We start from the raw sequence: 57,671 nt of genomic DNA, 5'->3' as shown, positions 1-57,671 counted from the left end.
CCGCTGCAGGTGCTGCTCGAACTCGGCGTGCCGGGTGGACGCACCGGCGTGCGCGACGAAGCGCAGCGCAACGCGGTGCTCGACGCGATCGCGCGCTATCCGGACGTGCTGAAGCTCGCGGGGGTCGAACTGTACGAAGGCGTGCTGAAGGAAGAACCCGAAGTGCGCGCGTTCCTGCAAGGCGCGGTTGCGGTCACTCGCGAACTTGTCGAGCAGGGGCGTTTCGCGCGCTCGCCGGCGGTGCTATCGGGCGCGGGATCGGCGTGGTACGACGTGGTCGCCGAAGAGTTCGCGCAGGCGACGCAATCCGGCAAGGTCGAGGTCGTGCTGCGTCCCGGCTGCTATCTGACGCATGACGTCGGCATCTATCGCAAGGCGCAGACCGACATTTTCAAGCGCAATCCTGTCGCGAAGAAAATGGGCGAAGGCTTGCTGCCGGCGCTGCAATTGTGGGCGTACGTGCAGTCCATTCCCGAGCCGGATCGCGCGATCATCGGCCTCGGCAAACGCGACTCCGCGTTCGACGCAGGCATGCCGGAGCCGGCGCGCCACTATCGTCCGGGCCAGCAAGCGCCGCGCGACATCGCCGCGAGCGAGGGCTGGGAAATCTTCGGTCTGATGGATCAGCACGCGTACCTGCGGATTCCCGCGGGCGCCGATCTGAAAGTGGGCGACATGATCGCGTTCGACATCTCGCATCCGTGCCTGACGTTCGACAAGTGGAAGCAGGTGCTGGTCGTCGATCCGCAGTATCGCGTGAAGGAAGTGATCGAGACGTTCTTCTGATCGGATCACGCCGCGCTGACTGAAGCGCGATCTGTTCCGCTAAAGAAAAAGGCTGTGCGCCCTTGGGCTCACAGCCTTTTTTATCGCCACGCGCGGACTAAAAATCACATGCGCTGCGCCGCCTCGTCGCCAGCGGTCTCCTGCGGCGCGGCGGCCACGGTCGCGGCGCCGGCGTTGGCCGTCACCTCGCCGATGCGCGTCTCCAACATTCTCAGCGCGCTCGACAACGCCGCGAGCGCCTCATCCGGCAACCCGGCCATCGTGCTGTGCAAGAACGCGTTGCGACGCGGCAGGCTCGCTTCGGTCGCGGCGTGGCCCGCTTCGGTCAGGCGCACGTTGGTCACGCGGTTATCGCGCGTATCCATGCTGCGCGCGATCCAGCCCAACCCTTCGAGCGCCTTCAGCTGTCGCGTGAGCGCGCCAGGATCGACGCGCAACCGCTCGACGAGCCGCTTCTGCGACGACTCGCCGGCCTGCTCGCGCAGCGCGAGCAGAATGCGCCAGCGTGGCAACGGATGCCCCACCTGGGCCTCGAATGCCGACATGAACGCCCGATACGTGCGACCAAATTGCTGCATGACGGCGACGCGGTCCTGTTCTTCCATAATCTGCCTGTCCAACACCAAGTTCAAAAATCAGTCTGCGTGAATCACCGGCTCGAGCTTGCGCTGCAGCTTGATCGGCGGCACGCGGCGGGTTTGCCACACCGACACGACGGCGATCACCGCGGCCATCGCGAGACCCAGATGAATCGCCCCGACCAGCGCCTCGCGCGCACTTTCGAGCAACATCGCGCCGTTGTGGCCAGCGTGGGTCAACTGGTCGACGAGCGTGGTCTGCGCATCGCGGTTGATCAGGATCTGCGGATCGCCGAGATCGGCGAACCAGTGCGACGCGCCCGCGCCTTCGAGCGCATTGCGCACACCGCTCTTGTACATGTGGGTCACGAGCGTGCCGGTCAGCGCCGTGCCGATCATGCCACCGATCATCCGCAGCGACTGCAGCAGCGCCGTCGCGATGCCGAGGTGTTCGCGGCCCGCGGTCTGCTGCGCGAAGATCGTCAGGTTCGGCATCACGAAGCCGAGCCCGAGGCCGCCGACGACCATGAACGACATCAGCACCCATTGCTGCATCGAACGGGTCGCGACGACGATGCCAAGGCATGACAGCGCGACCATCGCAAAGCCGATGTACAGCATCAGGTTCGGATTCTTCACCCGCGACACGACGCGCCCGTTCGCGATACTGCCGATCGTGATGAACACGACGAGCGGCGTGATCACGAGGCCCGCCTCTTTCGGCGACATGCCGAAGCCGCCCTGGAACAGCAGCGGTGCGTAGAACAGCAGCGAGAACATCGTGAAGCCGCCGAGCACGGCCAGCGTGAACAGCGCGGCCAGACTGCGGTTGCGGAACATGTCGACGGGCAGGATCGCGGTCGGGCAGCGCTTTTCCCATTTCCACAGCGTGACGGCCGACGCGACGGCGAGCCCGAGCAGCGCGAACGCGCTCAGCGTGACGCCGTGCTTCGGCAGCAATTCGACGAACAGCTGCAGTGAGCCGAGCGCGATCGCGATCAGCAGCGCGCCGGGCCAGTCGAGCCGCATTTTGCCGGTATGTTCGACGTGCCGCAGATGCGGCAGGAAACGCCAGACGAAAAACAGCGACAGCAGCCCGACCGGCAAATTCACATAGAACACCGAGCGCCAGCCGTAGTACTGCGTGAGAAAACCGCCGAGCGACGGGCCGACCGCATTGGCGATGCCGAACGCCGAACTCATCAGCACCTGCCAGCGCAGCCGCACGACGGAATCCGGGAACAGATCGGGAATGCATGCGAACGCGGTGCCGACGAGCATGCCGCCGCCAATGCCCTGCAACCCGCGCGCGAGCACGAGAAACAGCATGCTGTTGGCCGCGCCGCACAGCACCGAGGCGCCGGTGAACACGACGATCGACGCAATCACGAACGGCTTGCGCCCGTAATAATCGCCAAGCCGCCCGAAAATCGGCACGGTGATCACCGAGGTCAGCAGATACGAGGTTGCGACCCATGCGTACAACTCGAAGCCTCGGAGTTCGGACACGATGGTGGGCAGCGCGGTGCCGACCACGGTCTGGTCGAGCGCGACCAGCATCGTGACGAACGAGATGCCGAGCATGGCCAGCAGGGATTCGCGGAACGGTAAGACTTGCCCACTCGAATGGTGGGCGGCGGTATGGACAGCCATTTTTGATGGAGCAAAAGTTGACGTGTCAAAAGATTGGCGATCATACCATGATGCGACGCTCCAAGCGGGACGGAACGCGTCTTGCAACGCGGTAGACTGACTCCAGGTACGCAACACACGACATGCCAGGGAGGCCCATGCAGCCGAGTTCGCTCGCAACTCCATACTTATCGGAGCAGGACCTCGCCGCGCTGCGGCGCGCGAAACACCAGCTCGAAAGCCCCGCGCTCACGATGAAGCTCGCGAGCGTCGTCGGCGCGCCGATCGAGAAGCTGCTATCGCGCATCCCGGCGTTCGCCAACCAAAAAGTGTCCGATGCGACGCAGGCCGCGTTGCGCAAATGTCTGTCGATCGCGCTACGCACGCTCGGCCGGCGCGACGACGCTAAGCTTCTCGCGCCCGACAAGCCGAACAACCTGCTGCACAAGTTCGCGGTCGCGACCACCGGCGCGGCCGGCGGGGCGTTTGGATTGATCGCGCTGCCAGTCGAGCTGCCGGTCACGACTACGCTGATGTTCCGCTCGATCTGCGACATCGCGCGCAGCGAGGGCGAGGACCTGACCTCGGTCGACACGCAGCTGCAATGCCTGACCGTGCTCGGCATGGGCGGTACATCGAGCGAGGACGACGACGCCGACCTCGGCTACTTCTTCATGCGCGGCGCGCTAGCGCAGGCGGTGTCGAAGGCGTCTTCCGAGGTGGCCAGCAAGGGCTTCACGACCCACGGGTCGGCGGCGCTGCTGCGACTGCTCAACGCGATCGCCGCGCGCTTTTCGGTGCAGGTCAGCGAACAGATCGCTGCCAAATCGATTCCCGCGATCGGCGCGGTGCTCGGCGCGATGGTCAACACCGTGTTTATCGATCACTTCCAGCAGGTCGCGCACGGGCACTTCACCGTGCGGCGGCTCGAGCGGCAATACGGCCAGCAAACGATCGAAGCCGTCTATCGGACGCTCGACGTCACGCTCGACGCCTGAGCCCTGTTTGCGGCGCGGCTCGTCGCGCGTCGCACGAACGCGGCCGCGCGATCGAGCGCGCGGTTCGCCTCCGGCATGAACGGCGCGAACATCGGCCACACGTGCGGCAGGTTTTTCCACACCTCGCATTCGCAATCGACTCCTGCCGCGTGCGCATGGTCGGCGACGCGGCGCGCGTCGTCGAGCAGCACCTCGGTGCTGCCCGCCTGCAAGAACAGCGGCGGCAGACCGTGCAGGTCCGCGTAGACCGGCGACGCGTACGGATGCGTGGCCGGCGCGTCGCCGAGATAGACCTTGGCCGCGCGCTCGATCGAGGCGCCACAGAACATCGGATCAACGCTGTCGTTGGTGCGCAGGCTCGCGCCGGTCGTCGCCAGATCGGTCCACGGCGAGAACAGCAGGCCGCCAGCGGGCATCGGTGCGCCGGCGTCGCGCAGCGCGACCAGCGTGGCGAGCGCGAGGCCGCCGCCGGCCGAGTCGCCGGCGACCACGATCGAGCTCGGTGCGATGCCCATCGCGAGCAGTTGTCGATAGGCGGCGGTGGCGTCCTCAAGCGCGGCCGGAAAGCGATGCTCGGGCGCGAGGCGGTAGTCGAGGGAGAAGAGCCGCGCGTCTGCGCGGGTAGCGAGAGCGAACGTTAGCGACCGATGCGTGCGCGGCGAGCAGAAGTAGTAGCCTCCGCCGTGGCAATACAGCACCGTCGGCTCCGCGCCGCCGGCCGTGCCGCCGTCCACACGTTCCAGCCATTCGCCGACGAGCGGCGCCTCGCCCGCGCCATACGTTTCGCGAAGATGCCAGCCGCGCGGCACGCGTGGCGACCACACCCGCTTCGAGGTCAGCGCGCGCGCCCGCTCGACGTTGATAGACGGTTTGAGGGTTTCGGGCCGGAACTGCCTGCGCAAATACCAGCAAGCGAGCGCGCTTTGCCAGCTCATCGGGACATGCTCCTTCGTTGAAGTCCCGTCATGGTACGGGCGGTGGCGGGGGCGCCGTTGGTTGGCGGGTTCTAACGGTGTGAAGCTGCTTTTGGCCGCGGCACGCGCGCTCGGCCCACGCGAGGCCCACGCCTAGTTCGCCGGCAACACCTGCCCGCGAATTTCGCCCGTCGGATTCTGCGCGGTATGAACATTGAAGTACCACTGCCCCGCCATCAGATCCGTGACCTGCTGCTCGGTCAGCTTCGCCGTGCCTTTGATCGGACTCGCGAGGCCATTCTTCCCGATCGGCACCTGGACCTTCGCGTTCTGGCCAACCGGCGCGGGACCATGGAAATGCGCGGCGGTGACCGGACTGCTCAAGCCTTCGTAAGTGACAGTCCACTGCAGCGATTGGGTGGACGTGTCGAAGGTCGCATTCAGCATGCCGTGCCCGTGACTCACGCGCGGCGGCACTTCGCTCGACGGCTGGAGATTCGCCTTCAGCGCAACCGTATCCGCGAACGCAGCGCCCGACGCAAGCGCCCACACCACCACGGCCAGATTCAATTTTCGCAGCGAAATCATGGTCTTCTCCGGACATTGACGCGCCGCCGCGGCACCCGTGTCGGCCGTGCGGAGCTTCCACATACTAGTGCAAATCATTTGGAGCCGGTAAGGCTGAGATGGTGGCTTGCGCGGGCCGCTTTAATTCGAACCGGACTGTGATTGAAACAGAAGGCCTGATGGGCAACGTGCGCAATGCGCACAGGCGTTCGTCACGATATGCCTAAAATACCGGCAACAACGTAGTGCGAAATCGTTTTAATCGATTTAATCGAAAAGTTAATTGCGCGATTTGCAATGAATAAATGACGCTGTTCCTGGTATGCTTCGATTTGCGAGAAGTGACTCCTTCATCGAAGGATGTCTCCAAATCTTTAACGCGGCTTCGGCCGCGTTTTTTTTCGTCCCGATTTTGATCGCGCCCGTTTGAATCGGCCGCGTATTCGCGCGAGGTCACCGCCCGCCGCCCGCTAGGCGAGCAATGCGGCCTGCTGTTCGATGCCATCGAGCATCGCCTCGCATTGGCGGATTAGCGCATGCCCCTCGTTACGCAACTGCTCGGGCGACTTCGCGACAATGTCGCGACGATAGGCTTCGAGCGCGTGTACGAGTGGCTGATACTGCAGCACGCTGGCCGCCCCCATCACCCGATGCAGCCACTCGGGCACCCGCCCCGTGTCCGCGCGTTCGAGTAACGTCGCAAGCGCGTTGAAGTCTTCGCGCATCGACGAGATGAATGAACCGAGCAACGCCTTGACCGTCGACTCGCTTCCCCATAACTGCGTCATGTGTGTTAGTTCGACGGGCACGTACGGTTCGACACCGACGCGCTGCGTGATCTGCCGCTCGCCGGCCGGCGCAGACGATTCGCGACCGCATGTTTCTGCCGGCGCGGGGTGCCGAACGGTGTCGGTGCCAAACCAGCGGCTCAGGTAGTCGCGCAACGTGGCGAGCCGAGTCGGCTTGATCAGACTGTCGTCCATGCCGGCTTCGCGGCACAGCCTCAGGTCGTCGGGCGCGGTGTTGGCCGTGATGCCGAGTATCGGCAGACGCTGCGCGCCGCCGCGCAGTGCCTCCGCTTCGCGGATACGGCGAGTCAGTTCGTACCCGGACAGGTTCGGCATGTGACAGTCCGTGATCAGGCAGCCATAGCTCGTGCGCTCGAGCGCGAGAAGCGCTTCGGCGCCGTCGTTCGCGACGTCGCACGCGAACCCCAGCAGGGCGAGTTGATGGCGGATCAACTCCTGATTGACTGGGTGATCTTCCGCGACAAGAATCAGTCGCCCGCTCGCGATCGCGCGTTCACGATCAGGCGGCGGCGCGACGCCATCGGTCGAGAACGGCACGCCTGGCGCTCGCGGTACCATCGGGGACATCGACGACAGGCCCGTCATCGCGGCCGCGCATGCGGCGCCGAGGCCGCGCCACGAAATCGGATTGATGCTCACGCGCACCTTGTCGTCGAGGATGCGGTAACCCGTCGGCATCGGCTTTTCGGTCAGCGTGACGACACGCGCATTTGCGCCGATCTGTACGGGCAACGTGACGTCCTCGCCGACGAACAGCAGATCCGCGCGGCTCAGCACGTCGCTTTTGCCCTGCGTCGCCGCAGCGGCCGAGAGGCTGCGCAGTTCGAGCCCGAGCGCCTCGCCGAAGTGTGCGAGAGCGCGGCCGATGCGCGGATCTCGCGTGATCACGACGGCGCGTTTGCCGCGCAGACCGTTGATCGAATAACGCTGCTCGACGATCGGCATCGTCAGCCGCACGGTCATCCTCGTGCCGTGGCCCGGTTCGCTGCGCAGCGCGAGCGTGCCGTTCATCAGGTCGATCAGCTTGCGGCAGATCGTCAGCCCAAGGCCCGTGCCGCCGAAGCGCCGCGTGGTGGACGACTCAGCCTGCACGAACGGCTCGAACAGGCCCGCCTGCACATCCGGCGCGATGCCGATGCCGGTGTCCTCAACGGTCAGCTCCAACGTCTGCGAGTCCGCGCGATCTTGGACGACCGCCACGCTCACACCCACCTCGCCCTTCGGCGTGAACTTGATCGCATTGCCGAGCAGATTGAACAGAATCTGGCGCAGACGCACGCTGTCGCCGCGGAGCGTCGCGGCGGCGTCGGTCGCGATGTCGACGCGCACTTTCAGCCCCTTTTCGTGGGCGCGCCCCGCGAGCAGGCCGACCGCGTTATCGACGAGTTCGCGCAGATCGATCGGCTCGGCTTCGAGCGTGAGCCGCCCCGCCTCGATCTTCGAATAATCGAGCAGATCATCGAGAATCTGCAGCAGCGCGCCCGCCGACTCATGGATCATGCCGAGCATTTCGCTCTGATCGGTACTGAGCGGCGTGCGCTCGAGCACTTCGACGAGACCGAGCACACCGTTCATCGGGGTGCGGATTTCGTGGCTCATCATCGCGAAGAAGTCGTCCTTCGCGCGCGAGGCCGCCTCGGCCACGTCGCGTGCCCGCGCGAGTTCCTCCGAACGCGCGCGCTCGACGCTCGCATCGACCCAATAGCCGCTCCAAACGACGCTGCCATCGGCTTCTCGCCGCGGCACCAGCTCGGCCCGCACCCACTTTAGTTGACCGGCGTTTTCCAGGCGGAACTCCATATGCACGGGGGAGGCGCAGCTCGCGGAACGCTCGAGCTCGGCGAGAACGCGCGGCCGATCCAGCTCCGACACTCGTTGGAAATCGACTCGTGCCCCCCCATGCCAATCACCCTCGCCGAGCAGATGCCGCGTGTCGCCGCCGATGTACGGGAAGGAATACGCGCCGGACGGCGAGCGCCGCAACTGGAACACGACGGCGGGCAACGAGCGCGTGACGTCGAACAGGCGCCGTTCGGTTTCGCTCGCGCGCATTTCAGCGCGCCGGATGTCGGTGATGTCGACCATCGTGCCAAGCACGTACGCCGGATGCCCATCGCTGGCCTCGCAGACGCTCGTCCAGAAAATCCCATGCCGCGTCTCGCCAGCGCCGTCCTCGAACTGGAGTTCGACTTTCGCGATGCCGCCGCCGCGCAGGATCTCGCCCGTGATGTCGTCGAGCACGCGGCTGTTTGCGTCGCCCCATGTGCCGACCTCGGTCGTCGTGCGCCCGAGCACGTCCTTCCGCTCCAGCCCGCACACTTTCTCATAGGCCTCGTTGATCGCGATGTACCGTCCGTCCAGGCCTTTCGCGATGAGCGGATACGGCACCGTCTTCATCATCGTTTCCTGGAAGTTCAATTGCAGTGCGAGTTCGCGCTCGGTCTGCTTGCGTAGCCGGACTTCGCGTTGCAGCAGCACGTACGCGCGCAACGTGACCAGCAGCACGACGCCGATGCCGATCAGCACCGGCAGCAGCCGCACCGCCGTCACGCTCCATACGGCGTTGTCCGGCGCGGCGGGACTCACCCACTTGCGCCGGATGCGCTGCTTTTCGGCTGCCGGCATCGCCTGCAACGCGCGATCGATCAGCTTGACGAGCGGGCTCAGATCCTCGCGCACAGCAAAATACAACGAGTCGGATTCGCCGAGCGAGTCGAGCACCCTGAGCGAGCCGACGTAGTGCTGCCGCAGTTGCACGTTGATCGCGGCCGCGTTGCCGACCAGCACGTCGGCCTCGCCGCTCGCGACCATGCGCATCGCCTCGCCCAGGCTCGCCGCGACGACGATGTGATCGACCGGCACCGCTTCCAACGCGAGCGGCACCGAGCCGGCCACGTGCGGCGACATCACGACGCGGCACGACGTGATGTCGTCGAACGAGCATGGGGGCGGCGCGCCGCTCCGCCCGACGATCACCAGCGGATCGCTCTCGTACACCCGGCTATGGTCGGCGCCTACCAGGAGCGCGGCGCGACTCGATGTGGAGGACAGCATCGCGAGGTCGCCACGCTGGAACGCTTCGACGGCGGCGGCCCAGTCGGCCATGCGCGCGCGGTTGAACACGACACCGAGCGTGCTGCTCAGGTACGTGAGGTAATCGGCGGTCAGACCGACGGGGCGGCCTGCGGAATCAACATAGCTGAACGGCGCCCAGTCGTTGTCGAAGCCGACCTGCAACGGCGGCAGCGAACGCAGCCAGTTCTTCTCTTCCGGCGTCAACGTGAAGCGTGGTGCATGCGGCGCGGGCGCCGCGTTGAAGTTGCCGGACAGCCAGCGCGCGCGTATCGCGGCGGCCTCGGCGGGATTCATCGACACGAGCGCGCGGTTCAGCTGATCGCGCAAAGCAGGCTGGCGAGGCGATACGGCAAAGCGCAGGTCGAGCGCTTTGCCGCCTTGCTCGAACGCTACGCGCAGATTGCGATACGCGTCGGTCGCCAGTTCGTATTGCACGACCGGCGTGAAGCCGAAGTAGACGTCTGCATCGCCATGCAGTAGCGCGTTCAGCGCTTCGTGCGTGCTCGCGAACGAGACGATACTCGCGCGAGGAAAACCTGCGCGCAACAAACGCTCACGCGCAAAACCGCGCTCGATCGCGATACGCGCGCCAGCGAGGGCGGTGGGGCTCACACGCCGGGCGTCGTCGCGACGCACGACGGCCGAGGCGAACGAGTGGAAGTAAGGAGCCGTAAAGCTGAGGCAGCGCTCGCGCTCCGGCGTGCGCGCTATGCTCGTCAGCAGGTCGACCTCGCCGGCGCAAGCCGCGGCGACCAGCTTGGTCATGTCGGGAAAGCTCTTCGTCTCGACGACGACGTTCGGCCCCACGAGCGCGCGCAACAGGTCGCCGCTGACGCCGGCGAGCCGGCCGCCCTGCGGAATGTCGAACGGCGCCCAGCCTCCTTCGAGAATGCCGACCGTCAATCTGGCAGGAAATGCAATGGATGACGACGCGGAAGAACCCGCTCCCACTGCGGAAATTACGGGCGGCTGTGACGCAGCGCCGGCAGGTCCGGCCATGCAGACCGCATCCGTAACCGCCAGCAGAAAAAACGCGAGCCAATGCGTCATCGAGTGGCGCGGCGAGCGCGGCCACAGACACCGCAACAAACGCCGCAGCCCCAATGTCAGCACCGCATCGACCGGAAGTGGTGAGTACCGTCCCTCGCTCACGAAACGTCACCCTGCCCGTCCACCAACGACACCGAAGACGAATCGGCTCCGCCGTCCAGAAACGAAAACAGCACGCCAGCCGCGATTGCTCCGGCCAACGGCGCGGCCCAGAACAGCCACAACTGATCCAGCGCCCAGTTGCCGACGAACAGCGCCTGCGCGGTCGAGCGTGCGGGATTGACCGCTCCATTGGTGATCGGAATGGACACCAGGTAGACGAGCATCAGACATGCGCCGGTGATGAACGGCGCAATCGTTGCCACCTCTTTTCGAACGACGACCAGCAGGCATGCTCCGACAAACACGAACGACAGCACGCATTCCACGACGAGCGCCGCATGCAATGGATAGTCGGCGGGCGAATGAGCGCCGAAGCCGTTCGCCGCGAATTCACTCGCGGAGAGTTCGAAACCTGGCCGGCCGCTGGCGAGGTAGGCGAGCAGCGCCGCGGCGACTATTGCGCCCCAGATTTGCGCAGCGATATAGGGCAAGACATCACGTACGGGAAAGCGCTGCGCGATCGTCAGGCCGATGGTGACGGCAGGATTGAAATGCGCGCCGGAAATCTTGCCGAAGGCATAGCTGCCGGTAGCAAGCGCAAGACCGAACGCCAACGACATTTGCAACGCGCCAGTGCCCTGCAGCACGCCTGTGGTGTCCAGCACCGTACTGCCGCAGCCGACGAACACGAGCCAAGCCGTACCCACACCCTCGCTGCACAATCGCTTGCCTAGCGCAACCATCTCTATCCCGTCCAACAAGTATGAGGCACAGACGCCAAACGATCGCGCGAAGAGGTCTGCACCGGATTCCCCTGATCCATTGGTAATCGGATCACGAACCAGCCGCTTGGCAGTTGCGGCGCAAGGCGCGCAATGACAGGCGCGCCAGGATTATTGGGTGCCCCCCACGCCACGGCAATCAGATAAGTCTGATAAGGGCTACCTCAAATCCATCGAGAACAAGAATTTTTGACCGTTGCTGCGCCTCATATCAGCCCAATCTGAGTGGCGTAGTTGATCAGGTCGGCTTCTGTTTCCAGTCCGAGCTTGCGCATCGCGCTGCGTTTTTGCGTGCTGATGGTTTTGTCGCTACGTCGCAGACGTGTGGCGATCTCGTGCACCGCGAGGCCTCGCACATAGAGTTGAAACACCTCCCACTCGCGTGCGCTCATCACACCGCCGCGCCGGGGCGGCGCAGGCTCCGCGGTCGCAAGTGCGGCCCGAACCTGTTCCGATAGATGGGTGCCCCCGGCGGCAACGGCTTCGATTGCGTCGATCAATGCGTCCACGGCGTCGCGCTTGTCGACGATTCCAGTCACGCCGATATTGCGCAAGCCGGCCAACACATGCGCGCGCCCAATCATGGTCAGCACGACCACGTGGGGATGCGGCGTGCGCCGTAGCAGCCGGCGCAATAGCGGCACCGCGCTGGTGTCTCCGTCGAGTCCCGGCATGCCGATGTCCGACACGACGACGTCGCATGCGCAGGCATCGAGCAGCTTCGCGAGACCACGGGTGTCGGCAGCTTCGCCGACAATTTCGATATTCGGCTTGTCGCGCAGCAGAGATCGGACGCCCGCGCGAATGGAGTCGTGATCGTCCGCCACGACGACGTGAATCTTGTTTGGCATTCTTTTCCGTGACTTTTTTATGGTGTCGATCGGGCATACCGCACGAAATGTGTCCCCCGGTTATGCCGATATATTCGCCGCGCGGCTGCGCAGAATGTTGCCGCCCGCTTAACGGCTTTGACCAAGCCCTTCTGGCACTACGCCATACTCGACTGCGAAGCGAAACAGTTCGGCGTCGCTATTCAGCGACAGCTTGCGCATGGCCATGCACTTCTGCGCGCTGATCGTCTTCACACTACGTCCCAGCCGCGTGGCGATTTCCGTGACGCCGAGTCCTGACGCGTATTGCGTAAAAACCTCGAACTCTCGGCGAGACAGGGTGGCGCGCACGAAGTCGAGACGTTTCGTCAGCGTGACATCGGCCAGCATGGCGCGCACCGCCGGACCGACAAAACATTCGCGCGCCAGCGCCATGACCACCGCCACATGGATCAGATCGATACGATCACGTTTGCTCAGCAGCCCATCCACGCCGAGCGACATCACTTTGCGCAGCGTCGCCGCCTCCGTTTCCATTGTCAAAATGACGAGCGCCACGTTGGGATAGCGCGCCTTCAACTGCCTGACGACGTCGAACCGGTTGTCGTTGTGCCCTCCTGGCATGTAAAGGTCCATCAGCACGAGATCGCAAGGACTGCGATCGACTTCGATGAACAGTTCGGCGACATCCGCCGCACGGCCAACCACCTTCAGGTCCGGATAGTTGCCAATCAGATTTTCTATAGCCAGCAGAACCAGCGGATGATCATCCGCAATGATCGTTCGAACAGGCGAGCCTGATGCAGCCATGAGGTTCATCGTCTGGCGCTCCTCGATACTTTCATTTCTCGACCTTGTTATGTGTGACCGGCGCTCACGCAATGGTCGAGCATTTCTATTGCGACAAACATCAGAGCGCTCTGAAATGGTACGAACAACCGTATGCCTGATGCTTAGGGTCTGTTTACATATGGAACGCACGTGCGAATGCCCGCTATCGGCCGTCCCCCAAGGGGACTTCCTTCGGGGCGCAGGGCAAGGAGTAAGGAGCGCTGCGTGGCCGCGCCACGTGAGCGACGCACGACGCCGCCATGCGGCCGATAGCGGGCATTCCCCTGGAATGAAATTCAGAACTGGGGTGCGTTCCATATGTAAACAGACCCTAGTCTTCCGATTCGAGGAGGACCGTGCCGCAGGCGCGCACACAGGAAAAAAGCGCGGGGTCGTCGTTGACGCCAAGCCGCGCCATCGCTTCGCGCTTGTGCCGGCTCACCGTGCGGCGATGGCAGCCGAGCGCCGCCGCGATCTGCACGATGGACTCGCCGCTCACGAGCCTGCGCAGGATGTCGGTCTGCCGCTTCGACAGCAGCAGGGCCGACACGAACCGACCGTTGTCCGGCTGCAAACGCGCGAGCGTTTCGACTACCGAGCGGCCCAGGTAGCGCGCGCCGCGCGCACTGTCGCAGACCGCTTGCGGCAGTTCCTCGAGCGAATCGGCTTTGCCGATCACACTGACCGCGGCATCGGCGACGACGACACGCAACATCGCGGCATTCGTCTGCCCGGTCACGACGACGACGCGCAATGACGGCCACTCGCCACGAATGCGCCGGATCAGGCCGAGTCCGTCGCCAATCTCGCCGGCGGGCTCCGGCATGGAAAGATCGACGACGAGCACGTCGCACGGTGTGTGTTGCAGCAATGCGATCAACGCAGTGGGCATCTGCGCCTGACCGACGACGGACAGACCTTCGTGCGCCTCCAGTGTCGATTTCAGGCCAAGCAGGACGAACGGGTGATCGTCCGCCAGAATGATTCGAAGATTTGTCACGATTAGTCTCGCTCGTTATAAGAATGGTCGAAATGCGCGCGGCAGTGGCTGTGCAGGCGGCAGGCGTCGACCTGCGTCGCGGCACTCAAACGACGTGCCGGAAAAGCCATCTGATCACCCTCGCAAATTCACGACAATCGGAGCGTTCCTAATCCAGATCAATAATCGGGATAATTTATAGTTCGACCAATCAATATGCGCACCGTGATTCGAATCGAATCAAAATCAATTCGGCAACGCAAAGCGCGCGCTGTTCGCCCCATGTCTCACGCCGCATCGCAAGCACGCGTCGCGCGCATCGCACGCGTCGACGCGGCGCGCGGAAACACCGGCAATGCGAGCAACGCGCAAGCGCTCGCCACCGTCCACACCAGCGGCCATGCTCCGATAGACAGCAGCGCCGGAATCGCGAGCGGCGTCACGAACAGCGTGAGGAACACGCAGGTGTTGCCCATCGCGAGCGCGGTGCCCGCGCGGCGAGTACCGGCGAGCGTCGCGAGTTCGGTGAACGCGACGCCGTGCCACGCCGACGCGCTAATTCCGCCGAGTACGATCATCAGCGCGAACGGCGCGACCGCCCCGGCGCGACGCAGGCCGATGAGCCCGGTCGCGAGCGCGAGCAGCACGAACAGCACGGCGGTCACCAGACTGCATGCCCGCATATACGCGCGGCGGTTGCCGCGCCGGTCGGTCCACGCGCCGCTCCAGACCCGCGCGATCGCGGCGCCAGTCTGCACCGCGGCCATCGTCGCGCTGATCGCGAACACGCCGGCACGCCCGAAGTCGTGCAGGAACACCGTGCCGAATGTGATCACGGCAATCTGCGGCATGCACAGCGCGCCCGCGCCGAGCGCGACGCGCCAGATCGCGATGTCGCGCAATGGGGAGATCATCGGCGGCGGTGCGCTGACGTTCGAGGAGTCCAACCTCCGACCGTTAGCCGCCGCAGCACGGGCCGTCGCAGCCGCGCGCGCCCCTTTGGGCGCCGGCGTATCGTCCGCGTGTGCGGGCTCGTGCAGCCAGCGCCACGCGAACCATGCCGTGATCGCGCACGCCAACGCCAGCACCGCATAGGCGCTCGCAAAACCAAAGTGCGAGGCGAGCACCGGCAGGACCACTGCGCCGAGTCCACCGCCCGCCGGCACCGCGGTTTGGCGGATGCTCATCGCGAGGCCGCGCTCGCCTTCGCGAAACCACGCCATCACCGCCCGGCCGCTCGATCCGTTGACGCTGCCGCCCAGCAGTCCGACCAACAGCAGCCCGAGCGCGAGCGGGACGATGCCGGGCACATGCGCGCCGCCCGGCGACACGAACAGCGCGAGACCGGCGAGCGCGACCGCGGTCGACAGCAAGCCGAGCAGCAGCACCCGGCGATCGCCCCAGCGGTCGGTTAGCAGCCCCCACGGCAGCTCGCTGACCGCAATACCCAGGCCGAGCATGCCGAGCACGAGGCCGAGCCCGTGGTTGCCCAGGTGGTAGTCCGAGCGTAGGAACACCGCTGTCGTCGGAATCCCCGAAAATGCCGCCGAAAAGCTCGCATTCGCGGCAAAACCAACGCCCAGCACCTTCCAGCGATGCCGCGCGCCGCGCTCGCCGGTGCCGCCCGACGCTGTCATCGATCCGTTTTCCATCACACCCTCCGTGTGTCATTCGAGGGTATGCTACGGCTGGGCATTCCATCGGCAAAGCCGGAAATTTAGATCGCCACCATCGGAAAAACCGAATCATGAGCCAGCGTGGTTTCGACCTTGCGCAGTTGCGGACCTTCGTCGCCGTCGCCGAATCGGGCGGGGTGTCGGCAGGCGCGCAGCGCGTGTTCCTGTCACAGTCGTCGGTAAGCGAGCAGTTGAAGAAGCTCGAGGAGCGCGCCGGCCAGCCGCTCCTCGTGCGCAGCCGGCAGGGTGTGAGTCCGACGTCCGCGGGCGAGCGCCTGCTCGAGCATGCGCGCCGCATCATCGCGATGAGCGAAGCGGCCTTCGACGACCTGCAAGGCCGCTCGCTCGACGGCGAGCTGCGCATCGCGATCACCGATTACTACCGGCCGCACGACATCGCGCGCATCCTCAAGACGTTTTCGGAACAGCATCCGCGGCTGAAGCTGCACGTGACGGTGTTGCCGAGCGCGGTGATCGACAGCGGCGCGGACGATCACGCGTCGTTCGACATCGGTTTGTCGGCGCGGCTCGTCACAGGCCAGCTGCGTGCGCGCGGCGCGGGTGCCGGTGCCGCGAGCATCGTCGTGCGGCGCGAAAGGTTGCTATGGGCCAGTTGCGCCGATGCCGCCACCCGCCCCATCGCGCCGTATCAACTGGTGCTGCTGCCGTCGACGTGTCAGTTGCAGCGCTTCGTCGTCAAGCTGCTCGACCAACACAAGGTACCGTACGTGGTGTCGCATTCGGCGTCGGGCGTCGCGGGCCTGCAGCTCGCATTGAAGGCGGGGCTCGGGATTTCCTGTCTGAACGAGTCGTCGCTCGGCGGCGGCGTGGTGGCGTGTGCCGCGAACTTCGGCTTGCCACCGCTGCCCGCCATCGAGTTTCATCTGCTGCCGCGGCGTCCGGGCGAAAGCGAGTTGGTCAGCAATGCACGTGATGCGCTCGTGCGGCTCTTCGCATGACGCACAAATGAAATTCACAGCAAAATTTATCGATCGACATCAGCTAATCACATTTACATGATGCATTGCGATCGATAAGCCGCGGCGCGACGATCGCGACGCAGCACTGCTCGATGTGCCACGGCGTACTCGGCACCGTGCAGGTCACTGCGCCGGCGCTCGCCGGGCAGTACGCCGACGTGACCTACAAGGAATTGCGCGACTTCCAGAGCGGCCAGCGGCAAAGCGCGGTCATGCAGTCAATCATCGCGGGACGCAGCGACCAGGATCTGCACGATCTGGCGGTGTACTACGCGTCGCTCGCGCTCCCCGCGGCGGCCGAGAAGACCCGCGCCGGCGAAGGACCCGATGCGACCGCAACCAGGCTCGCGATGCAGGGCGACCCGCAACGCAATATCGCACCGTGCGCGGCGTGTCATGGCCAACTCGATCGCAAGGGCGCGGCGCGGTGGCTCGGCGGACAATCGGCGGCCTATCTGGCCGCGCAGTTGCAGGCGTTCGCTTCGGGCGCGCGGCGCAACGACATCAACGAGCAGATGCGCAAGTCGCGCGGCAGATGACGCCCGAGGAAATCGATGCCGTGGCGAGGTATTACGCGGCCATGCAGTAGTGGGGCGGTGAGAGGCCGCGGGTTGACGCAGCGCAATGGCTCGCGTCACGCTGCGACCAACTCGCTGTCCAGTCTCCGCTCGCCGGTAACACCGGCCAGCTTAGCGCCGGGCGCCGGAGCACGGCTGCGCGATTCGTTGCCGGTCCGGAACACCGCCACCGCCGTCGACAGGCGCCGCGCCTGATCTTCCAGCGAACTCGCCGCCGCGGCCGCCTGCTCGACGAGCGCCGCGTTCTGCTGCGTGACCTCGTCCATCTGACCGACCGCGCGATTGACCTGATCGATGCCGGTGCTCTGTTCGAGCGCCGCCGCCGCGATCTCGTTCATGATGGAACTGACGCGCGCGATCGCGCCGACGATGTCGTTCATCGTCGTGCCCGAGCGCTCGACGAGCTGCGAGCCCTGCTCCACGCGGGTGGTCGACGCGTCGATCAAGCCCTTGATCTCCTTGGCCGCCGCCGCGCTGCGCTGCGCGAGCGAGCGCACTTCGCTCGCGACGACCGCGAAGCCGCGTCCCTGCTCGCCCGCTCGCGCCGCCTCGACTGCGGCGTTCAGCGCGAGGATGTTGGTCTGGAACGCGATGCCCTCGATTACGCCGACGATATCGGCAATCCGTCGCGAATCGTCGACGATGCCGTGCATCGTGCCGACCACCTGCTCGGTCAGCTCGCCGCCCCGCGCGGCCAGTGTCGAGGCGCCCTGCGCGAGCGAGCTCGCCTCTTTCGCGTTGTCGGCCGTCTGCTTGACCGTCGTGGTCAGCTCTTCGATGCTCGCGGCCGTTTCCTCGAGCGCCGCGGCCTGCTCCTCGGTGCGTTGCGACAGATCGGCGTTGCCGGCCGCGATCTCGCTGACGCCGGTATCGATCGAATCGGTACCTTGACGAACCGCGTTGACGGTCGCGATCAGCGACTCCTGCATTTTGCGCAGCGCGGCCGCGAGACGGCCCATCTCGTTGTCGCTGAGCACCTCGATGCGGCCGCTCAGGTCGCCGTTGGCGATGCGCTGGAACTGCGCGATCGTCGCATCGACCGGCGTGACGATCGCGCGCACGAGCACGAAGCGGGCGAGCAAGCCGCCGACCAGCGACAGCGCAATGCCGATCGCCACCGCCGTGCTGATCGCGTAGAACAGGTCCTGCGCATCCTTGTAGCGCTGTGCGCCGTGATCGAGCTGCAGCTGCTCGAGCGCGAGCATGGCCTTCTCGTACGCGCTGTACAGCGACGGCAGTTTATGCGCCTGCAATTGCTGGAAGGCGTTGGTGTCGCTCGACTTCAGCGCGGCGAGCGTCGGGTCGACGCCGTCGTGCAGGAACGCGTCGCGCTTCTGCTGCATGTCGGCGATCAGACGCTGCTCATCGGCATCCGTGCCCGCATGGCTCAAATAGTGGGCAAGCCGCTCGTCAGAGGCTTTGCGGTACTGATCGAAGCGCTTGAGCACGGCGCTCGCGCCGTCCTGATCGTTCAGCGCGACGAGCGACGCGTACGTCGCGAGCGCGAGCCGCAGGCGCAGCAGTTGGCCGGAGCTGCCTTCGAGGTCGGCGACGGCGGGCGTGTCGACCGTGTACATCTGTTGCAGCGACGCGTTCGACGAGCGCAGCGACAACAATCCCGCGGCCGCGCCGAGCAGCAGCACGATGCCGAAGAACACGATCATCAGGGTGAGGCTGGTGCGAATCGACAGCTTTTTCAACATCGGACTGGTCTCCTTGGGCTGCCCGGCCGATGATTCCGTATCGTTGACGATAGCTGCATGGCCACGCAGGCTGCGCCCTCGCCGTTCGGCCCGGTCCGCAACTTGTCTGAAAATTAAGCAAACAGCACATTCGGGACAACGGCGGATCGGCCGAAAACTTTATGGTTGATCGCTCGCCCGGCTTGCGTTACATCAATAGAGTCCCGAAGCCCGTTTGCTGAAGCCCTTCTGTCGAAACCCCTTCCTGCCCGGAGCGCGCCCATGTCGGAAATCGGTTCGACCGTACTCGTGTTCGCGCTGCTGCTGATCGCCACCGGCCTCGGCGTCGGGGTGCGGCCGCTGCTGCCGGAAGAGCACAAGGCACACGAGACCGTACAGCTCGTGCAGCTCGTGATCGGCATGCTGGTGACGTTCGCCGCGCTGGTGCTGGGTTTGATGACGGCATCGGCGAAAGCGAGCTTCGACACCGCGTCGAACGATATGCGCAGCTATGCGGCCGAACTGATCGAATTCGACTCGACGCTGCGCGAGCTCGGCAGCGCGGCCGACGAATCGCGGCGCCTGTTGCGCCAGTACACGGCGGCGGCGATCGCTTCGACATGGCCGCGCGAGCCCGCGCCGAGCGGCGACTATCCGCGCGATCTCGGGCCGCCGGGCAATCCGCAGCAACTAGAAAACGTGCATCTGGGCGACATGCTGACCACGGTGGGGCGGCAATTGCGACAGCTGCGCACGCAGGATGCGTTGCATCAACGTGCACTCGATGACGCGTTGACGCAGTACCGGCGCGTCATCGATGCGCGCTGGAAAATCATCGAGGAAGCGCACAGCTCGATTTCGCAGCCGTTCTTCAAGACGCTGACGTTCTGGCTAGCCGTGATCTTTCTGAGCTTCGGGTTGATCGCGCCGCGTAATGCGTTGGCGCTGGTGACGATATCGCTGGGAGCGGTGTCGATTGCTTCGGCGGTTTATGTGATCGTCGATCTCGACACGCCGTTCACCGGGCCGATCGTGATTTCGAGTCTGCCGTTGCGGGATACGTTGGAGCATTTGAGTCGGTGAGTTTCTGACGGAATGCCCCGTCCGCGCGTATGACGTAAAAAAAAGCCGGCAAACAGAAGGCGGAAAGGCCCGCTTTCCTGGCAGAAAGCGGGCCTCTGTTTTTGTGTCGATCAGGGGGACGCTGGTCGGCTCGGCATCGAGCCGCAACGATCAGAACGGAATATCGTCGTCCATCTCGTCGAAGCCGCCGCCAGCCGGCGCGCTCGGACGGCTCGCACCGCCACCGCCGCTACCGCCACGCGAACCGCCGCCCGACGACATCGCGCGGCCACCGCCGCCGCCGCTACGCTCCGACGGCTCGCCACGGCTATAACCGCCTTCATCGCCGCCACCCATCGACGCGCCGCTGCGGCCGCCGAGCATCTGCATCTGCTCCGCGACGATCTCGGTCGAATAGCGATCGGTGCCGTCCTGCGCCTGCCACTTGCGCGTGCGGATGCGCCCTTCGAGGTACACCGACGAGCCCTTCTTCAGATATTCCGCCACGATTTCCGCGAGGCGGCCGAAGAACGCGACGCGGTGCCACTCGGTGGCTTCCTTCATCTCGCCCGACGCCTTGTCCTTGTAGCGGTCCGTCGTCGCAAGGCGGATGTTCGCCACTGCGTCGCCGCTCGGAAGATAGCGGACTTCCGGATCGGCGCCGAGGTTGCCGACCAGAATGACCTTGTTCACGGATGCCATGAATTTCTCCTGTTGATTCCTGTTGCAGGCGGCGCGGCACTACGCGGTTCGCGTCTCACGGCCGGCAGGCCCGAGACCAGAAGAGCGCCTCTGCCCGCCGCCGGGTGAGTTCTGGATGATTCGGGAGGTGCCCCGAGTACGCTGTGTTATGCCTTGCGCGGCGGCTGTTTCATCTTTGCGGCGATTATAAGCCAGCAAAATACCAGCCCGGAGCAGGCGAAGAAAACCGCGCTCTGGCCGTTCACCTTCAGCAGCCAGCCGCCGACCATTCCGCCTAGCGCAAGACCGATCGACTGCGTGGTGTTGTACACGCCGGCCGCGGCTCCCTTGCGGGTACCGGGCGCGAGCTTCGACACCAGCGAAGGCTGCGAGGCCTCGAGAATATTGAAGCCGAGAAAGTACACGAACAGGATCGCCGCCACACTCAGAATCGTATGCGGAGCAACGCCCAATAACAACTGGCCGATCAGGATAAGAGCGATCGCCGACAGCAGCACGATCTTCATCTTGCCGCGCTTCTCGGCGGCGATGATCGCCGGCACCATCATCACGAACGACAGCCCCATCACCGGCAGATACACCTTCCAGTGTGAAGCGACCGGCAGCCCGCCCGCTTCGAGAATGCGCGGCACGACGAGGAACAGCGCGGTTTGCGTGGCGTGCAGCACGAGCACGCCGAAATTCAAACGCAGCAGCTCGACGTTGTGCAGCACTTCGGCGAACGGCGCGCGCACATGCACCGGCTTCGGCGCATCGGGCACAACCCATATCACGACGCCGATCGCGAGAATCGAGAACACGCCGACCAGCGTGAAGAGGCCGCTCATGCCGAGCCAGTGGAACACGATCGGCGCGCCGACGATCGCGACCGCGAACGACACGCCGATGCTGCCGCCGACCATCGCCATCGCCTTCGTGCGATGTTCCTCCGAGGTCAGATCGGCGATGAACGCGATCACCGCCGACGACACCGCGCCCATCCCCTGAATCACCCGGCCGACGATGATCCACGTCATGTCGTGCGCGGCCGCCGCGACGAAGCTGCCGATCGCGAAGATCAGCAGGCCCGTCGCGATCACCGGCTTGCGGCCGACCTTGTCGGAGATCCAGCCATAGAAGATGTAGAGCATCGACTGCGTGACACCGTACGCGCCGAGCGCGATGCCGACGAGCAGCACGTTTTCGCCGCCGGGAATGGTCTTCGCGTAGATCGAGAACACCGGCATGATCATGAAGAGACCCAGCATGCGCAGCGCGAAGATGGCGGCAAGCGACACGGTCGCGCGCAATTCGGGCGCGCTCATGCGTGTGGAGATGGCGGACGGATTGGACATCGAAGCGTTGTTTGAATGAACCGGGCGGCGAGCCCGTGGGGGCAGCCTTGGCCGCCGGCACAGTGGAGCAGAACGAACAGGCAGGCGGCTAGCCCCGGCATATCGGCGGGTCCGCGCCGACGAGACGCGCAAAGCCCGTGCCCCATCGCCCCCGCTCGCCCCTCGCGGCATCTTGTACTCACGGAAAACGGCCCCAGTTACGCCTTTTTCCCGCTGTCAGCACACCGTAACGGCGGTCTGGAAAAGTCGTTATAGTAGCAGGTTTGGCCTCTTTCCCTTTCCGCAGTTCATGGAATAAATCCGTGGAACAAATCCGTATTCGTGGGGCTCGCACCCACAACCTGAAGAACGTCAATCTCGACCTACCGCGTCACAAGCTCGTCGTTATCACGGGGCTTTCGGGCTCCGGCAAATCGTCGCTGGCGTTCGATACGCTGTATGCGGAAGGACAGCGGCGCTACGTCGAAAGTCTGTCCGCCTATGCGCGGCAGTTCCTGCAACTGATGGAAAAACCGGACGTCGACCTGATCGAAGGGTTGTCGCCGGCCATTTCGATCGAACAGAAGGCGACCTCGCACAATCCGCGTTCGACGGTCGGCACCGTCACCGAAATCCACGACTATCTGCGCCTGCTGTTCGCGCGCGTCGGCACGCCCTACTGCCCCGATCACGAGATTCCGCTCGAAGCGCAAAGCGTGTCGCAGATGGTCGACACGGCGCTCGCGCTGCCTGAAGAAACGCGCGTGATGATCCTCGCGCCCGTCGTCAGCGATCGCAAGGGCGAGCACACGGATCTGTTCGAGGACATGCAGGCGCAAGGCTTCGTGCGCTTTCGCGTGCGCTCGGGCGGCGGCACCGCCAACGAAGGTACCGCGAAAATCTATGAAGTCGACTCTCTGCCGAAGCTGAAGAAAAACGACAAGCACACGATCGACGTCGTGATCGATCGTCTGCGCGTGCGCCCCGACGTGAAGCAGCGCCTTGCCGAATCGTTCGAAACGGCGCTGCGTCTCGCCGACGGCCGCGCGATCGCGCTCGAAATGGATACGGACAAGGAGCACCTGTTCAGCTCGAAGTTCGCCTGCCCGATCTGCTCCTATTCGCTGCAGGAACTCGAGCCGCGCCTGTTCTCGTTCAACAACCCGATGGGCGCGTGCCCCGAATGCGACGGCCTCGGCCAGATTACGTTCTTCGATCCGAAGCGGGTGGTCGCGCATCCGTCGCTGTCGCTCGCGGCGGGCGCGGTGAAGGGCTGGGACCGGCGCAACCAGTTCTACTTCCAGATGCTGCAGAGCCTCGCGGCGTTCTACGACTTCGACATCGACACCGCGCTCGAGGACCTGCCGGAAAAAGTCCGCAAGATCCTGCTGTACGGTTCGGGCAAGCAGGAAATTCCGTTCTCGTACATCAACGAGCGCGGCCGCACGTCGGTGCGCGAGCACGTGTTCGAAGGGATCATCCCGAATCTGGAGCGGCGCTACCGCGAAACCGATTCGTCCGCGGTGCGCGAAGAACTCGCCAAATATCAGAATAACCAGCCATGCCCGGCGTGCGCGGGCACGCGGCTGCGTCGCGAGGCGCGCTTCGTACGCATCGGCGCGGACAGCGACGCGCGCGGCATCTTCGAGATCAGCGGCTGGCCGTTGCGCGATGCGCTCGGCTACTTCCAGACCCTGCGTCTCGAAGGCTCGAAGCGCGAGATCGCCGACAAGGTCGTCAAGGAAATCGTCGCGCGTCTGATGTTCCTGAACAACGTCGGGCTCGATTACCTGTCGCTCGAACGCAGCGCCGAAACGCTGTCGGGCGGCGAAGCGCAGCGCATTCGCCTCGCTTCCCAGATCGGCTCGGGGCTGACCGGCGTGATGTACGTGCTCGACGAACCGTCGATCGGCCTGCATCAGCGCGACAACGACCGGCTGATCTCGACGCTCAAGCATCTGCGCGATCTCGGCAACTCGGTGATCGTCGTCGAGCACGACGAGGACATGATCCGCATGGCCGACTACGTGGTCGACATGGGCCCGGGCGCCGGCGAGCACGGCGGCATGGTGATCGCCGAGGGCACGCCGAAAGAGGTGCAGAAGAACGCCGCGTCGCTGACGGGCCAATACATGTCCGGCGCGCGCACGATCGAATACCCCGACGAGCGCAAGGATCCCGACGAGCGGCGCCTGCGCATCGTCGAAGCGTACGGCAACAATCTGCACAACGTGACGCTCGATCTGCCGGTGGGTCTTTTGACCTGCGTGACCGGCGTGTCCGGCTCGGGCAAGTCGACGCTGATCAACGACACGCTGTATCACGCGGTCGCGCATCATCTGTACGGCTCGGCCACGGAGCCTGCGCCGTACGAGTCGATCGAGGGCCTCGAGCACTTCGACAAGGTGATCAACGTCGATCAGTCGCCGATCGGCCGCACGCCGCGCTCGAATCCGGCCACCTACACGGGCCTTTTCACGCCGATCCGCGAGCTGTTCGCGGGCGTGCCGGCCGCCAAGGAGCGCGGCTACGATCCGGGCCGCTTCTCGTTCAACGTGAAGGGCGGGCGCTGCGAATCGTGCCAGGGCGACGGCGTGCTGAAGGTCGAAATGCACTTCCTGCCCGACGTGTACGTGCCGTGCGACGTGTGCCACGGCAAGCGCTACAACCGCGAAACGCTCGATATCCAGTACAAAGGCAGCAACATCAGCGAAGTGCTCGACATGACGGTCGAACACGCGTACGAGTTCTTCAAGGCCGTACCGGTCGTCGCGCGCAAGCTGAAAACCCTGCTGGACGTGGGTCTCGGCTATATTCGCCTGGGTCAGTCGGCCACCACGCTGTCGGGCGGCGAGGCGCAGCGTGTGAAACTGTCGCTGGAACTGAGCAAGCGTGATACCGGTCGCACGCTATACATCCTTGACGAACCGACTACCGGCCTGCACTTTCACGATATCGCGCAGTTGCTGGAAGTCATACACCGGTTGCGTGACCAGGGTAATACCGTCGTGATCATCGAACATAATCTCGATGTAATCAAAACTGCGGACTGGGTCATCGATCTCGGCCCCGAAGGCGGCGCCGGCGGCGGGCAGATCATCGCCCAGGGCACGCCCGAGCAGGTCGCGAAGTCGAAGGCCAGTTTTACCGGCAAATATCTGGCGCCGCTGCTCAAGCGCGCCGCCACCACAAAGTAACGCTGCACTACCGAGGTTGGAGACGGGATAAGCCATGACCAAGCGTAATCAGGCGCACGAAGAAGATCGGGTGCAGGACCTGCGCCCGCGCCCGGTCAGGCTGACCAGCGACATGAGTCTGCCGAAGCTGTCGGCGGTCGAGATCGGCAGCTACGTGGTGATGCTGTTCGGCATGTGGGCGGTGATCGAACTGAAGCTGCTCGGCGCGCTGCTCGCCGGGCTGCTGGTGTTTCAGCTCGTGCATACGATCGCGCCGCGCATCGAGCGTCACATGTCGAGCAAGCGGGCGCGCTGGCTCGCGGTGGTGATTCTGTCGACGCTGATCGTCGGCGCGCTGACGGGGCTCACGCTCGGCATCATCTCGCATTTCGAGAACGACGTGCCGAGCGTGCAGGCTCTGCTCGATCAAGCGATGCAGCTGATCGACGAGGCGCGCGGCAGAATTCCGCAATTCGTCGCGAACTCTCTGCCGGTCGACACCGAGCAGATGAAGACGAAGGCCGCGGAACTGATGCACACGCACGCGAACATGCTGCAGCAAAGCGGCACGACCGTGGCGCGCGCGTTCACGCACGTGCTGATCGGCATGATCATCGGCGCGATCATCGCGGTCGGCGCGCAAAAGCATATCCAGCGGCTGCCGCTGTCCACCGCGTTCGTCACGCGGGTCACGCGTTTTGCCGACGCGTTTCGCCGCATCGTGTTCGCGCAGGTGAAGATTTCCGCGCTCAACGCGGTGTTCACGGCGATCTTCCTGCTCGTGATACTGCCGGTCTTCCACGACCGGCTGCCGCTGTCGAAGACGCTCGTGCTCGTCACGTTCATCGTGGGTCTGCTGCCGGTGATCGGCAATCTGATCTCGAACACGATCATCGTCGCGGTCGCGCTGTCGGTGAGTTTTCCGGCGGCGATCATGTCACTTGTGTTCCTGATCCTGATTCACAAGCTCGAGTACTTCCTGAATGCGCGGATCGTCGGCGGGCAGATCGAGGCGCGCGCATGGGAGCTGCTGATCGCGATGCTGGTGATGGAAGCGGCGTTCGGTATCGCCGGGGTCATCGCGGCGCCGATTTTTTATGCGTACATCAAGCGGGAGCTCATTTATTTGCGGTTGGTGTGAGTTGGGCTGGGTCGAGTAGCAAAAGTCAGCGCTCACTAGCGCTCTGCAGCACACGCGGCAGTCCACGCAGGCGACGAAAGCGCAAGCGGCACTTCGGTGCCGCTTTTTTTTGCTTCCCGCGACCCTGCATCGTCGCCTCTTGCTGACAGAAAACTTGCAGCCGACCGCGTCAACCCCTAAGATGCGAACAATTCCTATTTACACCCAGTCCGCATCGTGACGTTTCACCTGATCTCCCACCCGCGTCTGCGCCTGGGTCCCGGTTGTGCATTGCCGGCTCGCGCATGAGACGCCAGCTTGTCCGCCTGCACCGCTGGTTCGGCGTCGCGACCGCACTGTTTCTGTTCGTCGCGGGCCTGACGGGCGCGATCATCGCGTGGGACCACGAGCTCGATGCTGCGCTGAACCCGTCGTTTTACCAGGCTCGCACGGTCGGGCCGACGCTGTCCGGCCTCGAACTGGCGAATCGCGTCGAAGCCGCCGATCCGCGTCTTCGGGTGACCTATCTGCCGCTCGCGGTCGAACCGGGCCACACGCTGCAGATGATGGTGCTGCCGCGCACCGATCCGGCGACGAAGCAGCCCTATCCGCTCGATTTCAATCAGATCGCCGTCGATCCCGTCACCGGCGAGATCCAGGGACGCCGCGAATGGGGCGCCGTGTCGCTCGCGCGACTCAACCTGATTCCGTTCATCTACAAGCTGCACTACACGCTGCAGTTGCCGTTTACCGGCGGTGTCGACCTTGGCACCTGGCTGATGGGGATCGTCGGCATCGTGTGGCTCTTTGACTGCGTGATTGCGCTGTGCCTGTCGTTTCCGAGCCTGAAGGCCTGGCGCAAGTCGTTCACGCTCCGCCTGAAACGCGGCGGCTATGCGTTGACGTTCGATCTGCACCGCTCCGGCGGCGTATGGATCTGGGGCCTGCTGGCGATCGTCGCGCTGACGTCGATTTCGATGAATCTGTCGTCCCAGGTGGTGCGGCCGATCGTGTCACGACTGTCGACGCTGACACCCGATCCGTTCAGCAACCCCGAAATCCTGCGCGCGCCGCAACCCGGCGATCAGGTGGTGAGCCGCGAGCGCATCGTCGAACTCGCCGGGCAGGCCGGCAAGGAAATGCATGTCGCCGCGCCGCCGGGCGGGCTCTACTACGCCGAATTCATGCACGCGTATGGCGTCGGCTTCTACACGCCCGGCAACGACCACGGCGACACCGGCCTCGGCAACCCGTGGATGTATTGGGACGCCGCCACCGGCAAGCGGCTCGCCGCGCGGATTCCCGGCCGAGGCACGGCCGGCGACATCTTCCTGCAGGTGCAGTTTCCGCTGCACTCGGGGCGCATCTTCGGTCTCGGGGGGCGGATTCTGATCAGCGCGGTGGGGGTGGCGGTGGCCGTGCTGAGCGTCACGGGCCTGCTGATCTGGCTGAAGAAGCTGAACGCGCGCCGTCGTTCCGCGCAAAACGCGAATCTCGCGAGAAGCACGGGCGGCGCGGCAGCGCGTTCGTAACACGAGCAGGTAAAGGGCCGCGCCGACCTCGACCGTCGCAGTGTTACTGGCGCGGCTCCTAGCGGAACACCACCGTCTTGCTGCCGTTCAGCACGACGCGATGCTCCACGTGCCACTTCACCGCGCGCGCGAGCGTCACACACTCGACGTCGCGGCCGATCGCCGTCAGTTGTTCCGGCGTCATGCTGTGGTCCACGCGCTCGACTTCCTGTTCGATGATCGGACCTTCGTCGAGATCGGTCGTCACATAGTGGGCGGTTGCGCCGATCAGCTTCACGCCGCGGTCGAACGCCTGGTAGTACGGCTTCGCGCCCTTGAAGCTCGGCAGGAACGAGTGGTGGATGTTGATCGCACGGCCGGCGAGCGCCTCGCACAGGTTCGGCGACAGGATCTGCATGTAGCGCGCGAGCACCACGAGGTCGGCCTGATGCTCGTTGATCACTTCGAGCACGCGCGCTTCCTGCGCGGTTTTCGCTTCGGGCGTGCCGCCGAGCAGCGGGAAATGGTGGAACGGGATGTCATAGCTCGCGGCGAGCTGGTAGAACTCCTTGTGGTTCGAGATGATCGCCGGGATGTCGATGTTCAACTGACCGGTGCGGTAGCGGAACAGCAGATCGTTCAGGCAGTGGCCGATCTTCGACACCATGATCACGACGCGCGGCTTCACGTTCGCGTCGTGCAATTCCCAGCTCATGCCGAACTGCTCGGCGAGTGTCACGAACGACGCGCGCAGCGCGTCAAGCCCCGGATCGCCGCCCACCTGCTGAAAATGCACGCGCATGAAGAACTCGCCGGTGCGGCTGTCGCCGAACTGCGCGGAGTCGAGAATATTGCTGCCCCGCTCGAACAGAAAGCCCGACACGGCATGAACGATGCCGGGCCGGTCGGCGCACGACAGTTTGAGGATAAAGCTGTGATCGGTCGACATGACCTCGGTGACTCCCTTCTTCAATGCGTGGTTTGTTTCAGTGGGTACTGGCTGCAAGGGCCCAAGCTAGCCCAGCGCCGGCGGCGCGAACAGCGCGTCGATGCCCTCGCACGCGTCCTCGTCGATCCAGCGGCGGCGCAGCAGGCAATCGAGCGTCGCGAGGCTGGCATCGACGGTCAGCGCGCCTTCCTCGATCCATCGCGCGACTTCGTCGATGCGCGCGAGCCGGTGTTCGCCCACTTCGCCGTCCTGGTTGCGCGGCGCGAAGTCGGCGGGCAGCGCGAGGTCGTAGATGAAAATCTGCTCGGCCTGCGTGCCTTCCGGCAGCGATTGCAGCACGTGCGCGGTGCGGCCCGCGACCGCGCTCGCCGCGATCTGCGCCGGAATGCCCGCTTCTTCCCAGCACTCCTTGACGATCGTCTCGGCGATGCCGAAGCCCCAGCCGATCCCGCCTGCGACGACGTTGTCGAGCATGCCGGGGTCGGTCGCCTTGGTATCGCTGCGGCGCGCGATCCACAATTGCGCTCCGCCAAAGGGCGCTCCGCCAAAGGGCGCTCCACCATCCGCATATTCTACGACGCCGTTCAGATGCACCGCGTAGGTCATCGTGCCGAAGAAGCGCGACGCCGCGCGCTCGATATACGCGAGCGGCGGCGCGTCGAACGCATTGCGGATCGCGTACGTCTCGTTGCGCCAGCCGGGGATGCGACCATCGGCGGCGAGCGCGCCGATCACGGAAGCGAGCGCCGCGCTGCGCAGATCGACGGTGTCGAACGTGGCGCAGAGCGTCACGCCGTCGTTCGCCATCTCGAACACGTCGGGCCAGCGCGCGAGCAGCGGCAGGTCGCGCTCGCGAATCCACCCGACCTGTTCGGCGCCGATCAGAAACGGCCGATGCGCGTTCGCGTCGAAGCGGCGCGCGGCGGTGATGCAGGGCAAAGTCATCGGAAAACTCCAAACTGTCCGCCGTGGTGGCGAACCGGGGCAAAGCAGAAGCGGGCGGATGGCGTGACGACTGTCAGTCGCGCAAGGCGACGCGAATCCCGATCGCGATGAACGTCGCGCCGGCCACGCGATCGAGCCACAGGCCCACGCGCGGCCGCCGTCTGAGCCAGCCGCCGATGATCCCCGCGCACACGCCGAATAGCGAAAACACCACGACGGTCTGCAGCATGAACAGCGCGCCGAGTTCCAGCATCTGCACGGTGACGCTCTGCGCGCCGTCCGGCTGCACGAACTGCGGCAGAAACACGACGAAGAACAGCGTGACCTTCGGATTCATCAGATTGCCGAGCACGCTCTGGCGAAACACCGTCGAAAGCGGCTGCGGCGCACGCTCGTGCGCGGTCGCGAGGGCCTGGCTGCGCAGCGCCTTGATACCGATCCACACCAGATACGCGGCGCCGGCGAGCTTGATCGCTTCGAACGCGAGCGGCGACGAGCGCAGCAGCGCGGCGACGCCGAGCGCCGCGAGTGTCGTATGAAACGTGATGCCGGCGGCAAAGCCGAGCGCGGCGACCAGGCCGGCCGCGCGGCCCTGCGAGATGCCGCGCGCGAGCACCTGCAGATTGTCCGGGCCGGGCGCCACGGTGATCGCGATCGAGGTGGCAAGAAACAGCAGGAAGTTGGGCATCGTGGTGGCCTTCTGGTTGGGCGACTGGTGAACCCTGATGGGTGAGCGATATCGTTGAGCCCGGTTGGTTTTGCCCGGCCAACGGGGCTTGTGCGGTTCATGCGACTTTAGCCGCTGGTACGGCGGGAAACGCTACCGCGCGTCACGGCACGCGCCGTGACTGCCTCCCGGTTCGATGACCGTCGAAACTCGTCACGGTATAGAGCGCAAGACCGCCCTCGCCCAGCAGCTTCGAGCCGCCCAGCTCCGGCAGATCGACGATCGCCGCGCCTTCCACGACGACCGCGCCGAGCCGCTCGAGCAGCAGTTTGCCGGCCATCATCGTGCCGCCGGTCGCGATCAGATCGTCGATGATCACGACGCGGTCGCCCGGCTCGCACGCATCCTCGTGAATCTCGACGGTCGCGGTACCGTATTCCAGTTCATACGATTGCGAGATCCGCTTGTACGGCAGCTTGCCCGCCTTGCGAATCGGGATGAAGCCAACGCTCAACTCATGGGCGACGATCGGCCCGATGATGAAGCCGCGCGCATCGAGCCCGGCAATGTAGTCGAGCTTCGCGTCGATATAGCGCTGCACGAACAGGTCGATCAGCACACGCAGCGACTTCGGCTCGCGCAGCAGCGGCGTGATGTCGCGGAACTGCACGCCCGGCTGCGGCCAGTCGGGCACCGTGCGAATGTGACTTCTGATGTAGTCGGCCGCATCGAGCGGCGCGCTCGCGAGCGCCTTGGACATGATGTCTCCGGATGGACCTCGACAGGTCCGGTGAAAGGCTTGAATCAGGGTCGCCCGCCAGAACGGGCCAGGCTCACGGGTTCAGGCCGCAGCGGCGCGGCGATGCTTCGACAGCCGCTCCTCGGCTTGCGCCAGTTGTTCGGGCAGACCGCGCAGCACCACGATGTCGCTCGCGCGCAGTTTCGTCGACGGGTCCGGTTCGACGCCGCGGATGCCGTGCCGGCGGATCGCGGTCACTTCGACACCGAGTTCGTACAGGCCCACCTCGGCGAGCGTACGGCCCACCGCGTCGGCGCTCTCGTCGACCGGCACCGATTGTAGCCGCACCTGCTCGTGGCCGTCGTCGTCGTCGATGTCGTCGGCGCCGTGGAAATAGCCGCGCAACAGCGAATAGCGTTCGTCGCGCATCTCCTCGACGCGCCGCACCACGCGCCGCATCGGCACACCCATCACGACGAGCGTATGCGACGCGAGCATCAGGCTGCCCTCGACGATCTCCGGAATCACCTCCGTCGCGCCGGCGGCGAGCAGTTTCTCCAGATCGGCATCGTCGACGGTGCGCACGATGACCGGCAGCGTCGGCTCCATCTCGTGAATGTTGTGCAGCACGCGCAGTGCCGACGGCGTGTTCGCGTAGGTGATCGCGATCGCGGCCGCGCGATGGAGGCCTGCGGCCAGCAGCGACTCGCGCCGCCCCGCGTCGCCAAACACGACCGATTCGCCGGCTGCCGCGGCCGCCGCGACACGGTCGGGATCGAGATCGAGCGCGACATACGAGAGCCCTTCATGCTCGAGCATGCGTGCGAGGTTCTGCCCGGCGCGGCCATAGCCGCAGATGATTACGTGGCCGCTCTGCTTCAGGCTTTGCGTGGCGATGCGCGTCATCTGCAACGACTGCATCATCCATTCGGTCGACGACAGCCGCAGCACGACACGGTCCGCGTTCTGGATCATGAACGGCGCGGCGAGCATCGACAGCAGCATCGCGGCGAGAATCGCCTGCAACAGCGTCGCGTCGACGAGATGTCGGTCGAGAATCAGGTTCAGCAGCACGAAGCCGAACTCGCCCGCCTGCGCGAGACCGATACCGGTACGCATCGCGACGCCCGGCGTCGCGCCGAAGAGCCGCGCAAGGCCGGTGATCATGACCAATTTCAGCAGCACCGGGCCGAGGAAAAAGGCCAGCACGACCAGCGGATGCTCCCAGATCACGCGCGGATTGAGCAGCATGCCGGTGGTCACGAAGAAGAGCCCGAGCAGCACGTCGCGAAACGGCTTGATGTCCTCTTCGACCTGATGCCGATACGGCGTCTCGGCGATCAGCATGCCGGCGATGAACGCGCCGAGCGCGAGCGACAGCCCGAATTTGTCGGTGATGAACGCGGCGCCGAGCGTCACCAGCAGCAGATTGAGGACGAACAGCTCCTGCGAGCGGCGCCGCGCGACCACGTTGAACCAGCGCGTCATGAAGCGCTGCCCGACGATCAGCAGCAGCGCGAGGGCCACGACGATCTTGATCGCCGCGACGCCGAGCGCGCTGACCAGATTCTCCGAGCGGCCCCCGAGCGCCGAAATGATGATCAACAGCGGCACCACCGCGAGATCCTGAAACAGCAGCACGCCGAAGATATTGCGGCCGTGCTCGGTTTCGATTTCGAGCCGCTCCGCGAGCATCTTGCTGACGATCGCCGTCGACGACATCGCCAGCGCGCCGCCCAGCGCGACGCTCCCCTGCCACGTGATATGCACCCAACGCTCGAGCACGAAGCCGAGCGACACGGCCACCGCGACCGTGCCGATCACCTGCAGCAAGCCGAGTCCGAACACGAGCCGGCGCATCGTGCGCAGCTTGGCGAGCGAAAACTCGAGCCCGATCGAGAACATCAGGAACACGACGCCGAATTCCGCGAGATTCTGCGCTCCCGCCGAATCGGGAATCAGCCCGAACGCATGCGGCCCGACGACGATGCCGACCGTCAGGTAGCCGAGCATCGGCGGCAGATTCAGGAAGCGAAAGATCACCACGCCCGCCACCGATGCCAGCAGCAGAAACAGCGTCATTTCGAGCGGGGAAATCATCGGCAAAAACGCATGGGTGAAGCGTCCTCGTTCGTCAGCGGAACCGCGCACGAGAACGCCGTGCGAGATGATTGATTGGGCCGGCAAAAAAGCTGCAAAAAGGCGGCAAAGCAGCTGAAAAAGGGATTGTCGACAGGCCGATGCAGACAGCGGCTCGGCACAGCAGGCCCGGCGCGGCGAACAGGCGCCTTTGCTATACTCCGCGAATGATAGCGAAAATCAATGGCGACAGGGCACTCACGCTTGCTCGCGACGTACTCGACATCGAAGCGGACGCCGTGCGCGCGCTTCGCGACCAGCTCGACGGCAGTTTCGTCGGCGCGGTCGATTTCATCCTGGGTTGCCGTGGACGCGTGGTCGTCTCCGGCATCGGTAAATCCGGCCACGTGGCCCGCAAACTCGCGGCCACGCTGGCAAGCACCGGCACACCCGCGTTCTTCGTGCATCCGGCGGAAGCAAGCCACGGCGACCTCGGCATGGTCACCGCCGACGACGTATTTCTCGCGCTGTCCAATTCGGGCGAAACCGAGGAGCTGATGGCGATCCTGCCGCTCATCAAGCGGATCGGCGCGAAGCTGATCGCGATGACGGGCCGTCCTGGCTCAAGCCTCGCGCAACTCGCGGATGTGCATCTGAATTCCGGCGTCGCGAAGGAAGCCTGTCCGATGAATCTCGCGCCCACCGCCAGCACCACCGCCGCGCTCGCGCTCGGCGATGCGCTCGCGGTCGCGGTGCTCGACGCGCGCGGCTTCGGCCGCGACGACTTCGCGCGCTCGCATCCGGGCGGCGCGCTCGGCCGACGCCTGCTCACCTACGTGCGCGACGTCATGCGCACCGGCGACCAGTTGCCGCAGGTCACCCCCGAGGCAACCGTTAGCGATGCCCTCTTCCAACTGACCGCGAAGCGCATGGGCATGACCTCGGTCGTCGACCGCGAGGGCCGTGTGACGGGCATCTTCACCGACGGCGACCTGCGCCGCGTGCTCGAACGCGACGGCGATTTCCGCCAGCTGCCGATCGCCTCGGTGATGACCGCGGGCCCGCGCACGATCGGGCCGGATCATCTCGCGGTCGAAGCCGTGGAACTGATGGAGCGCTATCGTATCAATCAGATGCTGGTCGTCGACGAAACGGGCAAGCTGATCGGCGCGCTCAACATGCACGACCTGTTTTCGAAGAAGGTGATCTGATGGCCGTCGCTCCCCCTACCGCTAGCGAACGCGCAAGCCGCGTGAAGCTGATGATTTTCGACGTCGACGGCGTACTGACCGACGGCGGCCTGCTGTTCACGGCGGAAGGCGACACGATGAAAGGCTTCAACTCGATGGACGGCCACGGCATGAAGCTGCTGCGCCAGGCCGGCATCGAAACGGCGCTCATCACCGGGCGCAAGTCCGGCATCGTGGCCGCGCGGGCGAAAGAAATGAACATCGCGCATGTCTACCAGGGCGTGCAGGACAAGCCACAGGCGTTCGCCGACCTGCTGCGGCAAACCGGCCTCACCGCCGAGGACTGCGGCTACATGGGCGACGACTGGGTCGATCTCGCGGTGATGCTGCGCGTCGGCTTCGCGGCCGCGCCGGCCAATTCGCATCCCGAAGTGATCGCGCGCGCCCACTGGGTCAGCGAGGCGCGCGGCGGTTACGGCGCGGCGCGCGAAGTGTGCGACACGCTGCTGCGTGCCCAGCACAAATATGAAGCACTGCTCGCGGCGGCGTGCAGCGGCGAGCAACGGGGCCTCGTGGGATGAACCAGTTTCGCCTGACTTCGTTGATCCCGCTCATCGCGATGGCGGCGCTCGCCGGCATCACGTGGTGGCTGCTGCAAGCCACGTTGCCGCGCAAGACCGACGACGAGGTGCGCCCGAAGGAACACACGCCGGACTACTTCGCCGACAACTTTTCGGTGTCCGAACTCGACCAGTCAGGCGCGACGCAGTACCGGCTGACCGCGCAGTCGCTGGTCCATTACGAGGACGACGAAATGAGCGACCTCGTCAAGCCGGCGATGCGTGCGTTCCAGCCCGGCAAGCCGATCGTCACCGCGACCGGCGACACGGGCACGGTCAACGCGGACGCGTCGATCGTCAATCTGTACCAGAACGCGCGCATCCTGCGCGCGCCCGGCGGCGGCGATCCGCAGATGCAAGCCGATTCCGAGCATTTCAGGGTCCTCGTCAACGACGATGTGATCGAGACTGAAAAGCCAGTTAAACTTCAGCGCGGCATGTCCGTGATGACTGCCAGCGGCATGAAATACAACAATGTCACCCGGTTTATGCAACTGTTCGGCAATGTAAGAGGCGCAATCGCCGCGTCCGATTCCGGCCACTAAGCCAACGCATACCGGGTAATCCATTCCAGGCGTGACTGCATGAACGAATCGCACCCCCGTTTTGATACCGGCCGTTCGCGCGCGCTGTCCGCGTGCCGCGCCGCACTCGCTGCGCTCGTCGTCGCGCTGCCGCTCGTCGGCTTCGCGCCGCTTGCGCACGCGGACCGCGCCGACAAAGACAAGCCGCTGAACATCGAAGCGGACAACATGACTTACGACGACCTGCGGCAGGTCAGCATCTTCACCGGCCACGTGGTGGCCACCAAAGGGACGATCCTGATCAAGGCCGATCGCGTCGAAGTGTCGCAAGACCCGCAGGGCTACCAATTCGCGACCGGCACCTCGAGCGGCGGCAATCTGTCGTATTTCCGCCAGAAGCGCGAAGGGCTCGACGAATACATCGAGGGTACGGCCATCCGTATCGACTACGACGGCAAGCAGGATCTGACCACGCTGACCACCAACGCGACGGTGCGCCGCCTGCAGGGCATGACGACGCTGCTCGACCAGGTGCACGGCAGCGTGATCACCTACGACGGCCAGAACGACTTCTACACCGCGAAGGCAGGCAAGGACGTCGCAGGTCCGGGCAACCCGACCGGCCGCGTGCGCGCGATGCTGTCGCCGCGCAACGCCGGCGCCGCGCCGTTGACCGGCGCGTCGGCCACGCTCACGCCGTCCAACTCGATCCAGGGAGCGCCGAACCAGTGAGCACCATGAGCAGCACCATCGCGCCCCTCCCCCATCGGAAGCCGGCCGGCACCAGCAGTTCGCTGGTCGTGCGCAATCTGAAGAAGCGCTATGGCTCGCGCACGGTCGTCAAGGACGTGTCGCTCGACGTGAAGAGCGGCGAAGTGGTCGGCCTGCTGGGCCCGAACGGCGCCGGCAAGACCACGTCGTTCTACATGATCGTCGGCCTCGTGCCGCTCGACGCCGGCGAAATCGATCTGGACGGCAAGTCGATCAGCCTGCTGCCCATTCACAAACGCGCATCGCTCGGCCTGTCATATCTGCCGCAGGAAGCGTCGGTGTTCCGCAAGTTGAGCGTCGAGCAGAATATTCGCGCGGTGCTGGAATTGCAGCACGACGAAAACGGCAAGCGCCTCGGCAAAGACGTGATCACGTCACGCACCGAAGCGCTGCTCGACGAACTTCAGATCGCGCATCTGCGTGAAAATCCGGCGCTGTCGCTGTCGGGCGGCGAGCGTCGTCGGGTTGAAATTGCGCGCGCGCTGGCAACCAATCCGAGCTTCATTCTGCTCGACGAACCGTTCGCCGGCGTCGACCCGATCGCGGTGCTGGAAATCCAGAAAATCGTCAAGTTCTTGAAGCAGCGCAATATCGGCGTCCTGATCACCGACCACAACGTGCGCGAAACGCTAGGTATCTGCGATCACGCGTACATCATCAGCGACGGCAGCGTGCTGGCCGCCGGCGCGCCTAGCGACATCATCGAAAACGAAAGCGTGCGGCGCGTCTATCTGGGCGAGCACTTCCGCATGTAAGCACGTACGGCGTCCCCGGCCAAGCGAGCGCGCGCGGCCGGCCGCGGCGCCATTTTTGCGGCACCCGCACATTCGTTGTCAGGCGGCGCAGGGTGGCGCCGCGCGGCGCGCCAAATTGGGCGTACCCAAAAATTGCGAGTGCCGCAAGGTATCGCGGTCGTGGCAAACTCTCTACAATGAATCTCAACTTGCCATGAAAGCCAGCCTCCAACTCCGCCTATCGCAGCATCTTGCGCTCACGCCGCAACTGCAACAGTCCATCCGGCTGCTTCAGTTGTCGACGCTCGAACTGCAGCAGGAAGTCGCCATGGCGATCTCGCAGAATCCGCTCCTCGAAAACGAAGACGAGTGGATCGCGAGCCCGTTGCGGGTGGCAGCCGACGGTACCGTGATCGCCCAGACACCGGGCTCTTCGGCGCCGGCCGATCCGATGGCCGGCAACGGTTCGGCATCGTCCGAGGGCAACGGCGAGCGAGCCGAAAGCGGCGAGCCGCAGGGTGTCGACGAATACAATGGCCTTTCGGGCGACGGCGGCGGCGATACCTCGCAGTGGAACCTGGACGACTACGGCCGCTCCGGCAACGCGTCGGACGACGACGACCTGCCTCCGCTGCAAATCCACGAATCGAGCACGTCGCTGCGCGACCACCTGATGGCGCAACTGCGCGTCACCCAGGCGAGCCAGCGCGACCGCGCGCTCATCACGTTCCTGATCGAATCGCTGGACGACGACGGCTATCTCGCCGCCACGCTCGAAGAAGTGCTGGCCGACCTGCCCGAAGAACTCGAAGTCGACGTCGACGAACTGAACGCCGCGCTGGCGCTGCTGCATAGCTTCGACCCATCGGGTGTCGGCGCGCGCTCCGCGTCCGAATGTCTGAAGCTGCAGTTGCTGCGGCTCGAGCCATCGCCCACGCGCACGCTTGCGCTAGACATTGTCAGCCATTACCTGGAACTGCTCGCCGCGCGCGATTTCACGCGGCTGCGCAAGCACCTTAAGGCCAGCGACGACGATCTGCGCAACGCGCATGTGCTGATCCGCTCGCTCGAACCATTTCCGGGCGCGGCCTACGGCAAGGCCGAAGCGGACTACGTGGTGCCCGACATCATGGTGCGCAAAACGGCACAGGGCTGGCTGGCGGAGCTGAATCCCGAGGTAGTGCCGAAGCTGCGGATTAACCATCTATACGCGAATATTCTGCGCAATAACCGCGGCGATCCGGGCAGTGGTTCGTTGCGCCAGCAACTGCAGGAAGCACGCTGGCTGATCAAAAATATCCAGCAGCGTTTCGAGACGATCCTGCGGGTTGCGCAGGCAATTGTCGAGCGTCAAAAGAGCTTTTTTGTGCACGGCGAAATTGCCATGCGCCCCTTGGTTTTGCGGGAAATAGCTGATACGCTGGGCCTACACGAGTCGACTGTCTCGCGTGTGACAACCGGCAAATACATGCTGACCCCATTCGGGACGCTGGAATTCAAGTACTTTTTCGGCTCACACGTTTCGACGGACACCGGCGGCGCGGCCTCCTCCACGGCCATTCGCGCGCTGATCAAACAACTGATAGGAGCGGAAAACCCGAAATCGCCACTTTCAGACAGTCGCATAGCCGAACTGCTGGCGGAACAGGGCTTCGTGGTCGCACGGCGTACCGTTGCGAAATACCGTGAGGCGCTCAAAATCCCGGCAGTCAACCTGCGCAAGTCTCTGTAGCCCGCCGCGTTTTGCAGCGGGCATTTACCGGCCGCTCCGCACCTGGCGGACAGGCCGGCCGCTGCGACCTGCCAGATGTCCGTCACCGGGGGGCGACACAGGCAAGCCGTCAGATCGACCGGACCTTTGTCATTGTGCGGACCAAGCGGCCATTAGCTTGGAGAAGCACTATGAATCTCAAGATCAGTGGACACCACCTCGAAGTAACGCCTGCGTTGCGCGAATACGTGATCACCAAACTGGACAGGGTGCTAAGACATTTCGATCAGGTCATCGACGGCAGTGTGGTCCTCTCGGTCGACAACCATAAGGAAAAGGACAAGCGTCAAAAGGTGGAAATCAACCTCCATCTGAAGGGTAAGGATATCTTCGTCGAGAGTTGTGACAGCGATTTGTACGCTGCAATCGATCTGATGATCGACAAGCTCGACAGGCAGGTGATACGCCACAAGGATCGCCTGCAAGGCCATCAGCACGAAGCGATCAAGTATCAGCCGGCGCCGCAACTGGACGTGCCGCCGCAATAGGAGAAATTAGAGGAAATTCCTCAATTCCCTTGAACTCGTCGAGCCGCCCGCGACCGGGCGGTTTTTCGTTTCAGCGCCCCGGTTCCCGCTCACCGCCGGTGCGTCTCGCCGAGGCCGACCCCAACCATTCCCGCAGAGGTTTGCGCAGCGCGACACGTGCCGCGGCGCAAGCGCTGAAAAACCTGATATGCATAGATGGCGCGCCGCACCATCGGCCGTCACCCTGTTCTATAATGTTCCAGTTACCATCGGGGTCAAGCCAGCTCTGATGAAGTACGGCCGATCGAAATCTAACGCTTTCGCGATCGACTCTGACCGTCCGTCTTCGCCAGCATCGAACGAATGGAACGTCACTCAACCGCCCCGGTGGGGAGAACTCAGGCCACGTTTTCGCCTGTCAAAATGAATCGTTTAGCCAAATTTCTTCCCCTCGAGAACGTCGTCATCGGACTATCGGTCACCAGCAAGAAACGCGTGTTCGAGCAAGCGGGCCTGATCTTCGAGAACCAGAACGGCATCGCCCGCAGTACCGTCACAGACAATCTTTTTGCGCGAGAACGACTCGGCTCGACCGGGCTCGGCGAAGGCGTCGCGATCCCGCATGGGCGGATCAAGGGCCTCAAGCAGCCGCTCGCCGCATTCGTCAGACTCGCCGAACCGATCCCCTTCGAAGCGCCGGACGGCCAGCCGGTCTCGCTGCTGATCTTCCTGCTCGTCCCCGAACAGGCCACTCAACAGCACCTCGAAATTCTCTCCGAGATCGCGCAATTGCTGTCCGATCGCGACGCCCGCGAGCGGCTGCACACTGAAGAAGAACGCGAATCGTTGCATCGCCTGCTTACTCAGTGGCAACCTTGATGCAACGGCGGCGGTCGTTCATACGCGCCCGCACACGCAGCAAAGACCCGGCAAGCGGCTCACACTGGAGTCACTGACTCATGGATACGTCCAGCATCAACGCCCAAAGCATTTTCGACGACAACGCCGCCATGCTGAAGCTCAGCTGGCTCACGGGGCATGAAGGCTGGGAGCGCGGCTTTTCTTCGGAATCGGTCGCCAATGCCACGTCGAGCGCCGACCTCGTCGGCCACCTGAACCTGATCCACCCCAACCGGATCCAGGTGCTCGGCGACGCTGAAATCGACTACTACAAACGTCAGACCGACGAAGACCGCTCGCGCCACATGGCCGAGTTGATCGCGCTGGAGCCGCCGTTTCTCGTCGTCGCGGGCGGAGTCGCGGCGCCGCCGGAACTGGTGCTGCGCTGCACGCGCTCGTCGACGCCTCTGTTCACGACGCCGACCTCGGCGGCCGCGGTGATCGATAGTCTGCGTCTTTACATGTCGCGCATTCTCGCGCCGCGCGCGACGCTGCACGGCGTGTTTCTCGACATCCTCGGCATGGGCGTGTTGCTGACCGGTGACTCGGGCCTCGGCAAGAGCGAGCTCGGCCTCGAACTGATTAGCCGAGGCCACGGTCTCGTCGCCGACGACGCTGTCGACTTCGTGCGCCTCGGCCCGGACTTCGTCGAAGGACGCTGTCCGCCGCTGCTGCAGAACCTGCTCGAAGTTCGCGGCCTCGGTCTGCTCGACATCAAGACGATCTTCGGCGAAACGGCGGTGCGCCGCAAAATGAAACTGAAGCTGATCGTGCAACTGGTGCGCCGCCCCGACGGCGAATTCCAGCGGCTGCCGCTGGAAAGCCAGACCGTCGACGTGCTCGGCCTACCGATCAGCAAGGTGACGATCCAGGTGGCCGCCGGCCGCAACCTCGCAGTGCTGGTCGAAGCGGCCGTGCGCAATACGATTCTGCAGCTGCGCGGTATCGACACGCTGCGCGATTTCATGGATCGGCAACGTCTCGCCATGCAGGATCCCGATAGCCAGTTTCCCGGCAAGCTGATCTGAAGCCCGCCACAGCGCCATGAAGCGCCCGCAGAAGGCAGGCCGCGGGCACGCGCATGGAGGCCAGATGCTATGATGAAATCTACGCTTTCGACGACTCCATGCGCATAATCCTGATCACCGGTATTTCCGGCTCCGGCAAATCGGTTGCCCTGAACGCGCTCGAAGACGCGGGTTATTACTGCGTCGATAATCTGCCGCCGCGTTTCCTGCAGCAACTCGCCAGCTACCTCGCCGCGGACGGCCAGGATCGTCTCGCGGTCGCGATCGACGCGCGCTCGGGTTCGTCGCTCGACGAAATGCCCGCGATGATCCGCGACCTCAAGCGCTCGCACGACGTGCGCGTGCTGTTCCTGAGCGCGAGCACGCAGTCGCTGATTCAACGCTTTTCCGAAACGCGTCGCCGCCATCCGCTGTCCGGCTCGCCCGCGCACGACGCGGACGTTGGCCTGCTCACGTCGCTCGCCGAAGCGATCGAACGCGAGCGCGAACTGGTCGCGGGACTTGCCGAATTCGGCCATCAGATCGACACGAGCAATCTGCGCGCGAACGTGCTGCGCGCATGGGTCAAGCGCTTCATCGAACAGGAGGACGCGGGGCTCGTGCTGATGTTCGAGTCGTTCGGCTTCAAGCGCGGCGTACCGCTCGACGCGGATTTCGTATTCGACGTACGCACGCTGCCGAACCCATACTACGATCATGAATTGAGGCCGCTCACCGGCCTCGACAAACCGGTCATGGATTTTCTCGATGCGCAGCCGGTCGTCCACGAGATGATCGACGACATCGAGAAGTATCTGTCCAAGTGGCTGCCGCATTTCCGCGACGACAATCGCAGCTACCTGACCGTCGCAATCGGTTGCACGGGCGGCCAGCACCGCTCGGTATTCATCGCGGAGACGCTTGCCGCGCGTCTCGCAACATCGGCGAATGTGATTGTGCGGCACCGCGATGCGCCGGTCGACGTCGGCGAATCATCGAAGCTGGTGGCTTAACCGGCCGCATCGCGCGGCCTTAACCCGAAGCGTTGCGCCATGTCCTCTACGCCTACTGTGTACGCCGATTTGCCGCTGTTTCCGCTGCATACGGTGCTATTTCCCGATGGCTTGCTGCCGCTCAAAATCTTCGAAGCGCGCTACCTCGACATGGCGCGCGACTGTCTGCGCGAAAAAACACCGTTCGGCGTTTGCATGCTGAAAAGCGGCGCCGAAGTCGCGCGCGAGGAAGAACCTTCGGTACCCGAAACGATCGGCTGTCTCGCCGAGATCGACGAGTGCGACGTCGAAGCATTCGGCATGCTGCTGATTCGCGCGCGCGGCACGAAGCGCTTTCGTCTGTTATCGCATCGCGTCGAAGCGAGCGGTCTGCTGGTCGGCATGGCCGAGCCGCTCGCCGATGATCTCCCGCTCGAGGGCAATGAGCTATTGGCCAAATTCGGCGCGTGCGCGGAAGTGCTCGAGCGGATCATCGCAACGATCCGCGAACGCGATCCGGACAGCCTACCGTTCGCCGAGCCGTTCCGGCTCGACGATCCGTCGTGGGTGTCGAACCGTCTCGCCGAGGTGCTGCCAATCGCGTTGCGCGCACGGCAAAAGCTGATGGAATTAACCGATGCCGGCGCGCGCATCGACGTCGTGCATCACTACATGCAACAGCATCAGTTGCTGTGAAATCCTGAAGTCGTGAAGGCTGCCGCGCCGGACCCAAGTCGCCCGCTCAGCACCTCCGATCCATTCCGCTAGAGCAACGAACCATGCAGACTGGCGAGCAGCTTGCGCACCGGCGCCGGCACGCCGAACGAATCCAGATCGCTGAGCGCAACCCATGCGGTGTCCGCATCGTTGAGCGCGGCCACGGCGCCGACACCGCGATCGAACTCCGCAAGCCGCGGTTCGATATCCAGCTTGAAATGCGTGAATACGTGTGAGAACGACGCGAGCGCGGACACTTCGCCGTCGCCGCCGAACGCGCGCGCCCGCTCGGCCAGCGATGCTTCGTCGGCAGCTTCGGGCAGACTCCACAGACCACCCCAGATGCCCGACGGCGGACGCCGCTCGAGCATCACCGCATTGCCGTCGCGCAGCACCAGCATCCAAGTACGGCGTGTCGGCACCGCTTTCTTCGGGCGCGCGGTCGGCAATTCACGTTGACGTCCGGTGACGTTGGCAACGCAGTCCGGCGCGAACGGACAGCGTGTGCAATCGGGTTTGCCGCGCACGCACAATGTCGCGCCGAGATCCATCAAGCCCTGCGTGTACCCGCTGACCTCCGCGTTCGACGCATTCGACGGCAGCAGTGACTCCGCGAGCGTCCACATTGCGTTCTCGACTTTCTTCTCGCCCGGAAAGCCTTCGACGCCGAATACGCGCGCGAGCACGCGCTTCACGTTGCCGTCGAGAATCGTCGCGCGCGCGCCGAACGCGAACGACGCGATCGCCGCGGCCGTCGAGCGGCCAATGCCGGGCAACTCGGCGAGCTCATCGACCGACGCGGGAAACGCGCCGCCATGCTGCTCGACGACGACCTGCGCGCAGCGATGCAGATTGCGCGCGCGCGTGTAGTAGCCGAGGCCGGCCCACAGCGCCATCACGTCATCGGACGGCGCGGCGGCGAGCGCGGCGACATTCGGGAAACGCGCGAGAAATTTCGCGTAGTACGGAATCACCGTCGACACCTGGGTCTGCTGCAGCATGATTTCGGACAGCCAGATGCGATACGGATCGCGCGTGTTCTGCCACGGCAGATCGTGGCGGCCGTGCTGGCGCTGCCACGCGACCAGCCGCGCGGAAAACTCGGGCATCGGCGCAAACGCGGGCGCGGTGTCGGACGCGCTGGAGCGCGCGCCGGTCGTTGGGGTCAGGCGGGAAGGCATCGAGAATCTAGCGCTGGCAAGTGGGACAGAAGTACGTGGAGCGTTGCCCCTGCACGATCTGTTTGATTGGCGTTCCACACACGCGGCATGGCAGGCCCGCGCGATCGTAGACGAAGTAGTCGAACTGAAAATAGCCGCTTTCGCCGTCGCTGCCGACGAAATCGCGCAGCGTGCTGCCGCCCTTGTCGATCGCGGCGGCGAGCGTCACGCGCACGGCATCGGCCAGCAGTTCATAACGCACGAGCGACACGCGGCCCGCCGCGGTGGTCGGCCGGATGCCCGCGCGAAACAGACTCTCCGACGCGTAGATATTGCCCACGCCGACCACGATGTCCCCCGCCAGCAGCGCCTGCTTCACCGACACCTTGCGCCCGCGCGTCAACCGATGCATCAGCGCGCCCGAAAAAGCCGGCGAGAAAGGCTCGACGCCAAGGCTCGCGAGCAGCGGATGTTCGAGGATGTCGCCTGCTTCGCGCGGATGCCATAGCACCGCGCCGAAGCGGCGGGGATCACGATAGCGCAGGATAAAGTCGTCGAAGATCCAGTCGACATGATCGTGCTTCGCCGCGGCAGGCGGATGCGGCACATGACGCAGAACGCGCAACGTGCCCGTCATGCCGAGGTGGACGATGAACCACCCTGCGTCGATTTCGAACAGCAAATACTTGCCGCGTCGCTCGACTTTGCGCACCACGTGGCCGCGCAAGGTTTTCGCAAGGTCGGCCGGAATTGGCCAGCGCAGCGCGGCCGTCCGCACGTCGACGCGCTCAACCTTGCGCCCGGACACATACGGTTCGATCCCCCGTCGGGTAACCTCGACTTCTGGCAACTCTGGCATGGCTGATTGGTCTGCTACTTGCGTGAGTGGTTGTGCGCGTATTGTAGCGAGCGCGTTACAATCGACTGAAACATTGAACGGATTTCCATGAACGTGTCCTTCGTGAAGCTGCTATCAAAGCGCCGCGCGCGCGTGTCCAACGTGCCGCTCGCCGTGTCCGCTCGCCGCATGCTCGGTGCAGCCGCGCTCGGATTGTGGGCGCTGGCCGCCGTGCCCGCGCATGCGCAGGACCAGTCGCCGGATTCCGACGACACGTCGGTCACGATGCCGGACCCGCTGGGTCCGGCAACACCTGAAGACAAAAAGTCGCTGCCCGGCGTGCCGCTGTCGAGCCAGATCGTCTTCCAGGTGTTGGCCGCCGAGATCGCGCTGCAGCGCGACCAGCCGGCACCGGCCTATCAGACCTACCTCGCGCTCGCGCGCGACACTCACGACCCGCGCATGGCGCAACGCGCCACCGAAATAGCGCTGGCGGCGCAGAGCCCGTCGGACGCGCTCGCCGCCGCGCAACTGTGGCAACAGTACGCGCCGAGTTCGGAACGCGCCGCCCAGCTCGACGCGTCGCTGCTCGTGCTGTCTGGCAAGCCCGACGATGCGTCGCCGATCCTGTCGCAAGAACTGGCGAAGGTACCTGAGGAAAATCGCGGCAGCGCGGTCCTCGCGCTGCAACTGCTGTTGTCGCGCGGCCCGAACCGCGTCGGTGGCCTGCACGTGTTGCAGGACCTGCTGAAGAACGACATGAACCGGCCGGAGGCGCAACTGGCCCTCGCGCGTCAGCAGCTGCTGGCCGACGACGCGCCGGGCGCGCACAAGTCGCTCGAGCAGGCGCTCACGATCAAGCCCGACTATCTGCCGGCGGCGTTGATGCTGTCGCAAATGGGTCCGGAGGAGCGCAAGGAAGGCATCGCGTCGCTCGAAAAGTACGTGCAGCAGAATCCGAAATCGCATGACGCACGGCTCGCGCTGGCGCAGATGTATCTTGCCAGCGACCGTCTCGACGACGCGCAGAAGCAGTTCGAGCTCATGCGCAAGGCCAACCCCAACGACTTGACACCGTTGATGGCGCTCGCGCTGATCAAGATCCAGCAGAAGAATCTCCCCGAAGCGCAGACGTATCTGGTGCAGTACGCGCAGCAGGCCGAGAAGACGCCGGGTGTCGATGCGGGCCAGGCCTACATCTACCTCGCGCAGCTAGCGCTCGAACAGAAGAATGAGGCGGCCGCGAGCGACTGGCTGAACAAGATCTCGCCAGCGAGTCAACAATACCTGGCCGCGCAGATTACCCGCGCGCAACTGCTCGCGAAACAGGGCAAGACCGAGGAGGCGCGCCAGTTGCTCTCCAACTTGCAGACCTCCGATCCGCGTGATGTGGCGCTGATCGCGCGCACCGATGCGGCGATCCTGTTCGACGCGAAGCGCTACCCGGAGGCCGAAGCGCGTCTGCAGCAAGCCACGGCGAACTTTCCCGACGACCCCGACCTCACCTACGACTACGCGATGGCCGCCGAGAAAACCGGCCATTACGACATCATGGAAGCGCAGCTGCGCAAGCTGATCCAGACGCAGCCGGACAATCCGCAGGCGTATAACGCGCTCGGCTATTCGCTCGCAGATCGCAACCAGCGCCTGCCAGAGGCGGACAAGCTGGTCGAGAAGGCCTCGGCGCTCGCACCGAACGATGCGTTCATCATGGACAGCGTCGGCTGGGTCAAGTACCGGATGGGTAACACGGCCGATGCGATCAAGCTGCTGCGCAAGGCATACAGCCTCCAGCCGAACGCGGAAATCGGCGCGCACCTCGGCGAAGTGCTGTGGAAGGCCGGCGAGCAGGAACAGGCGCGCGCCGCGTTTCGCGAGGCTCGCAAGCTCGAACCCGACAACGAGACTCTCGTCAAAACGTTGCAACGTCTTCAGGTAAACAATCTTTGATGCGTCTTTCCCGTTTGATTTCTTTTTCCAGGGCGCCGCGCGGCATGGCGGTTGGTTTCGCGGCGGCGGCGGTTGTCGCGCTGGCCGGCTGCGCGTCGGTGAAGCCGCAAGGGCCGTCCACGTCGAACGCCGCCACCGAAGTCACCGCGCAGACGAGCCGCTCGTATCAGGGCCGCTTCGCGATCCAATACAACGATCAGAACGGCCAGCAGCGCAACGCTTACGGCAATTTCTCGTGGCAGGAAACGGGCGACACCGTCACGCTGCAGTTGCGCAATCCGCTTGGCCAGACGCTGGCCATCGTGACTTCATCGCCGGCTTCGGCCACGCTCGAATTGCCGAACCGCCAGCCGCTCACCGCCGATAACGTGTCGACGCTGATGCAGAACGCGCTCGGCTTCACGCTGCCGGTCGAAGGGTTGCGCTACTGGCTGCAACCGTCGCCGGCGCCGACTTCGCGCGCGAAGACCGAGAAGGATCCGGAGCAACCGTCGCGCCTGAAGCAGATCACCCAGGACGGCTGGACGATCGACTATGTGGCCTATGCCGATGCACCAGCCACCGGCGTGAAGCGCCTCAATCTGAGCCGCTCGGAGCCGCCACTCGACATCAAGCTCGTGCTGGATCAGTGAGTCGTTCTTGCTGGGCCTTTTGTCCCAGCATCCGCTCACGTAACCTTGCTACCCGTTTGGCGCCACCGTGGCGCATGTAGCCTTCTCATGATCGAAACAACCAATTCGCTGCGCGACTGTCTCGCGCCAGCGAAACTCAATCTCTTCCTGCACATCACCGGCCGTCGGCCGGATGGTTATCACACGCTGCAGACGGTCTTCCAGTTGCTTGACTGGGGCGACACGCTGCACTTCACGCGACGCGACGACGGTCTCATCACGCGCCGCACCGAAATCGCCGACGTGCCGCCCGAGCATGACCTGACCGTACGCGCCGCGACGTTGCTGAAGGTACATACGGGCTCCCGCGAAGGCGTCGATATCGAAATCGACAAGCGCCTGCCGATGGGCGCGGGCCTCGGCGGCGGCAGTTCCGATGCGGCGACGACGCTGCTCGCGCTCAATCGCCTGTGGAAGCTCGATCTGCCACGTCAGGAGTTGCAGGATCTTGCGTTGAAACTCGGCGCGGACGTGCCTTTCTTCGTATTTGGAAAAAATGCGTTTGCAGAGGGTGTCGGAGAATCATTGGACGTTGTACAATTGCCGCCGCGTCACTTCCTGGTAGTGACGCCAAGGGTGCAGGTTCCGACTGCAGCGATTTTTTCCGAAAAAGCGTTGACAAGAGATACAAAGCCCCTCATAATTACCGACTTTCCCGCAGAACTCAGCTGCAACACTGAGTGGCCAGAAAGCTTCGGCCGGAATGACATGCAGCAAGTTGTCGTAGGAAAGTACGCGGAAGTAGCGCAAGTGTTGCGGTGGTTTGAAAGCATCGCGCCAGCGCGGATGTCCGGATCGGGTGCCAGTGTTTTTGCAGCGTTCCGTAGCAAAGCTGAAGCAGAAGCGGCGCAAGCCAAACTGCCCGGCGAGTGGAACAATGCAGTAGCAGCGGGCTTGGATCAGCATCCACTCTTTGCTTTCGCGTCATAAGTTTTGCATCGTCGAACGAAACTCCACGTTCGGCGGAGCTCAAAGTTAGTGTAGGGGAGTCGCCAAGCTGGTTAAGGCACCGGATTTTGATTCCGGCATGCAAAGGTTCGAATCCTTTCTCCCCTGCCAAAAATTCTCGTAGTTCGCTGTAGTTCGCATTTCTCCCGCCCCCAGCCTGAAGTAGGTGCACGATGAGCAGCCATGACGGCCTGATGGTTTTTACTGGCAACGCAAATCCCGCGCTTGCACAGGAAGTCGTCAAAAACCTCGGTATTCCCCTCGGCAAAGCAATGGTTAGCCGTTTCTCGGACGGTGAAATCCAAGTCGAGATTCAGGAAAACGTGCGCGGCAAGGATGTCTTCGTCCTGCAATCCACGTGCGCGCCGACTAACGACAATCTGATGGAACTGATGATCATGGTCGATGCGCTCAAGCGCGCATCCGCAGGCCGGATCACCGCAGCCATCCCCTACTTCGGTTATGCCCGTCAGGATCGTCGCCCGCGTTCGGCGCGCGTCGCCATCTCGGCTAAGGTCGTGGCGAACATGCTGGAAATCGCCGGCGTCGAGCGGATCATCACGATGGATCTGCACGCCGACCAGATTCAAGGCTTCTTCGACATCCCGGTCGACAACATCTACGCAACGCCCGTGCTGCTCGGGGATCTGCGCAAGCAGAACTACGACAACCTGATGGTAGTTTCGCCGGACGTCGGCGGTGTGGTCCGCGCCCGTGCATTGGCGAAGCAACTCAATTGCGATCTCGCGATCATCGACAAGCGTCGCCCGAAGGCGAACGTCGCCGAAGTGATGAACATCATCGGTGAAGTCGAAGGCCGCACCTGCGTGATCATGGACGACATGGTCGACACGGCTGGCACGCTGTGCAAGGCCGCGCAGGTTCTGAAGGAACGCGGCGCGAAGCAGGTATTCGCGTACGCCACCCACCCGGTTCTGTCGGGCGGCGCGGGTGAGCGTATTGCCGCTTCCGCACTCGACGAACTCGTTGTGACGGACACGATTCCGCTCGGCGAAGAAGCCCGTTCGTGCGCGAAGATCCGTTCGCTGACGAGCGCCGGTTTGCTCGCCGAAACGTTCTCGCGCATCCGCCGCGGCGATTCGGTGATGTCGCTGTTCGCTGAGAGTTAAGCATTTGCGAAGACACCGGGTACCGCTTCATGCGACACGCGGCGTTTTTGCACAATCGGCATGAACGAACGAAGGTTCTTGCCGCTATCCTGGGCCTCAGCCATTACGGCTTCGAGGCCCTGTTTTTACTGCCTGGTCGCGGGCAGTGCATTGGAGATTCAACATGAAAGTAGTCGCTTTCGAGCGTTCCCTGCAAGGTACGGGTGCGAGCCGCCGCCTGCGTAACTCGGGCAAGACCCCGGGTATCGTTTATGGCGCCGGTGCTGACACGCAACTGATCGAACTCGATCACAACGCCCTGTGGCACGCGCTGAAGAAAGAAGTTTTCCACTCGTCGATCCTCGATCTGGAAGTGGCAGGCAAGTCGCAACAAGTTCTGCTGCGCGACGTGCAATACCACCCGTTCCGTCAGCTCGTGCTGCACGTGGACTTCCAGCGCGTCGACGCGACGAAGAAGCTGCATACCAAGGTGCCGCTGCACTTCTTGAACCAGGAAACCAACCCGGCAGTGAAGCTGTCGAGCGCGGTGATTTCGCACATCCTCAACGAAATCGAAATCGAGTGCTTGCCGTCGGCACTGCCGGAGTTCATCGAAGTCGACCTCGCGAAGATCGAAGCAGGTCAATCGGTTCACGCGAAGGACATCCCGTTGCCGGCAGGTGTGGCGCTCGTGGCCCACGTCGACGCGGAAAACCCGGTGGTCGCTGCTGCAACGATCCCGGCTGGCGCAATCGCTGAAGACGCTGCAGCTGCTGAAGGTGGCGAAACGCCGGCTGCTTAAGAGCCTTCCGGTTCGAAGCAAGCAATCCTCTCGATCCGTTTCCTATGAAACGGTCGATGTGACCCGCCGAGGTTCGCCCTGGCGGGTTTTTTTTCGGCTTTTCTAGTCCGGTACGTTTCACTTCCGGACTTGGTGGACTCACGCAATCATGATCAAGCTGATCGTCGGGCTCGGCAATCCGGGCGCCGAATACACCGCGACGCGTCACAACGCCGGCTGCTGGCTGGTCGATCAACTCGCGCGCGAGGCCGGCACCGCGCTGCGCGACGAGCGGCGCTTTCACGGCTTTTACGCGAAAGCGCGGTTGCATGGCGAGGAAGTGCATCTGCTCGAGCCCCAAACCTACATGAACCGCTCTGGTCAATCGGTCGTCGCGCTCGCGCAATTCTTCAAGATTCTTCCCGACGAGATCCTCGTCGCACACGACGAGCTCGACATGCCACCCGGCAGCGTCAAGCTGAAGCTCGGCGGCGGCAGCGGCGGGCATAATGGGCTGAAGGACATCAGCGCGCATCTGTCGTCGCAGCAATACTGGCGGCTGCGGATCGGCATCGGCCATCCGCGCGATCTGATTCCCGAAAGCGCGCGCGCCGGCGCGAAGCCGGACGTCGCGAACTATGTGCTGAAGCCGCCGCGGCGAGAAGAGCAGGAGGTCATCGACGCGTCGATCGAACGCGCGCTCGCGGTGATGCCGCAGATCATCAAGGGCGAGCTCGAACGCGCAATGATGCAACTGCATCGCAACAACAGCTGACGCGCGCCACACTCATCGACACCCGCAATCGGCCCCGCAAGGAGAATCGCTTGAGCCGCTACTGGAGCGACATCATTCACCGTCTGACGCCGTACGTGCCGGGCGAGCAGCCCGCGCTCGCGTATCCGGTGAAGCTGAATACCAACGAGAATCCGTATCCGCCGTCGCCGCGCGTGCTAGACGCGATCCGCCGCGAGCTCGGCGACACGGCCGACGCACTGCGCCGCTATCCCGATCCGAGCGCACGCAAGCTGCGCGAAACGGTCGCCGCGTATCACGGCATCCGCGCCGAGCAGGTGTTCGCGGGCAACGGCTCGGACGAGGTACTCGCGCTAACGTTCCAGGCCTTGCTCAAGCACGACAAGCCGCTGCTGTTTCCCGACATCACTTACAGCTTCTATCCGACCTACGCGAAGTTGTTCGAGGTCGACTACCGGACCATCCCCCTCGACGACAGCTTCGCGATCAACGTCGACGACTACACGGTGCCCAACAGCGGCATCCTGTTTCCGAATCCGAACGCGCCGACCGGCCGGCCGCTGCCGCTCGCGGTAATCGAACGCCTCGTCGCGAGCCATCCTGATTCGGTCGTGGTGATTGACGAAGCGTATGTCGACTTCGGCGCCGAGTCGGCGATTGCGCTGATCGCGCGCTATCCGAATCTGCTCGTCGTACAGACCGTGTCGAAGTCGCGTTCGCTCGCCGGCATGCGCGTCGGCTTTGCGTTCGGCGATCCTGCGTTGATCGATGCGCTCAATCGCGTGAAGGACAGCTTCAATTCGTACCCGCTCGATCGCCTCGCGCAAGTCGCGGCCACCGCCGCCTACGAAGACGACGCGTGGTTTCGCGAATGCTGCGCGAAGGTGATCGCGAGCCGCGAACGGCTTGCGGCGGAATTGACCGCGCTCGGCTTCGAGGTGGTGCCATCGGCGGCGAATCTGCTGTTCGCGCGGCATGAGGGGTACGACGCGGCGACGCTCGCGTCGCGGCTGCGGCAAAAGGAAATTTTCGTGCGGCATTTCAACGCGCCGCGCATCGACCAGCATTTGCGGATCTCGGTCGGCACCGACGCCGAATGCGACATACTGCTCGACGCTTTGCGCGGCATTTTTAGCGCTTACGTCGGATAACGGAAACGCCGCCCCAAAAGAAAACGGCGAAGGCCCGCAGGCCTTCGCCGTTTTCTTTTGCGCGTCTCCCGCGAACGTCAGGTGCCCTTGGCGGCCTGCAACGCGTGATATTTCGCCATCAAACCTTCGGGCGTTTCCAAGTGGTTCGGGTCACGCGGAATGCACTCGACCGGACACACCTGAATGCATTGCGGCTCGTCGAAATGACCGACGCACTCGGTGCACTTCTTCGGGTCGATCACATAGATTTCTGGGCCCATCGAAATCGCGTCGTTCGGGCACTCGGGCTCGCAGACGTCGCAATTGATGCACTCGTCGGTAATCATCAGGGCCATTCTGCCACCCACTTTCCTAGAAAAAACAATACATTATAGCTTTTTCGCCTGCCGCACGGTCGTGCAAAAATGGCCGACTCCCACGTTTTTGAGTTGCGGCTGAGTTGCACAGGTGTTGCAGATTTTGCAGCGCGCAAAGTCCAAGTAGCGCGTCAAGCCATGAGCAGCAAGACGTTTCAGCACAATTGCGACGTCAGCGAGCCCGAGTGCCCGAACGACGCCATTTCGATGGGCCCGGAAATCTACGTGACATCCCCGGGCACCTGCGCGAAATTGCCAAACGTCTGCAGATATCATTTCAGCATATCTACGCGAGCGAATTGACCGACAAGAGCAGCATCGACCAGATCCAATCCAAGTGCGGACACTTGAGAAAGTACTTTGCACACGCTAGTGCAGGCCATATAAGAGGAATCGCCCTAAACGATGGTGCTGACGACTTCTTCGCGAGTCAAGGATTGGCTTGGTCACGACCTAACTGCGAATAGCTGCCCCTCCTTCGCTTTGCCCGGCCGACCAAATTGCGACGAACCACAATGCAAATTCGAGCTTGGGTTGATTCCATTGCCGTAGGATACAATGGAATTAAGTGAATCCAGAAAAACGCAAGCGGATAAGAGGAAAAAGAATCGATGCCCAAGGTTAAGGTCGAGACGTTCATAGAGGACTTCACTCGTGAACTAGAGCAGAACAACGTGGCTATCTTTGCTGGAGCGGGCCTGTCGGTACCAACTGGTGTCGTCGACTGGAAGGGGCTTCTCAAGCCTTTGGCCAAAGAGCTTGATCTGGATATCGACCGAGAACATGATCTAGTTCGTGTGGCGCAATATCACGTGAACCATCACGGTCGCAGCAAGAGTGATCTGACAGAGGCAATCCTTAACGGTTTCGCGCGACGCGGCACTGCTATTACCGAGAACCATAAAATTCTCGCTCGCCTGCCCATTCAGACCTACTGGACAACGAACTACGATGCATGTATCGAGGACGCGCTAAAGCAGAGCGGGAAAGTCCCGGACGTCAAACACACGATACAGCAGATGCTGACGACTTTGCACGGACGTGACGCAGTCGTTTACAAGATGCACGGCGACTATCTTGACGCGAGCAACGCCGTTTTGTGCAAAGAGGACTACGAGACGTTTCACCTAAAACGGGGCGAGTTCCTTACAGCGCTGGCAGGTGATTTGCTGTCCAAGATGTTCCTATTCATAGGATTCAGCTTTTCCGACCCCAACCTAGACTACGTGCTGGGACGGCTCCATAGCCGTTACGGCGAGCATCAGCGAAAACATTACTGTCTTGTCAAATCAGAAATAGCAAATGCTGATGATCAGCCCGGAGAATTCGAATATCGGAAAGCCAAGCAAGACCTCTTCATCCGTGACCTAGAGCGCTATAACATCCGGGCGGTAATGGTCGATAGCTACGATCAAATTACTGAAATTTTGAGAGCGGTTGAGAGTCGCCACAAAAGTAAGACGGTCTTCGTGTCTGGCGCCGCCCATGAATATGGGACCCGTTGGCCGGCACAGGAGGCCACGAATTTCGTGCACTCTTTAGGCATGGGGTTGATTGCCAAGGATTATAAAATTGTGACGGGTCTCGGCCTCGGTATCGGTAGCACGGTCGTCGACGGCGCTCTCACCCAGATTTATCATGTCCAGAGAAGAAACCTGACTGATCAGTTGGTCATTCGGCCATTTCCGCAGTCGCCTCAAGGACAGCAGACTTGGCACGTGTATCGACAAGATATGCTCGATTTCGCGGGCATCGCTATTTACATGTTTGGCAACAAACTCGCCGGCAATCCACCCGCTTTACAACGCTCCAATGGGATGGTTGACGAATTTGATATTGCTCATGCGAAGGGCATCAAGGTCTTGCCGCTGGGTTTCACAGAATTTGTGGCAAGAGATCTTTATGACCGCGTTAAAGCCAACTTCACCCAATTCTATCCAAGCGCAACTGCTAAGTTTCAGTCGATGTTCAACTTGCTAGGCGACTCAAGCCGGTCGTTGCAGGATCAGCTGACTACGACCTTCGAGGCACTCGCCGAACTGCAAAAAATATAATCCTGGTTGCACTACACAGCTCTACAACGCGGCATCAAAAGAGGATGACCAATGACTAGAAGAACGTTTTTTTCTTTCCACTATACCCCCGATGTTTGGCGAGTTTGGAATGTGCGGAACTGTTGGGTAGTGCGGCCCGCCGAACAGATTGCGGACGGTTTTTTTGATAGCAGCGTCTTCGAGGCGTCGAAAAAGGAAAGCGAAGATAATCTCAAGGCATTTTTGAGAGACGGGTTGAAGAACACGTCTGTCACATGCGTACTGGCTGGCGCCAATACGTCTGAGCGGCGCTGGGTACGATATGAAATTGTTCGAAGCGTGTTGAAAGGGAATGGACTGCTAACCGTGGATATTCACGGGGTTGGAGACAGGCTCGGCAAGACCGGCACCAAAGGCCTAGATCCGCTCGCAAGCATTGGCCTATATAAGACAAACGACAAGATTTACTTCGCTGAAAAAAACGGTGACAAATGGGAGAAGTACGGCGACTACAGCTCTCCCATCTCCGCCGGAGATCTGTGGTTTGACGCTCCGACAAGCAACACGGTTGTGCCTCTTTCAAAGCATTGCCGTCGCTATGACTTTGTAGCCAACGACGGACGAGCGAAAATATCGGAATGGATTGAGGCCGCCGCGAAGCTAGCTGGCCGATAACCAAATGCGGTTGCGGGCAAGCGTCCTCAGGTCTAATTGCGGTGCTGCGGCCGCCTCTTTTTCTCAGCCCTAGTGCTTGACCGCACATTCCGGTTGTGTCAAAGACCAGAAATTCCCGCCAGCCCAAATCTCCACCAACTTGCCAACCGAGACGCACTGCGTCTCGGTACGCTACAGCGCCCCGCACGCCCAGCTAGCAGCAATGACGCTACACCAGACCAGACACGAGTGCGACAAGCACATCACGTGATCCAATCAAAGTACCAGCGCAGAAAGAATCATTTAAGCGCGACAACGCCAGACGCCGGTTGAAACGACAAGTGCGTCCAGTCGCACGTAGTGCTCGCTGGCTTGCCAAATGAGCCGTCAAGCATTTGGCTACCTGATTTCATAGCAGAGCTTGTCCAAGCCTGCCAAAGCGCCATTGCCACGCACGGCGCTTCGAGCGGCCGCACGCGCGCGCAATTGTGCGCAGTCATAGCAAGACTAGGCCCGCTCGTCGCTGATTGCCAACAACTGTCGGTGTGACCGACAATTCACCCAATGCGTGGCAGCAGAATCGTCATGCGCTTCTCCGATATTGCTTCACTCGTCGCTGGAACTTGTCCTTTAGGGCTCGGCCTGACAGCGAATCGCCGAAACCACCGCAATGCTGCCGGTCATCGGGTGCCGTACCCGCAGCCTAGAACCTATTAGATCCGACCTTCTACGCCGATATGGGCACGATGAAAAACAACGAACGAGTTTTCTACACGCGCGACGAGGTCAAGCAGATTACTGACGCCTACCAGCACATCTTCGGGCCGATCGGCGCCGAACTGCGCGACTATTGGGACCTCGACCGGAAGCGCGAGTGGGGCTGTTTGACGACTGATTTTCACAATGCCTCGTTCGAGCAATACCAGGAAGCAAGCAAACACGCCATCGAGATTGAGACCACCGTTTCTGATCCCGTGCAACGAGGCCTCGCGCTGCGAGACATCACCAGAAAAACTGGCGTCGGGCTCAGTCTTGGCGTGTGTCCGTGGACCGATCACGGCCTCTTCCAGACCTACGGGCAGAACACGCATCGACAGCAATTGACCATCATCCTTGGACATGACTGGTATCCCATTGTCCCCCGACGAGCAAAAAAGCCGCACCCCGTCGACGTACCTCTATCGCGCTATGCCGGCTTGCGCGGCCTCACGAAATACATCAACGTCGGTGCAGTGCCGGCGGCGATCATGGACAAGTCCGAGGTGTTGCTGTTCCTGAACTTCAAGCCGGATTTTCGGCCACCCAACGAACCGGTGAAGGGCCCCTTCGAGCCGTACGACCGTTGCACCCAAGGCTTCAACGCGCTTGTCGAGGCAGCAAGCCGCGAATTCAAGGTTCAGGTCATCAGTTGGGGAGCAAACGTCTGGCAACTGCTCAGCAAGCAGGTGCCGGAGATACGCAAGCCTGTTGGTGTTTGCGTTCACGCCCGCACGAACGAAGGGTTCGGCCGTCCGCTCGAACTACGCTGCGGCCAACGCACGGTGCCCTATCTCCCGCTCGCGCACCCCTGCGACAGACGCAATTTCAACGAACATCATGCCGCGCATGCGCACGAAGGTTTCCTTAAGATGGGACTTGGAGGCAGGGGCAGCTGGGCGGGGACTCTTTAGCAGCGTGCGCTGTTCTGCGCTTCGAGAGTGGTTTAGGTCAATACCCCCGCTAAGCCCTCCGCCTTGCAGGTCCGATTGTCGGACCTGTGCATAGCAAGAAATTCGACGTATGGCTTGCCAGAAACGTCACCAGGCGTCCGGCTGCGCGGCTTCACTGCGGACTTGTGCAAAGCTGGGAAGACGCGCCAAAACGCCCTTGCCAAGCGCTCTCACCTCCCACCGAGAGCCTATGCGCTAGTTGCAGCCAGACCACGAACGCGCGTTGCTGATTGCCTGCAACTGTCGGTGTGACCGACAATCTACGGCTTGGCAAAAAGCCGGCATGCGCTTGGCCGCGTGGTCGGTGGTTTCACCGCAGTGCCAACTCCGAAGCCGGAGAGCGCCGCAGCGCCGCCAGCATATCAATCACCGCAATCGCAACAATATCTATGACCCTAGATGTGCTGCACCAACGAAAAATCGGCGAACCGTTCTCGAAACACGCAACGGTCGAGGAAGCCACATCGGTAGTCCTGAAGAGCCTTACATTTTTATTTCACGTCGTATGCCCTTCTGACGAGAACAGCTTCCATGACCAAATCCTCATCCCCGTACTTGGTGCGCTTCAGCAAGCCGATCATCCTGAGCCCCTAAATATCAACCTTCGGACTCACTCTCCCCAGTTTGGATAGCGTCAAGCAGGAAGTCCGGTTTACCGACAAACATCTTGGCCGGTCGGTCGAGATGTTTGTCGCTGTCAGTTGGACATGGTTGTCGCTCCGTTCGGATTGTCAGCGGGTAATTGACGGCGC

Annotated in this window: 49 protein-coding genes, 1 tRNA gene and 1 pseudogene (1 of these 51 running past the window's edge); 30 read left to right on the top strand and 21 right to left on the bottom strand. The window is 63.3% G+C overall.

From position 1 onward, the window contains the following. A protein-coding gene (locus F6X39_RS29490; RefSeq protein ID WP_090802982.1) for an amino acid deaminase crosses the window boundary here: on the top strand, window positions 1–786 show its 3' portion. The gene continues 492 nt to the left of window position 1, outside the view; the window shows 786 of its 1,278 coding nt (coding positions 493–1,278); its start codon lies off the left edge, out of view; the stop codon is at window positions 784–786. Window positions 787–890: 104 nt separating this feature from the next. Here the strand turns inward: F6X39_RS29490 and F6X39_RS29485 are convergent, their stop codons facing one another. Both F6X39_RS29485 and F6X39_RS29480 read right to left on the bottom strand, forming a co-directional pair. Next, complete coding sequence (locus F6X39_RS29485) at window positions 891–1,391, bottom strand: MarR family winged helix-turn-helix transcriptional regulator (protein WP_187619168.1); 501 nt, start codon at window positions 1,389–1,391, stop codon at window positions 891–893. 30 nt (window positions 1,392–1,421) lie between these two features. Then, window positions 1,422–3,017 (bottom strand): MDR family MFS transporter, encoded by a 1,596-nt coding sequence (locus F6X39_RS29480; RefSeq protein WP_187612591.1) that lies wholly within the window; start codon window positions 3,015–3,017, stop codon window positions 1,422–1,424. 137 nt (window positions 3,018–3,154) lie between these two features. Between F6X39_RS29480 and F6X39_RS29475 the strand changes: the two genes are divergently transcribed. Continuing rightward, the gene (locus F6X39_RS29475; RefSeq protein WP_187619167.1) at window positions 3,155–3,994 is read left to right on the top strand and encodes an EcsC family protein; all 840 of its coding nucleotides are present in this window, start codon (window positions 3,155–3,157) and stop codon (window positions 3,992–3,994) included. On the opposite strand, the gene F6X39_RS29470 is transcribed toward F6X39_RS29475, so the two are convergent. The 8 genes from F6X39_RS29470 to F6X39_RS29435 all read right to left on the bottom strand — a co-directional run bounded on the left by F6X39_RS29470 (window position 3,961) and on the right by F6X39_RS29435 (window position 15,585). Beyond that, window positions 3,961–4,929 carry an alpha/beta hydrolase gene (locus F6X39_RS29470; RefSeq protein ID WP_187619166.1) on the bottom strand — a complete coding sequence of 323 codons (969 nt, stop codon included), beginning with the start codon at window positions 4,927–4,929 and terminating at the stop codon, window positions 3,961–3,963. The two genes, F6X39_RS29475 and F6X39_RS29470, sit on opposite strands and share 34 nt — an antisense overlap. Before the next feature lie 132 nt (window positions 4,930–5,061). Continuing rightward, window positions 5,062–5,496, bottom strand: coding sequence for a CHRD domain-containing protein (locus F6X39_RS29465; RefSeq protein ID WP_187619165.1), 435 nt, complete (start codon window positions 5,494–5,496; stop codon window positions 5,062–5,064). A gap of 449 nt (window positions 5,497–5,945) precedes the next feature. Then, on the bottom strand, window positions 5,946–10,358 hold the full coding sequence (locus F6X39_RS29460) for an ATP-binding protein (protein WP_262414854.1): 4,413 nt from the start codon (window positions 10,356–10,358) through the stop codon (window positions 5,946–5,948). Between the two features lie 149 nt (window positions 10,359–10,507). After that, window positions 10,508–11,254, bottom strand: a complete 747-nt coding sequence (aqpZ, locus tag F6X39_RS29455) for an aquaporin Z (RefSeq protein WP_090805580.1) — start codon at window positions 11,252–11,254, stop codon at window positions 10,508–10,510. Window positions 11,255–11,499: 245 nt separating this feature from the next. After that, on the bottom strand, window positions 11,500–12,144 hold the full coding sequence (locus F6X39_RS29450) for a response regulator transcription factor (protein WP_184053864.1): 645 nt from the start codon (window positions 12,142–12,144) through the stop codon (window positions 11,500–11,502). Between the two features lie 108 nt (window positions 12,145–12,252). Further along, window positions 12,253–12,942 carry a response regulator transcription factor gene (locus tag F6X39_RS29445; RefSeq protein WP_187619164.1) on the bottom strand — a complete coding sequence of 230 codons (690 nt, stop codon included), beginning with the start codon at window positions 12,940–12,942 and terminating at the stop codon, window positions 12,253–12,255. Window positions 12,943–13,285: 343 nt separating this feature from the next. Continuing rightward, window positions 13,286–13,954: a response regulator transcription factor gene (locus F6X39_RS29440; RefSeq protein WP_184053870.1), complete on the bottom strand. Its 669-nt coding sequence runs from the start codon at window positions 13,952–13,954 to the stop codon at window positions 13,286–13,288. Between the two features lie 266 nt (window positions 13,955–14,220). Further along, a complete protein-coding gene (locus tag F6X39_RS29435) occupies window positions 14,221–15,585 on the bottom strand; it encodes an MFS transporter (protein WP_187619163.1) in 1,365 nt (454 codons plus the stop codon). A gap of 95 nt (window positions 15,586–15,680) precedes the next feature. Here F6X39_RS29435 and F6X39_RS29430 point away from each other — a divergent pair, with 95 nt between their 5' ends. Both F6X39_RS29430 and F6X39_RS29425 read left to right on the top strand, forming a co-directional pair. Beyond that, window positions 15,681–16,568, top strand: a complete 888-nt coding sequence (locus tag F6X39_RS29430) for a LysR family transcriptional regulator (protein WP_187619162.1) — start codon at window positions 15,681–15,683, stop codon at window positions 16,566–16,568. Window positions 16,569–16,639: 71 nt separating this feature from the next. Beyond that, a pseudogene (locus F6X39_RS29425) lies at window positions 16,640–17,178 on the top strand (c-type cytochrome); the annotation flags it as partial. 45 nt (window positions 17,179–17,223) lie between these two features. Here F6X39_RS29425 and F6X39_RS29420 read toward each other — a convergent pair. After that, entirely contained in the window at window positions 17,224–18,870 is a 1,647-nt protein-coding gene (locus F6X39_RS29420) for a methyl-accepting chemotaxis protein (RefSeq protein WP_187619161.1), read from the bottom strand. Between the two features lie 261 nt (window positions 18,871–19,131). Here F6X39_RS29420 and F6X39_RS29415 point away from each other — a divergent pair, with 261 nt between their 5' ends. Beyond that, window positions 19,132–19,932, top strand: coding sequence for a hypothetical protein (locus tag F6X39_RS29415; RefSeq protein ID WP_187619160.1), 801 nt, complete (start codon window positions 19,132–19,134; stop codon window positions 19,930–19,932). A 150-nt stretch (window positions 19,933–20,082) separates the two neighbouring features. On the opposite strand, the gene F6X39_RS29410 is transcribed toward F6X39_RS29415, so the two are convergent. After that, window positions 20,083–20,613, bottom strand: coding sequence for a single-stranded DNA-binding protein (locus tag F6X39_RS29410; RefSeq protein WP_187619159.1), 531 nt, complete (start codon window positions 20,611–20,613; stop codon window positions 20,083–20,085). Between the two features lie 146 nt (window positions 20,614–20,759). Continuing rightward, window positions 20,760–21,947, bottom strand: coding sequence for an MFS transporter (locus F6X39_RS29405; protein ID WP_184027022.1), 1,188 nt, complete (start codon window positions 21,945–21,947; stop codon window positions 20,760–20,762). A 302-nt stretch (window positions 21,948–22,249) separates the two neighbouring features. Here F6X39_RS29405 and uvrA point away from each other — a divergent pair, with 302 nt between their 5' ends. The 3 genes from uvrA (at window position 22,250) to F6X39_RS29390 (ending at window position 27,754) form a co-directional block, all read left to right on the top strand. Next, the gene (gene uvrA / locus F6X39_RS29400) at window positions 22,250–25,123 is read left to right on the top strand and encodes an excinuclease ABC subunit UvrA (protein WP_187619158.1); all 2,874 of its coding nucleotides are present in this window, start codon (window positions 22,250–22,252) and stop codon (window positions 25,121–25,123) included. A gap of 34 nt (window positions 25,124–25,157) precedes the next feature. Beyond that, window positions 25,158–26,243, top strand: coding sequence for an AI-2E family transporter (locus tag F6X39_RS29395; protein WP_187619157.1), 1,086 nt, complete (start codon window positions 25,158–25,160; stop codon window positions 26,241–26,243). A gap of 284 nt (window positions 26,244–26,527) precedes the next feature. Then, the gene (locus F6X39_RS29390) at window positions 26,528–27,754 is read left to right on the top strand and encodes a PepSY-associated TM helix domain-containing protein (RefSeq protein WP_187619156.1); all 1,227 of its coding nucleotides are present in this window, start codon (window positions 26,528–26,530) and stop codon (window positions 27,752–27,754) included. A 58-nt stretch (window positions 27,755–27,812) separates the two neighbouring features. Here F6X39_RS29390 and purU read toward each other — a convergent pair whose 3' ends face one another. From purU to F6X39_RS29365, 5 genes are all read right to left on the bottom strand, one after another. Beyond that, window positions 27,813–28,682, bottom strand: a complete 870-nt coding sequence (purU, locus tag F6X39_RS29385; protein ID WP_184067058.1) for a formyltetrahydrofolate deformylase — start codon at window positions 28,680–28,682, stop codon at window positions 27,813–27,815. A 66-nt stretch (window positions 28,683–28,748) separates the two neighbouring features. Then, on the bottom strand, window positions 28,749–29,627 hold the full coding sequence (locus F6X39_RS29380; RefSeq protein ID WP_187619155.1) for an NUDIX hydrolase: 879 nt from the start codon (window positions 29,625–29,627) through the stop codon (window positions 28,749–28,751). Window positions 29,628–29,700: 73 nt separating this feature from the next. Next, window positions 29,701–30,315, bottom strand: coding sequence for a LysE family translocator (locus tag F6X39_RS29375; protein ID WP_187619154.1), 615 nt, complete (start codon window positions 30,313–30,315; stop codon window positions 29,701–29,703). Between the two features lie 142 nt (window positions 30,316–30,457). Continuing rightward, window positions 30,458–31,054 carry an adenine phosphoribosyltransferase gene (locus tag F6X39_RS29370; protein ID WP_187619153.1) on the bottom strand — a complete coding sequence of 199 codons (597 nt, stop codon included), beginning with the start codon at window positions 31,052–31,054 and terminating at the stop codon, window positions 30,458–30,460. Window positions 31,055–31,135: 81 nt separating this feature from the next. After that, complete coding sequence (locus F6X39_RS29365; protein WP_184027281.1) at window positions 31,136–33,133, bottom strand: cation:proton antiporter; 1,998 nt, start codon at window positions 33,131–33,133, stop codon at window positions 31,136–31,138. Between the two features lie 206 nt (window positions 33,134–33,339). Here F6X39_RS29365 and kdsD point away from each other — a divergent pair, with 206 nt between their 5' ends. From kdsD to F6X39_RS29310, 11 genes are all read left to right on the top strand, one after another. Further along, entirely contained in the window at window positions 33,340–34,323 is a 984-nt protein-coding gene (kdsD, locus tag F6X39_RS29360) for an arabinose 5-phosphate isomerase KdsD (RefSeq protein WP_090802947.1), read from the top strand. Then, the gene (locus tag F6X39_RS29355) at window positions 34,323–34,883 is read left to right on the top strand and encodes a KdsC family phosphatase (protein ID WP_187619152.1); all 561 of its coding nucleotides are present in this window, start codon (window positions 34,323–34,325) and stop codon (window positions 34,881–34,883) included. Before kdsD ends, F6X39_RS29355 begins: the two co-directional genes overlap by 1 nt. After that, window positions 34,880–35,467 carry an LPS export ABC transporter periplasmic protein LptC gene (lptC, locus tag F6X39_RS29350; protein ID WP_018419357.1) on the top strand — a complete coding sequence of 196 codons (588 nt, stop codon included), beginning with the start codon at window positions 34,880–34,882 and terminating at the stop codon, window positions 35,465–35,467. Before F6X39_RS29355 ends, lptC begins: the two co-directional genes overlap by 4 nt. Window positions 35,468–35,506: 39 nt before the next feature. Continuing rightward, the gene (gene lptA / locus F6X39_RS29345) at window positions 35,507–36,178 is read left to right on the top strand and encodes a lipopolysaccharide transport periplasmic protein LptA (RefSeq protein WP_187619151.1); all 672 of its coding nucleotides are present in this window, start codon (window positions 35,507–35,509) and stop codon (window positions 36,176–36,178) included. Between the two features lie 17 nt (window positions 36,179–36,195). Next, window positions 36,196–36,972 carry an LPS export ABC transporter ATP-binding protein gene (lptB, locus tag F6X39_RS29340; RefSeq protein WP_090805577.1) on the top strand — a complete coding sequence of 259 codons (777 nt, stop codon included), beginning with the start codon at window positions 36,196–36,198 and terminating at the stop codon, window positions 36,970–36,972. Window positions 36,973–37,165: 193 nt separating this feature from the next. Next, window positions 37,166–38,683, top strand: coding sequence for an RNA polymerase factor sigma-54 (locus F6X39_RS29335; protein WP_187619171.1), 1,518 nt, complete (start codon window positions 37,166–37,168; stop codon window positions 38,681–38,683). 170 nt (window positions 38,684–38,853) lie between these two features. Then, window positions 38,854–39,210 carry a ribosome hibernation-promoting factor, HPF/YfiA family gene (gene hpf, locus F6X39_RS29330; RefSeq protein ID WP_027199628.1) on the top strand — a complete coding sequence of 119 codons (357 nt, stop codon included), beginning with the start codon at window positions 38,854–38,856 and terminating at the stop codon, window positions 39,208–39,210. Window positions 39,211–39,552: 342 nt separating this feature from the next. After that, entirely contained in the window at window positions 39,553–40,068 is a 516-nt protein-coding gene (locus tag F6X39_RS29325; RefSeq protein ID WP_184026940.1) for a PTS sugar transporter subunit IIA, read from the top strand. An 80-nt stretch (window positions 40,069–40,148) separates the two neighbouring features. After that, the gene (gene hprK, locus F6X39_RS29320) at window positions 40,149–41,117 is read left to right on the top strand and encodes an HPr(Ser) kinase/phosphatase (protein ID WP_008921706.1); all 969 of its coding nucleotides are present in this window, start codon (window positions 40,149–40,151) and stop codon (window positions 41,115–41,117) included. A 98-nt stretch (window positions 41,118–41,215) separates the two neighbouring features. Next, window positions 41,216–42,109 (top strand): RNase adapter RapZ, encoded by an 894-nt coding sequence (gene rapZ / locus F6X39_RS29315; protein ID WP_187619150.1) that lies wholly within the window; start codon window positions 41,216–41,218, stop codon window positions 42,107–42,109. A gap of 39 nt (window positions 42,110–42,148) precedes the next feature. Then, entirely contained in the window at window positions 42,149–42,784 is a 636-nt protein-coding gene (locus F6X39_RS29310; RefSeq protein WP_013088324.1) for an LON peptidase substrate-binding domain-containing protein, read from the top strand. 68 nt (window positions 42,785–42,852) lie between these two features. Here the strand turns inward: F6X39_RS29310 and mutY are convergent, their stop codons facing one another. Both mutY and mutM read right to left on the bottom strand, forming a co-directional pair. Further along, a complete protein-coding gene (mutY, locus tag F6X39_RS29305; protein WP_187619149.1) occupies window positions 42,853–43,986 on the bottom strand; it encodes an A/G-specific adenine glycosylase in 1,134 nt (377 codons plus the stop codon). Window positions 43,987–43,993: 7 nt separating this feature from the next. Continuing rightward, complete coding sequence (gene mutM / locus F6X39_RS29300; protein ID WP_187619148.1) at window positions 43,994–44,824, bottom strand: bifunctional DNA-formamidopyrimidine glycosylase/DNA-(apurinic or apyrimidinic site) lyase; 831 nt, start codon at window positions 44,822–44,824, stop codon at window positions 43,994–43,996. An 87-nt stretch (window positions 44,825–44,911) separates the two neighbouring features. On the opposite strand from mutM, the gene F6X39_RS29295 reads away from it, so the two are divergent. The 8 genes from F6X39_RS29295 (at window position 44,912) to hisC (ending at window position 52,167) form a co-directional block, all read left to right on the top strand. Then, window positions 44,912–46,753 carry a tetratricopeptide repeat protein gene (locus F6X39_RS29295; RefSeq protein ID WP_187619147.1) on the top strand — a complete coding sequence of 614 codons (1,842 nt, stop codon included), beginning with the start codon at window positions 44,912–44,914 and terminating at the stop codon, window positions 46,751–46,753. Further along, window positions 46,753–47,385 (top strand): lipoprotein insertase outer membrane protein LolB, encoded by a 633-nt coding sequence (lolB, locus tag F6X39_RS29290; RefSeq protein ID WP_184062483.1) that lies wholly within the window; start codon window positions 46,753–46,755, stop codon window positions 47,383–47,385. Before F6X39_RS29295 ends, lolB begins: the two co-directional genes overlap by 1 nt. An 87-nt stretch (window positions 47,386–47,472) precedes the next feature. Beyond that, window positions 47,473–48,354, top strand: coding sequence for a 4-(cytidine 5'-diphospho)-2-C-methyl-D-erythritol kinase (gene ispE, locus F6X39_RS29285; protein ID WP_187619146.1), 882 nt, complete (start codon window positions 47,473–47,475; stop codon window positions 48,352–48,354). 52 nt (window positions 48,355–48,406) lie between these two features. Beyond that, window positions 48,407–48,483, top strand: a tRNA-Gln gene (locus F6X39_RS29280). A gap of 62 nt (window positions 48,484–48,545) precedes the next feature. Then, entirely contained in the window at window positions 48,546–49,502 is a 957-nt protein-coding gene (locus tag F6X39_RS29275; RefSeq protein WP_008921698.1) for a ribose-phosphate pyrophosphokinase, read from the top strand. A 163-nt stretch (window positions 49,503–49,665) separates the two neighbouring features. Further along, window positions 49,666–50,283 carry a 50S ribosomal protein L25/general stress protein Ctc gene (locus F6X39_RS29270; RefSeq protein ID WP_090802936.1) on the top strand — a complete coding sequence of 206 codons (618 nt, stop codon included), beginning with the start codon at window positions 49,666–49,668 and terminating at the stop codon, window positions 50,281–50,283. Between the two features lie 148 nt (window positions 50,284–50,431). Then, window positions 50,432–51,037, top strand: a complete 606-nt coding sequence (gene pth / locus F6X39_RS29265; RefSeq protein WP_090802935.1) for an aminoacyl-tRNA hydrolase — start codon at window positions 50,432–50,434, stop codon at window positions 51,035–51,037. A gap of 50 nt (window positions 51,038–51,087) precedes the next feature. Continuing rightward, a complete protein-coding gene (gene hisC, locus F6X39_RS29260; protein ID WP_187619145.1) occupies window positions 51,088–52,167 on the top strand; it encodes a histidinol-phosphate transaminase in 1,080 nt (359 codons plus the stop codon). A 77-nt stretch (window positions 52,168–52,244) separates the two neighbouring features. Here the strand turns inward: hisC and F6X39_RS29255 are convergent, their stop codons facing one another. Beyond that, complete coding sequence (locus F6X39_RS29255; RefSeq protein ID WP_090802933.1) at window positions 52,245–52,502, bottom strand: YfhL family 4Fe-4S dicluster ferredoxin; 258 nt, start codon at window positions 52,500–52,502, stop codon at window positions 52,245–52,247. A 632-nt stretch (window positions 52,503–53,134) separates the two neighbouring features. Between F6X39_RS29255 and F6X39_RS29250 the strand changes: the two genes are divergently transcribed. From F6X39_RS29250 to F6X39_RS29240, 3 genes are all read left to right on the top strand, one after another. Beyond that, complete coding sequence (locus tag F6X39_RS29250; RefSeq protein WP_187619144.1) at window positions 53,135–54,577, top strand: SIR2 family protein; 1,443 nt, start codon at window positions 53,135–53,137, stop codon at window positions 54,575–54,577. Between the two features lie 51 nt (window positions 54,578–54,628). Next, the gene (locus F6X39_RS29245) at window positions 54,629–55,231 is read left to right on the top strand and encodes a TIR domain-containing protein (protein WP_187619143.1); all 603 of its coding nucleotides are present in this window, start codon (window positions 54,629–54,631) and stop codon (window positions 55,229–55,231) included. A gap of 725 nt (window positions 55,232–55,956) precedes the next feature. Continuing rightward, entirely contained in the window at window positions 55,957–56,880 is a 924-nt protein-coding gene (locus tag F6X39_RS29240) for a hypothetical protein (protein ID WP_187619142.1), read from the top strand. The last annotated feature ends 791 nt before the right edge of the window (window positions 56,881–57,671 follow it).

This window comes from Paraburkholderia sp. UCT2, from assembly GCF_014397665.1.
Classification (GTDB): Bacteria; Pseudomonadota; Gammaproteobacteria; order Burkholderiales; family Burkholderiaceae; genus Paraburkholderia; species Paraburkholderia tuberum.
This window is presented reverse-complemented; position numbering and strand designations above follow the sequence as displayed.

Bases quoted from the DNA above. Each gene is read 5' to 3' on its own strand.
- F6X39_RS29485 (WP_187619168.1), bottom strand. From the start codon at position 1,391: ATGGAAGAACAGGACCGCGTCGCCGTCATGCAGCAATTTGGTCGCACG.
- F6X39_RS29480 (WP_187612591.1), bottom strand. From the start codon at position 3,017: ATGGCTGTCCATACCGCCGCCCACCATTCGAGTGGGCAAGTCTTACCG.
- F6X39_RS29475 (WP_187619167.1), top strand. From the start codon at position 3,155: ATGCAGCCGAGTTCGCTCGCAACTCCATACTTATCGGAGCAGGACCTC.
- F6X39_RS29470 (WP_187619166.1), bottom strand. From the start codon at position 4,929: ATGAGCTGGCAAAGCGCGCTCGCTTGCTGGTATTTGCGCAGGCAGTTC.
- F6X39_RS29465 (WP_187619165.1), bottom strand. From the start codon at position 5,496: ATGATTTCGCTGCGAAAATTGAATCTGGCCGTGGTGGTGTGGGCGCTT.
- F6X39_RS29460 (WP_262414854.1), bottom strand. From the start codon at position 10,358: ATGGCCGGACCTGCCGGCGCTGCGTCACAGCCGCCCGTAATTTCCGCA.
- aqpZ (WP_090805580.1), bottom strand. From the start codon at position 11,254: ATGGTTGCGCTAGGCAAGCGATTGTGCAGCGAGGGTGTGGGTACGGCT.
- F6X39_RS29450 (WP_184053864.1), bottom strand. From the start codon at position 12,144: ATGCCAAACAAGATTCACGTCGTCGTGGCGGACGATCACGACTCCATT.
- F6X39_RS29445 (WP_187619164.1), bottom strand. From the start codon at position 12,942: ATGAACCTCATGGCTGCATCAGGCTCGCCTGTTCGAACGATCATTGCG.
- F6X39_RS29435 (WP_187619163.1), bottom strand. From the start codon at position 15,585: ATGGAAAACGGATCGATGACAGCGTCGGGCGGCACCGGCGAGCGCGGC.
- F6X39_RS29430 (WP_187619162.1), top strand. From the start codon at position 15,681: ATGAGCCAGCGTGGTTTCGACCTTGCGCAGTTGCGGACCTTCGTCGCC.
- F6X39_RS29420 (WP_187619161.1), bottom strand. From the start codon at position 18,870: ATGTTGAAAAAGCTGTCGATTCGCACCAGCCTCACCCTGATGATCGTG.
- F6X39_RS29415 (WP_187619160.1), top strand. From the start codon at position 19,132: ATGTCGGAAATCGGTTCGACCGTACTCGTGTTCGCGCTGCTGCTGATC.
- F6X39_RS29410 (WP_187619159.1), bottom strand. From the start codon at position 20,613: ATGGCATCCGTGAACAAGGTCATTCTGGTCGGCAACCTCGGCGCCGAT.
- F6X39_RS29405 (WP_184027022.1), bottom strand. From the start codon at position 21,947: ATGTCCAATCCGTCCGCCATCTCCACACGCATGAGCGCGCCCGAATTG.
- F6X39_RS29395 (WP_187619157.1), top strand. From the start codon at position 25,158: ATGACCAAGCGTAATCAGGCGCACGAAGAAGATCGGGTGCAGGACCTG.
- F6X39_RS29390 (WP_187619156.1), top strand. From the start codon at position 26,528: ATGAGACGCCAGCTTGTCCGCCTGCACCGCTGGTTCGGCGTCGCGACC.
- purU (WP_184067058.1), bottom strand. From the start codon at position 28,682: ATGTCGACCGATCACAGCTTTATCCTCAAACTGTCGTGCGCCGACCGG.
- F6X39_RS29380 (WP_187619155.1), bottom strand. From the start codon at position 29,627: ATGACTTTGCCCTGCATCACCGCCGCGCGCCGCTTCGACGCGAACGCG.
- F6X39_RS29375 (WP_187619154.1), bottom strand. From the start codon at position 30,315: ATGCCCAACTTCCTGCTGTTTCTTGCCACCTCGATCGCGATCACCGTG.
- F6X39_RS29370 (WP_187619153.1), bottom strand. From the start codon at position 31,054: ATGTCCAAGGCGCTCGCGAGCGCGCCGCTCGATGCGGCCGACTACATC.
- F6X39_RS29365 (WP_184027281.1), bottom strand. From the start codon at position 33,133: ATGATTTCCCCGCTCGAAATGACGCTGTTTCTGCTGCTGGCATCGGTG.
- kdsD (WP_090802947.1), top strand. From the start codon at position 33,340: ATGATAGCGAAAATCAATGGCGACAGGGCACTCACGCTTGCTCGCGAC.
- F6X39_RS29355 (WP_187619152.1), top strand. From the start codon at position 34,323: ATGGCCGTCGCTCCCCCTACCGCTAGCGAACGCGCAAGCCGCGTGAAG.
- lptC (WP_018419357.1), top strand. From the start codon at position 34,880: ATGAACCAGTTTCGCCTGACTTCGTTGATCCCGCTCATCGCGATGGCG.
- lptA (WP_187619151.1), top strand. From the start codon at position 35,507: ATGAACGAATCGCACCCCCGTTTTGATACCGGCCGTTCGCGCGCGCTG.
- F6X39_RS29335 (WP_187619171.1), top strand. From the start codon at position 37,166: ATGAAAGCCAGCCTCCAACTCCGCCTATCGCAGCATCTTGCGCTCACG.
- hpf (WP_027199628.1), top strand. From the start codon at position 38,854: ATGAATCTCAAGATCAGTGGACACCACCTCGAAGTAACGCCTGCGTTG.
- F6X39_RS29325 (WP_184026940.1), top strand. From the start codon at position 39,553: ATGGAACGTCACTCAACCGCCCCGGTGGGGAGAACTCAGGCCACGTTT.
- hprK (WP_008921706.1), top strand. From the start codon at position 40,149: ATGGATACGTCCAGCATCAACGCCCAAAGCATTTTCGACGACAACGCC.
- rapZ (WP_187619150.1), top strand. From the start codon at position 41,216: ATGCGCATAATCCTGATCACCGGTATTTCCGGCTCCGGCAAATCGGTT.
- F6X39_RS29310 (WP_013088324.1), top strand. From the start codon at position 42,149: ATGTCCTCTACGCCTACTGTGTACGCCGATTTGCCGCTGTTTCCGCTG.
- mutY (WP_187619149.1), bottom strand. From the start codon at position 43,986: ATGCCTTCCCGCCTGACCCCAACGACCGGCGCGCGCTCCAGCGCGTCC.
- mutM (WP_187619148.1), bottom strand. From the start codon at position 44,824: ATGCCAGAGTTGCCAGAAGTCGAGGTTACCCGACGGGGGATCGAACCG.
- F6X39_RS29295 (WP_187619147.1), top strand. From the start codon at position 44,912: ATGAACGTGTCCTTCGTGAAGCTGCTATCAAAGCGCCGCGCGCGCGTG.
- lolB (WP_184062483.1), top strand. From the start codon at position 46,753: ATGCGTCTTTCCCGTTTGATTTCTTTTTCCAGGGCGCCGCGCGGCATG.
- ispE (WP_187619146.1), top strand. From the start codon at position 47,473: ATGATCGAAACAACCAATTCGCTGCGCGACTGTCTCGCGCCAGCGAAA.
- F6X39_RS29275 (WP_008921698.1), top strand. From the start codon at position 48,546: ATGAGCAGCCATGACGGCCTGATGGTTTTTACTGGCAACGCAAATCCC.
- F6X39_RS29270 (WP_090802936.1), top strand. From the start codon at position 49,666: ATGAAAGTAGTCGCTTTCGAGCGTTCCCTGCAAGGTACGGGTGCGAGC.
- pth (WP_090802935.1), top strand. From the start codon at position 50,432: ATGATCAAGCTGATCGTCGGGCTCGGCAATCCGGGCGCCGAATACACC.
- F6X39_RS29255 (WP_090802933.1), bottom strand. From the start codon at position 52,502: ATGGCCCTGATGATTACCGACGAGTGCATCAATTGCGACGTCTGCGAG.
- F6X39_RS29250 (WP_187619144.1), top strand. From the start codon at position 53,135: ATGCCCAAGGTTAAGGTCGAGACGTTCATAGAGGACTTCACTCGTGAA.
- F6X39_RS29245 (WP_187619143.1), top strand. From the start codon at position 54,629: ATGACTAGAAGAACGTTTTTTTCTTTCCACTATACCCCCGATGTTTGG.
- F6X39_RS29240 (WP_187619142.1), top strand. From the start codon at position 55,957: ATGAAAAACAACGAACGAGTTTTCTACACGCGCGACGAGGTCAAGCAG.